General features: G+C 65.5%; 55 protein-coding genes and 1 tRNA gene (1 of these 56 only partly in view). 23 read left to right on the forward strand and 33 right to left on the reverse strand.

The features are described 5' to 3' along the window. Positions 1 to 4: 4 nt before the first annotated feature. Genes ASE82_RS09550 through ASE82_RS09580 form a run of 7 tightly spaced genes read right to left on the reverse strand, consistent with a single transcriptional unit; the run spans position 5 to position 6,274 of the window. A complete protein-coding gene (locus ASE82_RS09550; protein WP_056062141.1) occupies positions 5 to 772 on the reverse strand; it encodes a HesA/MoeB/ThiF family protein in 768 nt (255 codons plus the stop codon). Beyond that, a complete protein-coding gene (locus ASE82_RS09555; protein ID WP_156348848.1) occupies positions 769 to 1,194 on the reverse strand; it encodes a hypothetical protein in 426 nt (141 codons plus the stop codon). Before ASE82_RS09555 ends, ASE82_RS09550 begins: the two co-directional genes overlap by 4 nt. Further along, on the reverse strand, positions 1,191 to 1,628 hold the full coding sequence (dut, locus tag ASE82_RS09560; RefSeq protein WP_056062145.1) for a dUTP diphosphatase: 438 nt from the start codon (positions 1,626 to 1,628) through the stop codon (positions 1,191 to 1,193). Before dut ends, ASE82_RS09555 begins: the two co-directional genes overlap by 4 nt. Continuing rightward, entirely contained in the window at positions 1,625 to 2,812 is a 1,188-nt protein-coding gene (gene coaBC / locus ASE82_RS09565; RefSeq protein ID WP_056062149.1) for a bifunctional phosphopantothenoylcysteine decarboxylase/phosphopantothenate--cysteine ligase CoaBC, read from the reverse strand. The genes dut and coaBC overlap by 4 nt, the downstream gene beginning before the upstream one ends. Before the next feature lie 10 nt (positions 2,813 to 2,822). After that, a complete protein-coding gene (locus tag ASE82_RS09570; protein WP_056062153.1) occupies positions 2,823 to 3,965 on the reverse strand; it encodes a hypothetical protein in 1,143 nt (380 codons plus the stop codon). Positions 3,966 to 3,969: 4 nt separating this feature from the next. Next, positions 3,970 to 5,502: a 2-polyprenylphenol 6-hydroxylase gene (ubiB, locus tag ASE82_RS09575; RefSeq protein ID WP_056062157.1), complete on the reverse strand. Its 1,533-nt coding sequence runs from the start codon at positions 5,500 to 5,502 to the stop codon at positions 3,970 to 3,972. A 7-nt stretch (positions 5,503 to 5,509) separates the two neighbouring features. Further along, the gene (locus ASE82_RS09580; protein ID WP_056051226.1) at positions 5,510 to 6,274 is read right to left on the reverse strand and encodes a class I SAM-dependent methyltransferase; all 765 of its coding nucleotides are present in this window, start codon (positions 6,272 to 6,274) and stop codon (positions 5,510 to 5,512) included. 56 nt (positions 6,275 to 6,330) lie between these two features. On the opposite strand from ASE82_RS09580, the gene mutM reads away from it, so the two are divergent. From mutM to dnaA, 3 genes are all read left to right on the forward strand, one after another. Further along, positions 6,331 to 7,146, forward strand: coding sequence for a bifunctional DNA-formamidopyrimidine glycosylase/DNA-(apurinic or apyrimidinic site) lyase (gene mutM / locus ASE82_RS09585; RefSeq protein ID WP_056062161.1), 816 nt, complete (start codon positions 6,331 to 6,333; stop codon positions 7,144 to 7,146). A 94-nt stretch (positions 7,147 to 7,240) separates the two neighbouring features. After that, positions 7,241 to 7,504 carry a 30S ribosomal protein S20 gene (gene rpsT, locus ASE82_RS09590; RefSeq protein WP_031394736.1) on the forward strand — a complete coding sequence of 88 codons (264 nt, stop codon included), beginning with the start codon at positions 7,241 to 7,243 and terminating at the stop codon, positions 7,502 to 7,504. 438 nt (positions 7,505 to 7,942) lie between these two features. Next, a complete protein-coding gene (gene dnaA / locus ASE82_RS09595; protein WP_056062165.1) occupies positions 7,943 to 9,457 on the forward strand; it encodes a chromosomal replication initiator protein DnaA in 1,515 nt (504 codons plus the stop codon). Positions 9,458 to 9,690: 233 nt separating this feature from the next. Here the strand turns inward: dnaA and trpS are convergent, their stop codons facing one another. From trpS to secB, 3 genes are read right to left on the reverse strand one after another with little or no spacing between them, the layout of a single operon-like run. Next, entirely contained in the window at positions 9,691 to 10,698 is a 1,008-nt protein-coding gene (gene trpS, locus ASE82_RS09600) for a tryptophan--tRNA ligase (RefSeq protein WP_056062168.1), read from the reverse strand. A 9-nt stretch (positions 10,699 to 10,707) separates the two neighbouring features. Beyond that, the gene (murJ, locus tag ASE82_RS09605; protein WP_056062171.1) at positions 10,708 to 12,273 is read right to left on the reverse strand and encodes a murein biosynthesis integral membrane protein MurJ; all 1,566 of its coding nucleotides are present in this window, start codon (positions 12,271 to 12,273) and stop codon (positions 10,708 to 10,710) included. A 26-nt stretch (positions 12,274 to 12,299) separates the two neighbouring features. Further along, positions 12,300 to 12,812, reverse strand: a complete 513-nt coding sequence (gene secB, locus ASE82_RS09610; protein ID WP_056062172.1) for a protein-export chaperone SecB — start codon at positions 12,810 to 12,812, stop codon at positions 12,300 to 12,302. Positions 12,813 to 12,980: 168 nt separating this feature from the next. Here secB and ASE82_RS09615 point away from each other — a divergent pair, with 168 nt between their 5' ends. Genes ASE82_RS09615 through ASE82_RS09625 form a run of 3 tightly spaced genes read left to right on the forward strand, consistent with a single transcriptional unit; the run spans position 12,981 to position 15,599 of the window. Continuing rightward, a complete protein-coding gene (locus tag ASE82_RS09615) occupies positions 12,981 to 13,625 on the forward strand; it encodes a Tim44/TimA family putative adaptor protein (RefSeq protein ID WP_132833291.1) in 645 nt (214 codons plus the stop codon). Positions 13,626 to 13,636: 11 nt separating this feature from the next. Continuing rightward, the gene (mltA, locus tag ASE82_RS09620; protein WP_235524649.1) at positions 13,637 to 14,998 is read left to right on the forward strand and encodes a murein transglycosylase A; all 1,362 of its coding nucleotides are present in this window, start codon (positions 13,637 to 13,639) and stop codon (positions 14,996 to 14,998) included. Continuing rightward, complete coding sequence (locus ASE82_RS09625) at positions 14,973 to 15,599, forward strand: Smr/MutS family protein (protein ID WP_056062181.1); 627 nt, start codon at positions 14,973 to 14,975, stop codon at positions 15,597 to 15,599. The genes mltA and ASE82_RS09625 overlap by 26 nt, the downstream gene beginning before the upstream one ends. 219 nt (positions 15,600 to 15,818) lie before the next feature. On the opposite strand, the gene dapE is transcribed toward ASE82_RS09625, so the two are convergent. The 10 genes from dapE to ASE82_RS09675 all read right to left on the reverse strand — a co-directional run bounded on the left by dapE (position 15,819) and on the right by ASE82_RS09675 (position 24,150). After that, positions 15,819 to 16,934, reverse strand: a complete 1,116-nt coding sequence (dapE, locus tag ASE82_RS09630; RefSeq protein WP_056062184.1) for a succinyl-diaminopimelate desuccinylase — start codon at positions 16,932 to 16,934, stop codon at positions 15,819 to 15,821. After that, positions 16,931 to 17,602: a glutathione S-transferase gene (locus tag ASE82_RS09635; protein WP_056062187.1), complete on the reverse strand. Its 672-nt coding sequence runs from the start codon at positions 17,600 to 17,602 to the stop codon at positions 16,931 to 16,933. Before ASE82_RS09635 ends, dapE begins: the two co-directional genes overlap by 4 nt. 10 nt (positions 17,603 to 17,612) lie before the next feature. Next, positions 17,613 to 18,518, reverse strand: a complete 906-nt coding sequence (locus tag ASE82_RS09640; RefSeq protein ID WP_235524650.1) for a phosphatase PAP2 family protein — start codon at positions 18,516 to 18,518, stop codon at positions 17,613 to 17,615. 263 nt (positions 18,519 to 18,781) lie between these two features. Continuing rightward, complete coding sequence (locus ASE82_RS09645; protein WP_082441421.1) at positions 18,782 to 20,212, reverse strand: S41 family peptidase; 1,431 nt, start codon at positions 20,210 to 20,212, stop codon at positions 18,782 to 18,784. Between the two features lie 200 nt (positions 20,213 to 20,412). Next, positions 20,413 to 21,030, reverse strand: a complete 618-nt coding sequence (yihA, locus tag ASE82_RS09650; RefSeq protein WP_056052878.1) for a ribosome biogenesis GTP-binding protein YihA/YsxC — start codon at positions 21,028 to 21,030, stop codon at positions 20,413 to 20,415. 59 nt (positions 21,031 to 21,089) lie between these two features. Next, positions 21,090 to 22,799: a membrane protein insertase YidC gene (gene yidC / locus ASE82_RS09655; RefSeq protein WP_056062190.1), complete on the reverse strand. Its 1,710-nt coding sequence runs from the start codon at positions 22,797 to 22,799 to the stop codon at positions 21,090 to 21,092. Beyond that, positions 22,796 to 23,041, reverse strand: a complete 246-nt coding sequence (gene yidD / locus ASE82_RS09660; protein ID WP_056062193.1) for a membrane protein insertion efficiency factor YidD — start codon at positions 23,039 to 23,041, stop codon at positions 22,796 to 22,798. Before yidD ends, yidC begins: the two co-directional genes overlap by 4 nt. 180 nt (positions 23,042 to 23,221) lie before the next feature. Next, complete coding sequence (gene rnpA, locus ASE82_RS09665; RefSeq protein ID WP_056062196.1) at positions 23,222 to 23,560, reverse strand: ribonuclease P protein component; 339 nt, start codon at positions 23,558 to 23,560, stop codon at positions 23,222 to 23,224. 56 nt (positions 23,561 to 23,616) lie between these two features. Continuing rightward, on the reverse strand, positions 23,617 to 23,751 hold the full coding sequence (gene rpmH / locus ASE82_RS09670) for a 50S ribosomal protein L34 (protein WP_031393806.1): 135 nt from the start codon (positions 23,749 to 23,751) through the stop codon (positions 23,617 to 23,619). Between the two features lie 87 nt (positions 23,752 to 23,838). Further along, positions 23,839 to 24,150: a hypothetical protein gene (locus ASE82_RS09675; protein WP_056062199.1), complete on the reverse strand. Its 312-nt coding sequence runs from the start codon at positions 24,148 to 24,150 to the stop codon at positions 23,839 to 23,841. 121 nt (positions 24,151 to 24,271) lie between these two features. On the opposite strand from ASE82_RS09675, the gene ASE82_RS09680 reads away from it, so the two are divergent. The 3 genes from ASE82_RS09680 to ASE82_RS09690 all read left to right on the forward strand — a co-directional run bounded on the left by ASE82_RS09680 (position 24,272) and on the right by ASE82_RS09690 (position 26,681). Next, entirely contained in the window at positions 24,272 to 25,780 is a 1,509-nt protein-coding gene (locus ASE82_RS09680) for a YifB family Mg chelatase-like AAA ATPase (RefSeq protein ID WP_056062200.1), read from the forward strand. 57 nt (positions 25,781 to 25,837) lie between these two features. After that, positions 25,838 to 25,922 (forward strand) — tRNA-Leu (locus ASE82_RS09685). Positions 25,923 to 26,009: 87 nt separating this feature from the next. After that, positions 26,010 to 26,681, forward strand: coding sequence for a cell wall hydrolase (locus ASE82_RS09690; protein ID WP_056062203.1), 672 nt, complete (start codon positions 26,010 to 26,012; stop codon positions 26,679 to 26,681). A gap of 9 nt (positions 26,682 to 26,690) precedes the next feature. On the opposite strand, the gene ASE82_RS09695 is transcribed toward ASE82_RS09690, so the two are convergent. Beyond that, positions 26,691 to 27,278: a DUF1989 domain-containing protein gene (locus ASE82_RS09695; RefSeq protein WP_056051138.1), complete on the reverse strand. Its 588-nt coding sequence runs from the start codon at positions 27,276 to 27,278 to the stop codon at positions 26,691 to 26,693. After that, positions 27,271 to 27,957, reverse strand: a complete 687-nt coding sequence (gene gntA / locus ASE82_RS09700; protein WP_056051135.1) for a guanitoxin biosynthesis heme-dependent pre-guanitoxin N-hydroxylase GntA — start codon at positions 27,955 to 27,957, stop codon at positions 27,271 to 27,273. The genes ASE82_RS09695 and gntA overlap by 8 nt, the downstream gene beginning before the upstream one ends. A gap of 131 nt (positions 27,958 to 28,088) precedes the next feature. On the opposite strand from gntA, the gene ASE82_RS09705 reads away from it, so the two are divergent. The 4 genes from ASE82_RS09705 (at position 28,089) to ASE82_RS09720 (ending at position 32,566) form a co-directional block, all read left to right on the forward strand. Further along, positions 28,089 to 28,805: a Crp/Fnr family transcriptional regulator gene (locus ASE82_RS09705; protein ID WP_056063303.1), complete on the forward strand. Its 717-nt coding sequence runs from the start codon at positions 28,089 to 28,091 to the stop codon at positions 28,803 to 28,805. Between the two features lie 56 nt (positions 28,806 to 28,861). After that, positions 28,862 to 29,041 (forward strand): hypothetical protein, encoded by a 180-nt coding sequence (locus ASE82_RS09710; RefSeq protein ID WP_156348875.1) that lies wholly within the window; start codon positions 28,862 to 28,864, stop codon positions 29,039 to 29,041. Positions 29,042 to 29,144: 103 nt separating this feature from the next. Continuing rightward, positions 29,145 to 31,277, forward strand: coding sequence for a M3 family metallopeptidase (locus ASE82_RS09715; protein ID WP_056062208.1), 2,133 nt, complete (start codon positions 29,145 to 29,147; stop codon positions 31,275 to 31,277). Beyond that, entirely contained in the window at positions 31,277 to 32,566 is a 1,290-nt protein-coding gene (locus tag ASE82_RS09720; RefSeq protein ID WP_056062210.1) for an MFS transporter, read from the forward strand. The genes ASE82_RS09715 and ASE82_RS09720 overlap by 1 nt, the downstream gene beginning before the upstream one ends. A 39-nt stretch (positions 32,567 to 32,605) precedes the next feature. Here the strand turns inward: ASE82_RS09720 and ASE82_RS09725 are convergent, their stop codons facing one another. From ASE82_RS09725 to ASE82_RS09745, 5 genes are all read right to left on the reverse strand, one after another. Further along, complete coding sequence (locus tag ASE82_RS09725; RefSeq protein ID WP_082441423.1) at positions 32,606 to 33,910, reverse strand: sensor histidine kinase; 1,305 nt, start codon at positions 33,908 to 33,910, stop codon at positions 32,606 to 32,608. Between the two features lie 46 nt (positions 33,911 to 33,956). After that, positions 33,957 to 34,676, reverse strand: a complete 720-nt coding sequence (locus ASE82_RS09730) for a response regulator (protein ID WP_056062218.1) — start codon at positions 34,674 to 34,676, stop codon at positions 33,957 to 33,959. A 68-nt stretch (positions 34,677 to 34,744) separates the two neighbouring features. Beyond that, a complete protein-coding gene (locus ASE82_RS09735; protein WP_056062222.1) occupies positions 34,745 to 35,257 on the reverse strand; it encodes an EF-hand domain-containing protein in 513 nt (170 codons plus the stop codon). Between the two features lie 113 nt (positions 35,258 to 35,370). Beyond that, positions 35,371 to 36,147, reverse strand: a complete 777-nt coding sequence (locus tag ASE82_RS09740) for a thioesterase family protein (protein ID WP_056062225.1) — start codon at positions 36,145 to 36,147, stop codon at positions 35,371 to 35,373. Continuing rightward, the gene (locus tag ASE82_RS09745; RefSeq protein WP_056062227.1) at positions 36,144 to 37,730 is read right to left on the reverse strand and encodes a class I adenylate-forming enzyme family protein; all 1,587 of its coding nucleotides are present in this window, start codon (positions 37,728 to 37,730) and stop codon (positions 36,144 to 36,146) included. The genes ASE82_RS09740 and ASE82_RS09745 overlap by 4 nt, the downstream gene beginning before the upstream one ends. A gap of 74 nt (positions 37,731 to 37,804) precedes the next feature. Between ASE82_RS09745 and ASE82_RS09750 the strand changes: the two genes are divergently transcribed. The 3 genes from ASE82_RS09750 (at position 37,805) to ASE82_RS09765 (ending at position 41,207) form a co-directional block, all read left to right on the forward strand. Continuing rightward, positions 37,805 to 38,419 (forward strand): glutathione S-transferase family protein, encoded by a 615-nt coding sequence (locus ASE82_RS09750; protein WP_056062231.1) that lies wholly within the window; start codon positions 37,805 to 37,807, stop codon positions 38,417 to 38,419. 93 nt (positions 38,420 to 38,512) lie between these two features. Further along, positions 38,513 to 39,244: a hypothetical protein gene (locus ASE82_RS09755; RefSeq protein WP_056062233.1), complete on the forward strand. Its 732-nt coding sequence runs from the start codon at positions 38,513 to 38,515 to the stop codon at positions 39,242 to 39,244. 661 nt (positions 39,245 to 39,905) lie between these two features. Continuing rightward, on the forward strand, positions 39,906 to 41,207 hold the full coding sequence (locus ASE82_RS09765; protein WP_056062239.1) for a spinster family MFS transporter: 1,302 nt from the start codon (positions 39,906 to 39,908) through the stop codon (positions 41,205 to 41,207). Between the two features lie 111 nt (positions 41,208 to 41,318). Here ASE82_RS09765 and ASE82_RS09770 read toward each other — a convergent pair whose 3' ends face one another. Next, positions 41,319 to 41,711, reverse strand: coding sequence for a hypothetical protein (locus tag ASE82_RS09770; protein WP_056062242.1), 393 nt, complete (start codon positions 41,709 to 41,711; stop codon positions 41,319 to 41,321). 87 nt (positions 41,712 to 41,798) lie between these two features. Further along, complete coding sequence (locus tag ASE82_RS09775) at positions 41,799 to 43,043, reverse strand: TetR/AcrR family transcriptional regulator (protein ID WP_056062245.1); 1,245 nt, start codon at positions 43,041 to 43,043, stop codon at positions 41,799 to 41,801. A gap of 156 nt (positions 43,044 to 43,199) precedes the next feature. Here ASE82_RS09775 and ASE82_RS09780 point away from each other — a divergent pair, with 156 nt between their 5' ends. From ASE82_RS09780 to ASE82_RS09805, 6 genes are all read left to right on the forward strand, one after another. Continuing rightward, positions 43,200 to 44,483, forward strand: coding sequence for an acyl-CoA dehydrogenase family protein (locus ASE82_RS09780; RefSeq protein WP_056062247.1), 1,284 nt, complete (start codon positions 43,200 to 43,202; stop codon positions 44,481 to 44,483). A gap of 129 nt (positions 44,484 to 44,612) precedes the next feature. Next, on the forward strand, positions 44,613 to 45,695 hold the full coding sequence (locus tag ASE82_RS09785) for a Zn-dependent alcohol dehydrogenase (RefSeq protein ID WP_056062250.1): 1,083 nt from the start codon (positions 44,613 to 44,615) through the stop codon (positions 45,693 to 45,695). Between the two features lie 17 nt (positions 45,696 to 45,712). Then, positions 45,713 to 46,756 carry a phosphotransferase family protein gene (locus ASE82_RS09790; RefSeq protein WP_056063309.1) on the forward strand — a complete coding sequence of 348 codons (1,044 nt, stop codon included), beginning with the start codon at positions 45,713 to 45,715 and terminating at the stop codon, positions 46,754 to 46,756. A gap of 120 nt (positions 46,757 to 46,876) precedes the next feature. Beyond that, entirely contained in the window at positions 46,877 to 47,641 is a 765-nt protein-coding gene (locus ASE82_RS09795; RefSeq protein ID WP_056062253.1) for an SDR family oxidoreductase, read from the forward strand. 15 nt (positions 47,642 to 47,656) lie between these two features. Beyond that, on the forward strand, positions 47,657 to 48,454 hold the full coding sequence (locus ASE82_RS09800; RefSeq protein WP_056062256.1) for an SDR family NAD(P)-dependent oxidoreductase: 798 nt from the start codon (positions 47,657 to 47,659) through the stop codon (positions 48,452 to 48,454). Positions 48,455 to 48,571: 117 nt separating this feature from the next. Continuing rightward, entirely contained in the window at positions 48,572 to 49,186 is a 615-nt protein-coding gene (locus tag ASE82_RS09805) for a superoxide dismutase (protein WP_056062259.1), read from the forward strand. A gap of 124 nt (positions 49,187 to 49,310) precedes the next feature. Here the strand turns inward: ASE82_RS09805 and ASE82_RS09810 are convergent, their stop codons facing one another. From ASE82_RS09810 to ASE82_RS09825, 4 genes are all read right to left on the reverse strand, one after another. Then, a complete protein-coding gene (locus ASE82_RS09810) occupies positions 49,311 to 49,922 on the reverse strand; it encodes a septation protein A (RefSeq protein WP_268795418.1) in 612 nt (203 codons plus the stop codon). Positions 49,923 to 50,041: 119 nt separating this feature from the next. Continuing rightward, the gene (gene ftsY / locus ASE82_RS09815; protein WP_056051078.1) at positions 50,042 to 50,977 is read right to left on the reverse strand and encodes a signal recognition particle-docking protein FtsY; all 936 of its coding nucleotides are present in this window, start codon (positions 50,975 to 50,977) and stop codon (positions 50,042 to 50,044) included. Continuing rightward, positions 50,974 to 52,221 (reverse strand): tRNA (N(6)-L-threonylcarbamoyladenosine(37)-C(2))-methylthiotransferase MtaB, encoded by a 1,248-nt coding sequence (mtaB, locus tag ASE82_RS09820; RefSeq protein WP_056062266.1) that lies wholly within the window; start codon positions 52,219 to 52,221, stop codon positions 50,974 to 50,976. The genes ftsY and mtaB overlap by 4 nt, the downstream gene beginning before the upstream one ends. Before the next feature lie 327 nt (positions 52,222 to 52,548). Beyond that, a complete protein-coding gene (locus tag ASE82_RS09825) occupies positions 52,549 to 54,174 on the reverse strand; it encodes a putative bifunctional diguanylate cyclase/phosphodiesterase (protein ID WP_156348850.1) in 1,626 nt (541 codons plus the stop codon). A 390-nt stretch (positions 54,175 to 54,564) separates the two neighbouring features. Here ASE82_RS09825 and ffh point away from each other — a divergent pair, with 390 nt between their 5' ends. Further along, positions 54,565 to 55,945, forward strand: the 5' portion of a protein-coding gene (ffh, locus tag ASE82_RS09830) for a signal recognition particle protein (protein WP_056062269.1). The gene runs 164 nt beyond the window's last position; 1,381 of the gene's 1,545 nt are visible here — the first part of the coding sequence; it begins with the start codon at positions 54,565 to 54,567; its stop codon lies beyond the right edge, outside the window.

Here is a 55,945-nt window from a genome sequence, read left to right on the forward strand (position 1 = left end):
TAACTCACCGCGAAGTCCCGCTTTTGGTGCAAGCCGTACAACCTGGATCCTTGGGTAGACGGATTGTGCGAAAACGCAGTGCAAGCAGGTCGATCAGCAGCAATTTGCCGGCCGGATCGTCGCCGAACGGCGCAATGGCCCGCAGTACCTCAAGCGCCGCCAGGCTGCCGATCACGCCGGTGACGGGGCCAAGAACGCCGTCCTCCGCGCAACTGGTCTCTGCGCGCTCAGGGTCTTCGCCGACAAAGCAGCGGTAGCACGGCTTGTCGGATTCCCAGCCGCGATAGGTTGCGAGCTGTCCCTCGAACTGCCCGACCGCAGCCGACACAAGCGGGATTTTTCCGGCATGTGCGGCATCGGCGACACAGAAGCGCGTCGCGAAATTGTCGCAGCCGTCGAGCACGACCTCGGCACCCGCGAGCAGGTCCGCCACGTTCGAAACGTCGATGCGCGCACGGTGGGTCTCGACGGCAACGTGCGGGTTGATCCGCTTTACAGCAGCCGCTGCGGCGTCGACCTTGGCGATACCGGTATCCGCGGTCGTGAAGATCGTCTGGCGCTGAAGATTGGAGGGTTCGACGCTGTCGTCGTCGATCAGGATCAGGCGACCGACCCCGGCAGCGCCCAGATACTGGATCGCGGGCGAGCCGATTCCACCGGCGCCGACGACCGCGACGGTAGCCGCCTTCAGCCGCGCCTGCCCGATGCCGCCGAATTCCTTGAGGACGATATGGCGCGCATACCGGGTGAGTTCGTCGTCGGAGAGAGTCATGCGCCCCAGGTAAACGTGAGGCTGGTGCGGTACCAGGTGTCCGCGTCCTCACCCGCAACGTCGATCGAGTCGCGCGCGCCCAGGATCACGCCGGCGGCATATTGCTCGACCGTCGGGCAGTCGATCGCACGCGGCGTGACCCGACGGACTCGGCCGTCGGGGGTGATGAGCACCGCCAGGTCGACGGTCAGCGCCCAACCTTGCGTCGTGCGTACGACATGCGCGCAGCGACCGGCGGCGACCTCCCCGTGTACATACGCCGAATTGTTGGCGAGCGTGGTCGCCTGGCCGCGGATGCGCAGGACCGGAAGCGTGCTCCAGTCCTGTGGCGGCAGCGTGCTGGTCACCGGCGTGGTCGGTGCGGCGGGTACCGGAAGCGGCGGCGCCGCCGTCTGGAGCAGGAGGAGAAGAGCGGCGATCATCGACCGGTCGATCCGAAGCCGCCTGCGCCGCGGGAGGTGTCATCGAGCACCGCCACTTCGTCGAGCGACGCGCGCAGGACGACCGCGGGGACGAGTTGCGCGATGCGGTCGCCGCGGGCGATCTCGAAGGGGTCCTGCCCGAGGTTGGCGAGAATTACCTTCACTTCACCGCGATAATCGCTGTCGATCGTGCCGGGCGTGTTGAGGCAAGTGACGCCGTGCTTCAGCGCAAGCCCGGAGCGCGGACGGACCTGGACCTCATGGCCTGCGGGAATAGCGACCGCAAAGCCGGTCGCGACGGCGGCGCGTGCGCCGGGGGCGAGCGTCAGCGCTTCGGCGGCAACGACGTCCATCCCAGCGGCACCCTCGGTCGCATAGGCGGGCAACGGCAGGCCCTCGCCGTGCGGCAGGCGCTTCAGTTCGATACGGATCATGATGCGGTTTCTAGCGCATCGGCGATGCGGTCCGCCAGTCGTGCGGCGACCGCGTCCTTGGGCAGGCGCTTCCAGCTTTCGACCCCGGCTTCGGTGACGAGGTGAACGCTGTTGTCCGCGCCGCCCATCACGTCACCCGATACGTCGTTGGCGACGATCCAGTCCGCGGCCTTGCGGATGCGCTTGGCGAAGGCGTGTTCGAGCACGCACTCGGTCTCGGCGGCGAACCCGATCAACAGGCGAGGCCGGTGCGGGCTGCGCGCTAGGGTCGCAAGAATATCGGGGTTCTCTGCAAGCCTCAGCGTCGGCGTCGCGTTACCCTTCTTGATCTTCTGCGGGGCGGACTCGACGTGCCAGTCCGCGACCGCCGCCACCATGACCGCTGCGTCGGCGGGCAGCGCGCGATCGACCGCGTCGGCCATCTCGCGCGCGGTCTCGACATCGATCCGGTCAACTGCTGGCGGCGTTGCCAGCATCACGGGGCCGGCGACGAGCGTCACGCGTGCGCCGAGCCGTGCGAGCGCTGCAGCGATCGCGAAGCCCTGTTTGCCCGACGAGCGGTTGGCGATGTAGCGGACCGGGTCGATCGGCTCGTGCGTAGGTCCGGCAGTGACGAGAACGTGGCGCCCTGCCAGGCGCTTCGGGGGGGCAGGGGCGAGCATCGCTTCGACCGCGGCGACGATGGCGGGCGGCTCGGGCAGGCGGCCGGGACCATATTCGCCGCAGGCCATGATGCCCTCGTCGGGCGTCATCACCGTCACGCCATCGGCGCGAAGCTGTACGACGCTGCGGACGGTCGCGGCGTGGGTCCACATGCGAACGTTCATCGCCGGCGCGACTAGAACCGGTTTATCGGTCGCGAGCAGTAGCGTCGTCGCGAGGTCGTTCGCCAGGCCTGCCGTCATCCGCGCCATCAGGTCCGCGGTCGCGGGCGCGACGACGATCAGGTCGGCCTCGCGGCTGAGCTGGATATGGCCCATCTCGGCTTCGTCCTTGAGGTCCCAGAGCGTCGTGTAGACCTTGTCCTCGCTAAGCGCGGCGAGCGTCATCGGCGTGACGAAATGATGCGCCGCCTCGGTCATAACGCAGCGTACCGCGTGGCCGCTCGTCCTGAGCAGGCGGATCAGTTCGGCGGCCTTGTAGGCGGCGATCCCGCCTCCGACGATCAGGAGAATGCGTTTCATCCACGCAGCTCTAGCGGATTACACGCGTCACCGTAATGCGCCGCGTATCGCTGGCGGCGGCGATCATGTCGCGCAGGCCGTCCACCGCGAACACCAGCCCGACCAGCAGCACCGGCGTGGTCATCAGCGCCCAGTAGAAATTGTCGCTCCGCGCGAACAGCGAGATCAGCGCGGCATAGGCGGCGAACACGACCAGCGCGCGCGTCGCGACCGCATCGCGCCAAGCCAGCCAGCCGAACAGCGCGGTGCCAAGAACGAGCGAGGCGAGCCATTGCGGCAGGATGTCGAGCCCCGACGAGATCGTCGCAAGCCTGACGTAGAAGCCGAACCCCTCGAGCCCGCTCCACCCCTGCGACACGCGGTCGAGCGGACCGCTGACCAGCGACACCGCGTGTGCATGGGCGGCAAGCACCACGGCGAAGACCCCGATCGCCCCAAGCCACCCCAGCGTCTCGCGCCGCTCGCCCTCGACCCACGCGAACACCGCCATGATCGCGACGTACAGCAATGCCGTCTCGCGGATCAGCATCGCCGACAGCCCGAACGCGACTGCGGGCAGCCAGTGGCCGGGGCGGCGCAACGCGAGGGACAGTGCGATCAGCGGCCCCGCCCAGACCTCGTGGAACACCACGAAGCTGGGATCGAGGTTCACGGAAAGCCCGGCGACGGCCAGCAAGCCAGCCACACCGAGCGGCACCAGGCCGGTCATCTCCGGACGAAGCCGCGCGACCCAGGCGAGGATCGTTCCGACGCACAACGCCAACAGCGCCAGGTTCACCAGTATCGAGGGCAATGCTGCTTGAACGACCGCTAAGGTCGGCAGCCGAACCGCGAAGAACGGCTTCAGCGGATAATGCCCCATACGCTGCGTTTCGGCGGCGACGGCGTAATAGGGCGAGCCGCCACGCACGCCGGCGACGATCGTATCGTATAGCAGCAGGTCCGTCCGTCCGGGTGGCGGGGCGTCGGATGCGATGGAGGTCGAGGCGCCTGCATCGACGCTAGGTCGCGGGCCGGGCGAGACGATCGCGCTGAGGCAGGCCGCCAGGAATACCAGGAACAGCACGAGCCCGATCCGCGCCTGCGCCGACGGCATGCCCGCGAACCGGGTCGCGCGGGTCGTCCATAACGGAGCGCCGCGACGCGTCTTCATGCCCTCAACCAAACAGCAGCGTCGTCACGACCCCGGCGGCGGCCGCGAGCACCGCGACCAGGCCGTAACGCCACCCCCCACCGATCCGAATCACTTCGATCTCGCGCAGTGGCATCGTCGGCGGAGCCCCACCGGGGGCGGGGTAATGCGCCTCGATCCGGCGGACCAGTTCGGGAAGCCGGGTCAGCGTGCGGAAATCCTCGATCAGGCGGTCGGCGATCATCGCCTCGGGGCCAAGCTCGCCGCGGATCCAGTCGCGAACGAACGGTTCGGCGGCTTCCCATAGGTTGATGTCGGGGTTGAGGCTGGTCGCGACGCCCTCGACCATTACCATCGTCTTCTGGAGCAGCAGCAGGTGCGGCTGCGTCACCATGTCGAAATCGCGCGTGATCGAGAACAGGCTGTCGAGCATCATGCCGATCGACATGTCCTTGACCGGCAGCCCCCGCATCGGCTCGCCGACCGCGCGCAGCGCGGTGGCGAATTCGGCGACGTCGTGGTGCGCGGGGACGTAACCCGCCTCGAAATGGATCTCGGCGACGCGCTTATAATTGCCGGTGATCAGGCCGTAGAGGATCTCGGCGAGCCAGACGCGCGCGCGGCGGTCGATCCGGCCCATGATGCCGAAGTCGATCGCGGCGATACGGTTGCCAGGGAGCGCGAACAGGTTTCCCTGGTGCATGTCGGCGTGAAAGAACCCGTCGGCGATCGCCTGGCGCAGGAACGCGCGGACTAGGGTCTGGGCGAGCGCGGGGAGGTCGTAGCCGGCGGCGACCAGCGCGGGGCGGTCGGACAGCTTGATGCCGTCGATCCACTCGATCGTCATGACCTTCGCGGTCGAGCGCGCCCAGTCGATCGCGGGGATGACGAAATCGGGCTCGGCGGTCATGCCCTCCGCGAGTTCGGAGGCGGACGCTGCCTCGCGGCGGAAGTTGAGTTCGCGCAGCGTCCAGCGCTTGAACGTCTCGATCGTCAGGCGCGGACGCAGGCGCATAGCCTCGGGGCTGAGCGCCTCGAGTTGCGCTGCGGCCCAGCTATACGTGTCGATCGCGCGCGCAAAATCATCCTCGACGCCGGGGCGGAGGACCTTGACCGCGACCTGGCGGCCATCGGTGGTGACGGCGCGGTGGACCTGCGCGATCGACGCGGCGCCGACCGGGATCGGTTCTATGCGCGAGAACAGCGTCTCCAGCGGCTTGCCGAAGCTTGCCAGCATCGCCGCCTCGATCGTCTCGTAGGGGACGGGGGAGAGCTGGTCCTGGAGCCGCAGCAGGTCATGTGCGGCGTCCTCGCCGACAAGATCCGGCCGAGTGGCGAGCGTCTGTCCGAGCTTGATCGCCGCCGGCCCGATCGCCTGGAACGCATCCGCATAGCGCGGCACTGCCGGCACGCGTGCGCCGAACCGTGCGATCCGCGCGAGGCGACGGACGGGGGCTGGCGTATTCGGGTCGCGCTCGATGCCACGCAGGGCGCCGTGGCGAGCGAGGATGCGGCCCCATTTCAGGAGGCGCCAAACGTGCGTGGTTGAAGCCGTCACAGTTGGATCAAATCTTCCAGCCGCTGTGGATCGCGACGAGCCCACCCAGAAGCGGCTCGACCTTGGTCTGCACGAAGCCGGCATCCGCGATCATGCCCTTGAACTTGGGCATGTCCGGAAAGCGGCGGATCGATTCGATCAGGTAGCGATAGCTGTCCGCATCCTGCGCGAGAAGCTGGCCGAGCTTCGGGACCATCTTGTGCGAATAGGCGTCGTATACCTCGGCGAATCCAGGCCACACGGTGGTCGAGAATTCGAGGCAGTAAAAGCGTCCGCCGCGGCGCAGGACGCGGTGGGCTTCACGCAAGGCCTTGGGGATGTCCGTCACGTTCCGGATGCCGAACGCGATCGTGTAGGCGTCGAAGAACTTGTCAGGGAAGGTCAGCGTTTCGGCATTGGCTTCGGTCCACACGAGTCCGTCGATCCCGCGCTTCTGCGCGCGCTGCATACCGACTTCGAGCATCTGCGGGTTGATGTCGGCGACCGTGATCGACGCGCCCGACGGCTCCATGCGAAAGGCGATGTCCCCCGTGCCGCCGGCCATGTCGAGAATCTGCTCACCTTCGCGCGGCTTCACGCGGCGGACGAAGCGGTCCTTCCACAGCCGGTGCATGCCGCCCGACATCGCATCGTTCATCAGGTCGTATTTGCCTGCGACGTTCGAGAAGACACCGCCAACGCGGGCGGTCTTCTCGGTGGCGGGGATGTCTTCGTAGCCGAAGGAGACGGTATCGGGCGTGAGTGCGGGCGCGGGCGCGATCAAGTCGTTCATATCCTGCGCTCTAGCCGCGCCTTGTGGCGCGGGCAAACGCAACCTAGCTGCAAACCGTGCCAGAATTACCAGAAGTCGAAACCACCGTGCGCGGGCTGGAGCCCGTGCTAAAGGGCCAGCGCCTGACCTCGGTCGAGCCGCGCCGCGCCGACTTGCGCAAAGCGATCCCGGTGGACCTGCGCCAGCGGATGACCGGGGCGACCGTGACGCACTTGGACCGCCGCGCCAAATACGGGCTGATCGATACCGATCGCGGCGATACGCTCGTCTTTCATCTCGGCATGTCGGGGCGCTGGCGAGTCGATCCGAGCGAATTGCTGGCGCACGATCACCTGCTGATCGGCACGGCGGCGGGGCGGACGGTGGCGCTCAACGATCCGCGGCGATTCGGTTTTCTCGATCTGTGGGCGACCGACGACATCGCCAATTACCCGCCATTCCTCAGCATGGGGCCGGAGCCGCTTGGGCCCGACCTGACCGCGGCCTACCTACTGGAGGCGCTTGAAGGGCGAGGGGCGTCGATCAAGGCGATGCTGCTCGACCAGCGAATCGTCGCTGGGCTCGGCAATATCTATGTGTGCGAGGCGCTGCACATGGCGAAGATCGCGCCGTCACGCGCGGCGGGGCGTATCTCGCTGTTTCGACTCGAGCGACTCGTCGAGGCGATTCGGACGGTGCTGACCGCTGCGATCCTGGTGGGCGGGTCTTCGCTCCGGGATTACGTCCGGCCCGATGGCGAACTCGGCTATTTCTCCAAGCAATGGCGCGTCTATGGGCGCGAAGGCGAAGCGTGCGAATGTGGCTCCACCGTCAAGCGCCGCACCGAAGGCGGGCGTTCGACGTTCTGGTGTGCGAAGTGCCAACGCGGTTGACGATCTAGGACAAAGTGGGTAGGGCCGCGGCTTCGAGAGGGCGTAGGAGCAATCCGGCGCCCCTTTTTATTCATTCGAACATCCAGAGGGCTTCATGGCGAACACGCCGCAGGCGAAAAAGCGTATCCGTCGCAACGACCGTCGCGCGGAAGTGAACGGCAACCGTGTCGGCCGTATCCGTACCTTCATCAAGAAGGTCGAGGCCGCACTGGCATCGGGCGACAAGGGCGCAGCGACCACCGCACTCGCGGCCGCACAGCCTGAGTTGCAGCGTGGCGTCGCCAAGGGCGTGCTGCACAAGAACACCGCGAGCCGCAAGTTCGCGCGTCTGACCAAGGCCGTGACCGGGCTCGCCTAAGCGACCGATCACTGCCAGATCATTGGCGAAGCGGATCACCCGCCGGGACCTTCCCGGCGGGTTTTTTGCGTATGCGAAGGGAACCGGCGGGGAGTCCGCATAACCCTAGGATTCGCCACGATTCGTGTGACCGAGAATCACGTCACGCAATCGCCGAAATTGCAAAAAATGCGTAAAGACAGCGACTTATAAAAATATCGACGCATTTCCGCGGCTTGATCAAGTCAACCCGCTTTATTTCGAAAATGTGACGCCTCGGGGCCTTGCTAGGATCGTCGATCGCTTCATAACGGGGCTCACAGCGACGGTGGTTTCCACCGCTGCATCAACAAACAGGGCGAAGATGCCGGATGACCCTTGGGGTCGTCAGGGGGACCATTTTCTGTCGGGACTATATCACCCGCGCGAGCAATCTCGCGGGGTCGGAGAAGTGTGCGCGTGACGAAGTGGCAAGGATCAGTGACGCACACGACCGAGGCCGAAAAGGCCTGGGCTCGTGTTCGTGCATCCTTGAAGGAGTCCGCAGGTGCGCGACTGTTCGAACAGTGGCTGAAGCCGATCGAGCTGATCCCCGGCGAGGATCGCGACACGATCCGGCTCGCGCTGCCATCGGCGTTCATGACCAACTGGGTTCGCAATCACTACGCCGACCGGCTGGTGCTCGAATTCAAGCAGATCATGCCCAACGTCCGGACCGTGCAGATCGAGACCCGGGCACCGGGTCGCGCGCCCGTTGTGCTGGCGATCGAGCCAGTGGCTGACGCCATTCCCGCCAAGCCCGTTGCCGATCGGCTGCCGGTCGAGGCGAAGCCGGCTCCCAAGCCGGTCGCCGAGCCAATGCAGGCGTCGATGAAGTTCGGCGTCGATCCGTCGCTGAAGCCAGCGCCGGCGCCCGTCGTGACGTTGGCCCCGGTCGGCGTGCCCGCCGAGCGCCCGCCGCTCGATCCACGCTACACCTTCGCGCGATTCGTCGTCGATCCGTCCAACAAGGTCGCGTTCAACGCGGCCAAGGTGCTTGCCGAGCCGGGCCCCGTCCGGTTCAGCCCGTTGTTCCTCCACAGCGGCACGGGGCAGGGCAAGACCCACCTCATGCACGCGATCGGCCACGCGTTCCTCGAACATAACCCGCACGCGATCGTGCTGTGCATGTCCGCCGAGCGGTTCATGTACGACTTCGTCGCGTCGATGCGCGCGCGCGATACGCATGCGTTCAAGCAGCGGCTGCGCGGTGCCGATCTGCTGCTGATCGACGACCTCCAGTTCATCGCCGGCAAGGACGCGACGCAGGAAGAATTCTTCCACACGGTCAACGAGATCATGGCGGCGGGCAAGCGGCTGGTGATCTCCGCCGATCGCTGCCCGCAGGCGCTCGAAGGCGTCGAGGCGCGGATCGTCAGCCGGATGTCGGTCGGCCTCGTCGCGGACATCAAGGCGCCCGACCTGACGCTGCGCCGGACTATCCTCGACCGGAAACTGGTCGACCTGCCCGACATGCGCGTGCCGACCGACGTGCTCGATCTGCTCGCCAGCCGCATCCACGCGAACATTCGCGAGCTCGAGGGCGCGCTCAACCGAGTCGTGGCGTATGCGCAGTTGACCGGGGACACGATCGACCTCGACTTTGCGGTCGCGACGCTCGGTGAGGTTCTTCGTGGCGCGCAGAAGCGCGTGACGATCGACGAGATTCAGAAGCTCGTCTCCGCACATTTCGAATTGAAGCCGCTCGATCTCATCTCGGCGCGGCGCGCACGCGCGGTGGCGCGGCCGCGGCAGATCGCGATGTATCTGGCGAAGCGCCTGACAACTCGTTCGCTCCCCGAGATCGGCCGGAAATTCGGCGGGCGCGATCACTCGACGGTGATCCACGCGGTGCGGAAGATCGAGGAACTGCGCGATTCGGACCGGGACATCGACGCGGCGGTCCGTGTGCTGATGCGCGAGCTCGAAGGCTAGGCTTTCCCTCCGTGTTCTCCCGCGAAGGCGGGAGCCCAGTCTGGACCCCCGCCTTCGCGGGGGAACAAGCTAATGGACCTACTCAATTGTGGACCTACTGAATTCTGCTCCCCTCCCTGAAAGGGAGGGGCTGGGGGTGGGTTGGTCGGCTTTTGTCGCACCGGTCCCATTATGCGGATGGCGACCCACCCCCGACCGCTCCCTTTCAGGGAGGGGGGCAGCCTAGTTCGCGCTTATACCTGCAACCCCATCGCGTCCTGCGTCTGCTTCAACACCGGTGCGGCCAGCACGCGCGCTTTCTCCGCACCCGCTTGCAACACCGCCGTCACCGCACCGCGATCATCCAGCAACCGCACCATCTCGTCACGGATCGGGCCGAGCTTCGCCACCGCAAGATCCGCCAGCGCAGGCTTGAACGCGCCGAAGCCTTTCCCGCCGAACTCGCCGAGCACCGTTGGGACGTCGCTATCCGCCAGCGCCGCGTAGATCGTCAGCAGGTTACGCGCCTCCGCGCGATCACCCAGTTCCTCGACCGTCGCGGGCAACACGTCGGGATCGGTCTTCGCCTTGCGGAACTTGTCGGCGATGGTGTCGTCGCTGTCGATCAGCTTGACCACCGACTGCTCCGACGGGTTCGACTTCGACATCTTCGCCGACGCATCGCGCAACGACATGATCCGCGGGGCGGCTTTGCTGATCAGCGGGGCGGGGAGCGTGAACAGGTCGACGCCGTAGTCGCCGTTGAACTTGGTCGCGATGTCGCGCGCGAGCTCCAGATGCTGCTTCTGGTCCTCGCCCACCGGCACGTGCGTCGCGTTGTAGAGCAGCACATCGGCCGCCATCAGCACCGGGTAGTCGTACAGCCCGACGCTCGCGCCCTCGCGGTTCTTGCCCGCCTTGTCCTTGAACTGCGTCATCCGGTTCAACCATCCGACGCGCGCGACGGTGTTGAGCAACCACGCCATCTCGCTATGCGCCGGCACGCGCGCTTGGTTGAACAGGATCGACTTCGCCGGATCGATACCCGCGGCGATCATGGTGGCTGCGACCTCGATCGTGTGCGCCGACAACTCCGCCGGCGCGATCCATTCGGTCGGCGCGTGGAGATCGGCGATGAAGAACATCGACTCGCCACCCTGCGCCGCCACGTCGTCCTGCAACGTCACCCACTGCTTCACCGCCCCCAGGTAATTGCCGAGATGGAGATTACCGGTGGGCTTGATGCCGGAGACGACGCGCATGGAAAAACCTTACTTGGAACGACGCAGAAGCGTGGAGATGTCGCCCAGCCGGAACGCGCCGGTGAGCAATGTCGCGATCGCATAGACGACGCCGCCGGTCGCGACCAGCACCAGCATCGCCCCCCAGCGCTCGACGCTGGTGCCCGTCACGAACGGCTGGAACAGGCTATTCAGGAAATACATCACAACGCCCATGATGAGCGCCGCGACGAGCAGCCGCCACGTCCGGCGACGGAGCCGGGCATCCGGCGTGAAATGCCCGCGGCGGACGAGCGTCCGGTACAGCATCGCGACGTTGACCGTGCTGGCGATCGCGGTGGCAAGCGGCGGGCCCATGTGTCCCAGCGGTTTGATAAAGGCGAGATTGAGGACGAGGTTCACGACCATCGACATCGTCGCATAGCGCACCGGCGTGCGTGTATCGGAGCGCGCGTAATAGCCCGGCGTCAGCACCTTCACGAGAATGTACGAGGGCAGGCCTATCGAGAAGGCGGCGAGCGCCTGCGCGGTCAGCACGCTGTCCTCTAGCGCGAACTTGCCGTGCTGGAACAGTGCACCGACGATTGGCACGCCGCACACGATCAGCGCGACGGTTGCGGGGAGGGTGAGGAACAGCGCGAGCTCCATGCCGCGGTTCTGCGTTGCCATCGCCTCCGCATCCTCGCCACGGCCAAGCTGGCGCGAGATCGTTGGAAGCAACACCGTGCCAAGCCCGATCCCGATCAACCCGAGCGGAAGCTGGTTCAGGCGATCGGCGAAATAGATGTACGAGACCGACCCAGCCGGCAGCAAAGCGGCGGCGAGTGCAGTCGAGACGACGAGGTTGATCTGCACGGCGCCAGCCCCGGCCGCCGCGGGCCAGATCAGCGACATGAGCTTCTTCACGTCGGGATTGAGTTGCGGGCGCTTCAGACGGAGCTTTACTCCGGACGCACGACACGCCCAGATCAGCCACAGAAGCTGCAGAGCCCCCGACACCGTCACCGCAATAGCCTGGTTGCGCGCGGTCAGCAGCGGCTGATGCTCGTGGAACAGCAGCAACGCCGCGATCAGCGTCGCGTTCAGCAGGATCGGTGCCGCGGCATTGATCCAGAACTTGTGCAGCGAATTGAGGATGCCGCCAAGCAGCGACACGAGGCTGATCAGCAGCAGATAGGGCAGGGTGATCCGCGAGAGGTGGACGACATAGTCGAACCGCTCCGCACTCGCGCCGTTGAACCCGAAGGTCAGCAGCCACGTCATCGGCCACGCCGCGAGTTCGAAGATCGCGGTCATCAGGATCAGCGTCGGCAACAGCACCGACAGTGCGTCCTCGGCGAACGCGATCCCGTCGGGCAGGCCGCGGCCATCCTTGTCGCCGACCTTCCGATTGAACATCGGGATGAACGCGGCGGAGAACGCGCCCTCTGCAAAGAGCGCGCGGAACATGTTCGGGAGGCGGAACGCGATCAGGAACGCGTCCGACGCGAAGCCGGCGCCGACGAACCGCGCGAACAGCGAGTCGCGCACGAGCCCCAGGACCCGGCTGGCAAGCGTCAGCCCGCCGACCGATCCCAGCGCCTTGGTGAGGTTCATCTAAGCGCGCTCCGCCCCCGTATCGTTCAGGCTTGGCCGAAATCGCCGACGTTAGGCTGGATACCCTGCTGTTCGGACTGCTGCAGGTACAGCTGCGAGAAATCGATCGGCTCGAGCAGCAGCGGCGGGAAGCCACCGTCACGCACGGCATCCGACAGCACGCGGCGAGCGAACGGGAACAGCAGACGCGGGGCTTCGCCCAGCAGGAACGGCTGGACATGCTCGGCGGGGATGTTGCGCAGCCCGAACAGGCCCGCGTACGAAAGATCGACGATGAACGCGACTTGCCCCTCGCTCTCGGCGCGGACGTCGATCTTCAGCACGACCTCATGCACTTCGTCGCCGACCTGCGCTGCGCCGATGTTGAACTGCACGTCGATCGCCGGCGGGGTCTGGTTCTGGTAAACGGCCGGTGCGTTCGGGTTCTCGAACGACAAGTCCTTGACGTATTGCGAGATCAGCCCGGCTGCGGGGACCGTGTCTTCACCGTTGGCGAGAGCCTGGTCGGGCATGGTGAAGCCGTTGTCCTGATCATCCATTCGTCGTGTCCTTAGAGAATAAGCGGAAAATTGGGACCGAAGCGGACCGCTTGCGCGTTCTGTTCGATCGAGGTGGTGCGAGTAGCAGTGCCGAAGGGGCGTTTCAACGGGCGCGGGTTTGAATAGCTGCGGGTTTGCCCTATGTTGAAGCGAAGATCGGAGGCACGGTTGTTTTACGTAGTTCTTCTCGCGATGGTTGCAGGCTTCTTGGCGATGCGACTCTACAGCGTGCTCGGCAAGCGGACGGGGCATGAGCAGCCCCTGCCGCGTGCGGCCGAGGACCGTCCTGCGCTCGCCGCCGTGCCGCGAACCGTCGAGGCGGTTCCCGATGCGCGCGAAGTCGCCAATCGCAACTTGGAGCCCAAGGCGGAGCCTGGTCTGCGGGCGATCGTCGCCGGCGAGCCCGGTTTCGATGTCGCGCGCTTTCTAGAAGGTGCGCAGGCCGCGTACCGCATGGTGCTCGAAGCCTTCTGGAAGGGTGACGAGGACGCGCTGGCCGATCTCGCCGTCGACGATGTCCGCGCGGCGTTCGTCGAGGCGATCGAAGCGCGGCGCGAGGCTGGGGAAGTGCTCGACAACCGTCTCGTGTCGATCGAGCGCGCGCTGATCGCGGATGCAACTCTTACGGGACGCGAGGCGCGTATCACAGTCCGGTTCGACGCGGACATCGCGGCCGTCACGCGGGATGCGGAGGGCAATGTCCTCGCTGGGTCGTTGACCGACGCGGTTGAGACGCACGACGTCTGGACGTTCGCTCGGACGCTCAAGAGCAGCGATCCGAACTGGAAGCTTGCGGACACCGACGAAGCCTGATGGGTCGGGGCATGGGGGGAAGGCTCGGCGGTCTCGGACTGCCGATGCTGATGGCGACGCTGTTGAGCGCGTGTGTCGGTGGTGTCGAACCGCCACGATCGGGTCCGCCACCGGTGGACAGGACAGACGAGCGGTCGGATGATCGATCAAACGAACCCGTTCGCGTGCATCCGTCGCGCGATACCGGTGCATCCCCTAACATTCGCGGGATTCAGTCGCCCGCCCGGATTGTCGGTGCGGTACCAATGCTCGCATCGCCGGTCGTCCCGGCGGTCGAACCTGTGAATGCCGCCGCTGCGGGCGTGATCGCCGGTCCACCGATTGCGAGCCTTCCGATCGACGATGCGCAGGCGCAAGCGGCGTTCGCGGCGTTCGTCACGAGTTGTCCGTCGCTGGTGCGTCGTAACGACACGTCCGGGCTGACGCGCGGCGCGGATTGGCAGCCGGCCTGTACCGCAGCGGCATCGACCGATCGCCGCAATGCTCGGACGTTCTTCGCGCAATGGTTCGAGGCCGCGCAGATCGGCGACGGCAAGGCGTTCGCGACGGGATATTACGAGCCCGAGATCGCTGGCTCGCTGGAGCGGCGTGACGGCTATGCGCCTATCTATGCACGTCCGAACGACCTTATCGACGTCGATCTCGGCACATTCTCGACCAGTCTCAAGGGCAAGAAGATTCGCGGTCGCGTCGATCGCAGTAACCTTGTGCCCTATTACGACCGTACTGCGATCGAGCAGGGCGCGATCTCCGGGCGTGCGCCGATCCTCGCCTGGGCGCGCGATCCGGTCGAGCTGTTCTTCCTACAGATCCAGGGTTCGGGACGGCTGCGGTTGCCTGACGGCGAGATACTCCGGATCGGCTATGCGACGCAGAACGGTCGCGACTATACCGGTATCGGCGCGCTGATGAAGTCGCGCGGGTTGCTCCAGGCGGGCCAGACCTCGATGCAGGGCATCGTCGCATGGCTCCACGCGCATCCGGCCGAGGGGCAGGCGATCATGCGCGAGAACAAGAGCTTCGTGTTCTTCCGCGAACTCGAGGGCGCATCTCTGGGGGCACTCGGCTTGCCGGTCACCGGTCAGGTGAGTGCGGCCGCCGACGTCAAGTTCGTGCCGCTCGGCGCGCCGGTGTTCCTGTCGCTCGACCGGCAGGACGCGAGCGGCTTGTGGATTGCGCAGGATACCGGCGGCGCGATCAAGGGCAGCAATCGTTTCGACACGTTCTGGGGTGCTGGCGCGGCCGCCGAAGCGACCGCCGGCGGCATGGCCGGACGCGGCACCGCGTACCTGCTTCTGCCGATCGGCACCGTGGCGCGCCTGAACGGCCAAGCGAATGGGGCGCGATATGGCGGGCCGTCCGCTCAACCCTGATGAGGCGCAGCTCTGGGCGCGCGTGATGGCGAGCGTGCGTCCGATGCGTGCGGTCGCCGTGCGGATCCCGGAGCGCGCGCCGCCGCTGCCGCCTCCACCCAAGCCGATCATCGGTCCCAACGGCAAGATCGTGCCCGCACCGCCTGCGCCGATGGGGCGGGTAAAGCCGCTCGTCCGTACTGTGGTCACGCCGTACGCGGCGCGGGCGGGGGCCAAGCCCGTGGTCGCCCGGCCTGTAGCCAAACCGATCACGGCCAACACGCTGGATGGCGGCTGGGACAAGAGGCTCACGCGGGGTGTGGTGAGTCCCGACAGCTCGATCGACCTGCACGGCCACACGCTGGCGTCTGCCCATGCGCTGCTCGACGTTGGCCTGGGCCGGGCGATCGCGCGCGGCGACCGCGTATTGCTGCTGGTGACGGGCAAGCCGCCCCGCCCCGAAAGCGAACGCCCGCACGCGAGAGGCGCCATCCGGTCCGCAGTCGCCGACTGGCTGGCCGGCTCGCGACATGCCGACTCGATCGCTGCGGTACGTGGCGCGCATCCGCGACACGGCGGGCAGGGCGCGCTCTACATCGTCCTAAGGCGCGGACGGGACTAGCTCTGGGTTTGGATTCGTGAGGTCCGGCCCTAACGATTGTTACCTCAGTTTGGTAATTGTAGGCTGATCGCAAGGCCGGTGAGTTTGAGCACATCGCAGCACATCTACTTCCCCCCTCCCTGAAAGGGAGGGGCAGGGGGTGGGTAGGCTTCCACGATTGCGTACCGTGCGGCTCAAGCGGGCCCACCCGCCCCAACTACTCCCTTCCAGTGAGGGGCGCTAGTCGAGCGCCCGCGAGATCACATTCGCATAGATATCCGTCAGCGTCCGCAAGTCCTCGACCGCGACGGCCTCATCGACCTTGTGCATCGTCGCATTGATCAACCCGAATTCCACCACCGGGCAAAGCTTCGACAGGAAGCGCGCGTCAGACGTGCCCCCGGTGGTCGACAGTTCCGGGGTGACCCCGGTCGCGCCCACGATGGCGTCCGACAACAGCGTCGAGAACGCACCCGGCTCGGTAAGAAACGCTTCGCCCGACACCTTGCCCGTCACCACCACGCCGGGCGCATGACGCTCGGCGATCGCGCGGATATGCTCGATCAGGTCCGCCCCGCGGTGGCGATCGTTGAACCGGATGCTCAACCGCGCGGAAGCCTTGGCGGGAATGACGTTGTGCGCCGGGTTGCCGACGGTGATGTCGGTAACCTCTATGTTGGACGGCTGGAACCAGTCGGTGCCCTCGTCCAACACCACGCCTTCGATCTCCGCAAGGATGGCGATCAACCGGGGGATCGGATTGTCGGCGAGATGGGGGTAGGCGACATGTCCCTGACGCCCCGGCACCTCGATCCAGATATTGACCGAACCGCGCCGCCCGATCTTCACCATGTCGCCCAGCCGCGCGGTCGAGGTCGGTTCACCCACCAGACACAGGTCGGGCACGACGCCCCGCGACGCCATCCGCTCCATCAGCGCGACGGTGCCGTACGTCGCGGGTCCCTCTTCATCACCAGTGATGATGAGCGAGAGCGTTCTGGCATCGCTCCGGCTCGCGGCGGCCACGAAGGCTGCGACTGCACCCTTCATGTCGACCGCGCCGCGTCCGTAGAGCAGTCCGTCGCGAATCTCGCCGGACCAGGGCGACCCGGTCCAACCTCCGCCAGGGGGGACGACGTCCACGTGGCCGGCAAACGCCAGATGCCGCGGTCCATCGCCGCGCACGGCCAGCAGATTCTCGACCGGGCCGTCGGGCGCTTCGCCGACCGTGAACCGATCGACCGCAAATCCCAGTGGGACCAGCGCCGTCTCCAGCACATCGAACACCGCGCCCCGCGCAGGCGTGACGCTATCCGCGCGGAGCAACGCCTGGGTTAGCGCGACCGGGTCGATCATGCGGTCGCGGGCACCGGCTGCTCGAATTGTTCGAGGACCCATTCCTCTTCCTGCGCCGCCGCGATCCAGTCCTGCATGAACGGATGCTCGAACATCGCCTGCATATACCCGGCCGCAAACCGCGCGATCGGCAGCTGGTACGTGACGATCCTCGTCACCAACGGCGCAAACATGATGTCCGCCGCACCGAACTGGCCGAACAGAAAATTGCCGCCGCCACCGAATCGTGCGCGAGCCTGTGCCCAGATCTCCATGACCCGCTGCAGCTCGAGAAGCACGTCGTCGTCCGGCGTGCTTGCCGGAAACACTTGGCGCACGTTCATGCTGTGCTTGCGACGCAGCGCGGCAAAGCTCGAATGCATCTCGGCTGCCATCGACCGCGCCATCGCGCGCGCGGCATTATCCTTGGGCCAGAAGCGTTCGCGCCCGACCTTGTCGGCGAGATAGTCGACGATCGCCAGACTGTCCCATACCACCGCGTCGCCGTCCCACAGGATCGGCACCTTGCCCGACGACGGCGCGAACTCGTCACCCGAACGGCGCTTTTCCCAGTCCGAGTCGTACATCGGCACGACCACCTCCTCGAACGGAAGCCCGGATTGTTTGCAGGCGAGCCAGCCGCGAAGCGACCAGGACGAATAGGCCTTGTTGCCGATGATCAGTTTCATGAGCGTTGGACTAGCGGGGCAGGCGGGCCGCGGCAACGTGGTTGGCAACGGGCTGGCGCGCGATGCTACGCGGCATGAGACGGTGCAGCGTCGCGATCGCAGCCAACGCGACGATCGTGCCGAGCAGGATGTCGATCAGGTAATGCGTGCCCTCGACGGGTGTCGCCAACAGCATTGCCGCATTAAGGGCGAGCACCGGCCAGCGCAGCCGCGGCATGCGCCACGCCGCATTGATGTAGAGCGTTGCGGCGGCGGCATGGAAGCTCGGTGCCGATACGATGCCGCGCAGATGGCCGAGGTCGACCACCCGCACGCTGTGATCGCGGAGTGCAGGTATCAGCCCATGCTGCCATTGCTCGCTCTCGGGCATATAAGCGATTGGTTGATGCCACAGATACGAGAACGGACCGATCGCCGGCATGAAGGCGTAGAGAATCAACGTGCCGACTGCAGTAAGCCAGAATGTCGCGAGGAAACGGTGCGCCGCCACCCGGTCGCCGGTCAACGCGAAGGTAGCGAACAGGATCGCGGGCGTCAGGTAGATGCTGCGATACGCAGCCAGACCAAGCGTTTGCAGGATCGGCGTTGCGGCGACAAGTCGATACCAGGCGAGCCAGTCGAAATGCAGCAGGGCGTCGATCCGTTGGAGTGCTGCATCGTGAAACCCATGCGTCAGCGCCGCGACCGGATAGCTCGCCACCGCGCCCATCAGTGCCAGCATGGTGAAGACGCCGTAATATTCTGCGCAGTCAGCGACCGCGCGCGCATGACGCCAGGGGCGGTCGCGAAGGCCGAAGCGCAACGCCAGCAGGACGACGCCGCTTACGTAGAATGGCATGTTGTCGGCGTCGTACGGATCGATCGATAGGCCGGCGACGTGCATCATCACGGTCAACATCGCTAGGCTGAGGATCATCCCACCTCCGATCCACCATCCATAATCGGGCACGCTATCGTGTGCGGGCAGCGCCCCGCGGTGGATGTCAGCGGGCAGCCGCGGGGTAGTTGCAATCGAAACGTCATTCATGGTCGGCGAACGCGTATCACATACGGGGGAACAAGCGACCTTCGTCGGCTGGATCGGCTTTCGCTTGGCTGAACGGTAACGAACGACGAGCGTCGCCCTGCCGTAGGACGACGCTCGCTATAGCCGCGGTTTCACGGTCTCGGTCGCCGGCTTCAGAACGAACCGGGGACCATCCGTTGCGCGGTGGTCGGCGCTGCAGGGATCAGCAGGTCCTGACGCGCGCTCGCCGTAGTCCGTGCCGATTGCGCACTGACGTCGCTGGTAATCGCCGAGCAGGTGCGGCCCGCCAAGAAGTCGAGCGCGCGACGCGTGGACGCCTCACGCGCGTCGCCGAGCGGATAGCTGATGTCGTCGTCCGCCCGACAGGTCGCCTCGACGGTCGACGCCAAGCCATTAAAGTAATTGCCATTACGCGCCGCGTTCTGCGTCGCGAACGCGATCACACGCAGACGATCGTCGCAGGCGGGCTTGTCGAGGGCGATCTGGCCGACGGGCTTGCCGTAGGTGTTGGTTCCGATTAGCGCCGAATTGCCGTGAAGATACGGTGTGAAGGCGTTGATCACGAGTTCGCTCGCGGACGCGGTGCCGCCGCTGCCGATGAACGCGATCCGTGTCGGGGCAATCGATTCGGGTTGTGGTGCGAAGAACCGCGTCTCGTTGTTCGAGGCCTTTTCCGTGCGGAACGTCGTGTAGTCGAACACTTCCGATGTCGATCGACCACCGCCGAGGAGGTCGCCGAGATACTCCGCCGTCGCGACGAGACCGCCGCCATTGTAGCGCAGGTCGATGATGACCTTGGTCACGCCCTGCGCGCGGAAATTCGCGAAAGCCGCCTTGAGTGCCGGTTCTGCCGTGTAGATGAACGTGCGCAGGTTGATGTAACCAACGCGCTGACCGCTATCCTCGATGATCTTCGCGCCGTACCGCGACGAGACCGGCAGCAGCGAGAAGTCGGCCTTGGCGACGGTCACGTCCCGCGTACCGGCAGCGTCCGAGACACGGAACACGCGCGCCGTCCCGGTCGTGTCCGGACCGAATGCGGTGGTCAGCCCGGCAGTGCCCTCGGCACTGATGATGGCGCTGACGGTCCGCAGGTTACTCGACGTCGTACCGATCGCGAGGATCTCGGCACCGCGGTCGATCCCGGCGGCGAGAGCGGGCGCGCCTTCGAACGACTCGGCTGCGAACAGGCGCTGGCCGGTCTGGTCGAGCGCGAACCGGATGCCGAAACCAGCACTCGATCCCGAGGCGTAGTAGGCGTTCTCTTCCTTGATCGACGTCAGGTAAGTGAAGAACCGATCCTTGCGCTGCGCCCGCGCGGTCGCGGTCAGCGCGTCGATATAGCTATCAACCGTCGTGTACCCCGCAGCGCTCAAGGTCGCGGGCAGCGTATCGGGGAAAAGATACCATTCGCGAAGCTGTGCGGCGGCCCAGTCTTGGCGTTCGCGCAACGAACAGCCCGCGGTTGCGGTCGGCGTGGGTGTCGGCGTAACGCCAATGGCGCCACCGGCACCACCACCGGTCGAGTTCGTGTTGCCCTCGCTACCTCCGCAGCCCGACAGCATTGCAGCCAACGCCAGCATTGTCCCGAACCGTGCCCGCACCGCATCATCTCCCCCGTTTCCCGAAGGTTACGGATTTAGTCGGGCGATGCCAGCAGCAAATCGAGATCTGATCCAATATCGGCGAATTTGAGGGGGCGGATGGCAGTATACCCCTCAGCCTAACCCGGCATCGTCAGGATGACGGGGTAGGAAGAGTGCACCTGTTAAGGCTCAGACCGCTAGCTGACCGCTTCGACCACCGCCGCGCGGAGCTCAGGGATGCCCATGCCGTATTCGCTGGATGTGACCAGAATATCCGGATGTGCAGCCGGACGCTTGCGCGCCTCGATGGCAGTACGCTCGGTGACCTCGACGAGTTCGGACGCCTTGATCTTGTCCGCCTTGGTGAGGACCATCCGGTAGCTGACCGCGGCCTTGTCGAGCATCTCGAGGATTTCGCGGTCGACGTCCTTGATGCCGTGGCGCGAGTCGATCAACACGAGGGCGCGCTTGAGGACGTCGCGGCCGCGCAGAAAGTCGTTGATCAGGAAGCGCCATTTCTTGACGACGTCCTTGGGCGCCTTGGCGAACCCGTAGCCGGGCATGTCGACGAGGCGGAACGCAAGCGGCGCGCCGACGTCAAAGAAGTTCAGTTCCTGCGTACGGCCCGGTGTGTTCGACGTGCGTGCCATCGAGTTGCGCCCGGTGAGCGCGTTCAACAGCGACGACTTGCCAACGTTCGAGCGACCCGCGAACGCCACCTCCGGCACCGACGCATCGGGCAGGAATTCAAGCGTCGGCGCCGACTTCAGGAAGCCCACATGCCCCGCGAAAAGCTTTCGCGCATGCTCCAGCATCTCCGGCGTGAACGGCGCGTCGGTCTGCTCGAGGTCGGGACCTAAGTTGGGAACGTCGTTCACTTGGTCACCGGCACTTTCAGGCCCGGATGGCGGGCATACAACAGCTTCTGCTGAATGATGGTCAGGCAGTTCGACGTGATCCAGTACACCTGGAGGCCAACCGCGAACGGCGCCATCACGAACATCAGCACCCATGGCAGCATCTTGAAGACCTGCTTCTGCGTATCGTCCATCGGCGTCGGGTTCAGCTTGAACTGGAAGTACATGCTGATGCCCAGGATGATCGGAACGACACCGATCGCGATCATGTGCGGCGGAGTGAACGGCAGCAGGCCGAACAGGTTGAGCGGCGTCAGCGGATCGGGCGCGGACAGATCCTTGATCCACGCGACGAACGGCTGGTGACGCATCTCGATCGTCAGCATGAGCACCTTGTACAGCGCATACATGATCGGGATCTGGAGCAGCGTCGGCGCGCAACCCGCGAGCGGATTGACCTTCTCCGCCTTGTACAGCGCCATCACTTCCTGCTGCATGCGGACCTTGTCGTCCTTATACTTCTCCTGCAGCAGCTTCATCTTCGGCTGGACGGCGCGCATCGCGGCCATCGACTTGAACTGGCGCTGCGCGATCGGGAACAGCAGGCCGCGGATCGTGACGGTCAGCAGAATGATCGCGACGCCGAAGTTGCCGACCATGCGGAACAGCCAGTCGAGATAGTAGAAGATTGGCTTCTCGACGATGCGGAACCAGCCCCAGTCGATCGCGTAGTCGAGCTTGGCGACACCGCCGGCCTGATCGGTGTAGCGATCGAGCAGCCGGACTTCCTTCGCGCCAGCGAAGAAGCGCGAGATCTGCGTGATCGCCTGGCCGGGAGCGACCTGCTTGGGCTGGAGCGCGTAGTCGGCCTGGTACGCCTTGTTGGCGCCCGCGCGGAACTGGCCGTCGAACGCCTGGCCCTGATCGGGGACGAGCGCGGTCAGCCAGTATTTGTCGGTGAAGCCGAGCCAGCCGCCGGTGGTCGTGAACTTCTGCGCGGCCTCGTCGATGTCCTTGTAGTTCGGGCGATAATGCGCGCCGCCATTGTCGACCGACATCGGCCCGACGTGGATCGTCATCGACGACGGATCCTTCGAGATGCCGACCCGGTTGACGAGGCCATAGGTCGCGACGGGGACGGGCGCGGTGCCGGCGTTGAGGACGGTCTGGCGGACCGTGAACATGTAATCCTGGTCGACCGCTATCTGGATGCGGAAGCGCTGGCCGGTGGCGTTGGTCGCGTCGAGCGTGACCGGCGTGGTCGGCGTGAGCGTGGTCGCGCCCGAGGGCGTCCAGACGGCGTCGGCGGCGGGCGGGGCCAAGCCCTGCGCGCGCCAGCCGAAGCTCGCGAAATAGGCGTCGGGCGCACCGGCGGGCGAGAGCAGGCGGATCGGCGGCGAGTTCTTCGCGACGGTCTCGTCATAACCCTTGAGCACGAGATCATCGATCCGCGCGCCCTTCAGGTTGATCGAACCGGACACGCGGGGGGTCTCGATGCGGATGCGCGGGGTGCTGGCGATCACCGCGTTGCGATCGCCGACTGCGGCGGCACCGTCGGCGGCGGGATCGGCTGCGGGGTTCGCCACTGCCGTGGTCTTGCCGCCTTGGATCTTCGTGACCGGTGGATTCGCGGTCGGGAAGAACTTGCCCTGGATCAGCGGCCATCCGAACAGGATCAGCGCCGCGATCACCGCGAACAGCACGAAATTCTGCTTGTCGTCTTTCACAGGGCGGCGTCTTTCAATTTCTTGTCGATATCTGGGACCGGATCGGGGCCGTACCCGCCCCACGGATGGCAACGCGCGATACGCTTCGCCGCCAACCAGCCCCCCTTGAGCGCGCCATAGCGCCCAACGGCCTCTATTGCATAGGCTGAACAGGAAGGATCGTAGCGGCAACTCGACGGCAGGACGAGCGAGGGCCCGAGTTGCCAGCCGCGTGCGAGGAGGATGAGGAGGCGGGCTAGCATGTCAAAACTGACGTTCGCCCACACCGCAAGCTTGTTTCCCCGCGAAGGCGGGGACCCAGCCTGGGCACCCGCCTTCGCGGGTGAACAAGGGTAAGGATGAAACGTTTCGGCAAATATTAACCACCCCGGCGGAGGCCGGGGCCCAATTGGGGGGCAGTGGTAACAGATGGCGGTCCGTCATCACGGCCGCTTTCCCAATTGGGCCCCGGCCTTCGCCGGGGTGGTGGGGTGCTCCGGCGTCGCGGAAGCAGCTTGCGGCGTGACCTTGCGAAAGGCCTTACCCAACTCGGTCCGCAGCAAAGCGTAATCCCGCTCGATGCCGCCGTTACGCCCGATCAACACATGATCGGCCCCGGCAACGCCGCGTTCCGCCAACAGCTCGCGCGCCAACGCCCGTAACCGCCGTTTCATGCGGTTCCGGACGACGGCGTTGCCGATCTTCTTGGTGACGGTGAAGCCGATTCGCATCGTCTCGTCACCGTCATCGCGGGGGCGCATGAGCAGGACGAATCCTGGCATCGGCGCACGCTTCCCCGCATTCGCCGCGAGAAAATCGCGGCGCTTATCTAGAATGGTTAGGCCGACAGCTTCTTGCGACCGCGTGCGCGGCGTGCGTGGATCACCGCCCGGCCGCCGACCGTCGCCATCCGTGCGCGGAAGCCGTGACGGCGTGCGCGTACCAGGTTGCTCGGCTGAAAGGTCCGCTTCATTGGTCATTCCCTAGGTCATCAAATAGAAAACGGCCGCCACGGGGACGGCCTTGATGGCTGGGCGCTTACGGAAAGGGCGGCGGTAAGTCAATTCGCACCCGGCGTGATCGGCGTGCTTTTCGCCGCCTTGGCGCGCTCGTGCCGCCGCATCGCGCTTTGTCGCCGCATCATCCGATCGACGAAATGCCCGGTTCTCGGCCAACGCCGCTTCAACCGCGCCCATTTGAGCCGCGCCCAGCGCGAATTGCGCAGGACGAGGACCATCCCACCCGCGAACAGGAAGATACCCGCGGGCCCCGGCAGCGGCGCGAGTAGGGGCGCACTCAGGATCAACACGATCCCGAGCACCAACTGGCCGAAGCGGAGAACGGGGGAGCGGACTGCTTTCACGGAAGGCATGTGGGTCCGGTGTATTAGGTTCACAAGACGGCGCGATCGGAGAGTTCCCGACCGCGCGTCCTTGCAGACATGGCAAATCGGGTATGAATAAGGCGTGACGTCATGTCGCGGGGGAGCGGGCATGGCGGCGATCGTAGCGACGGTGGCGTATCTCGGGCTCGAAGCACGCGCGGTCGAGGTGCAAGTCCAACTGATTCCAGGACTTCCCGCGTTCAACGTCGTCGGGCTCGCGGACAAGGCGGTCGGCGAAAGTCGTGAACGCGTGCGCGGCGCGATCGCCGGGATGGGGCTGTCGCTGCCGCCGAAACGGATCGCGGTGAACCTGTCGCCCGCCGATCTGCCGAAAGAAGGGTCGCATTTCGATCTTCCTATTGCGCTGGCATTGCTGGCGGCGATGGGCGTGGTCGATGCCGAGGCGCTGGCGGATTATGTGATCGTCGGCGAGCTTGGCCTCGATGCGCGGATCACCGCATCACCGGGTGTTCTGCTGGCGGCGCTGCATGCATCGGAAGTGGGGAAGGGGCTCGTCTGTCCGGCGGCGCAAGGATCTGAAGCGGCATGGGCAGGCGAGATCGAGGTCATCGCCGCGCCTGATCTGCTTTCGTTGCTCAACCACTTCAAGGGCCACGGCCTGCTCAGCCCACCCAAGCCGGGCATCGCAGAGCACGCCGACCACGGTCCGGACCTGCGGCAGGTGAAGGGACAGGAGACCGCGAAGCGCGCGCTCGAGATCGCTGCTGCCGGATCGCATAATCTGCTGATGGTTGGGCCCCCTGGCTCGGGCAAGTCGCTGATGGCTTCGTGCCTGCCCGGCATCCTGCCACCGCTCGACCCCGCCGAAGCGCTCGAGGTGTCGATGGTCCAATCGGTGGCCGGCACGCTCTCCGGTGGGCGCCTGACCCGCACGCGTCCGTTTCGTGCTCCACATCATTCCGCCTCGATGGCAGCACTCACCGGGGGCGGCTTGAAGGTAAAACCGGGGGAGGTCAGCCTAGCGCATCTCGGCGTCCTGTTTCTCGACGAACTCCCGGAGTTCCAGCGCGCCGTCCTCGATTCGCTGCGCCAACCGCTGGAGACCGGCACGGTCAGCGTCGCTCGGGCGAACGCGCACGTTACCTTTCCGGCGCGCGTGCAACTCATCGCGGCAATGAACCCGTGCCGATGCGGCCACCTCGGTGACGCGAGCCTGGCCTGCGCGAGAGCCCCAAAATGCGCCGCGGACTATCAAGCCAAGGTGTCCGGCCCTTTGCTGGACCGCATCGATCTACACATCGATGTCCAGGCGGTCAGCGCCGCCGACCTGATTCTCCCGCCGCCGACCGAGGGCTCGGCGGAGGTTGCTGCCCGCGTCGGCGCGGCCCGGGCGATCCAGACCGAGCGATACCGCGACCACCCGGTACGCACGAACGCAGAGGCGGATGGCGCGCTGCTCGACTCAGTTGCCACGCCTGACGAAGCCGGTCGCAAACTCCTCGCCCAGGCTGCCGAAGCGATGCGCCTGACCGCACGCGGCTACACCCGCATCCTCCGCGTCGCCCGCACCATCGCCGATCTCGCCGGCAGCGAGACGGTCGGCCGTATCCACATTGCCGAAGCGCTAAGTTACCGCCGCCAGCCGCCCCGCAACTAAAGGCGCAACTAAACCCGCTTGCGGCGGGCGAAAGCTTCGTCTAGCCAACCCGCCGCTGCCCCTGTGGCGAAATTGGTAGACGCGACCGACTCAAAATCGGTTGCCGCAAGGCATGCTGGTTCGATTCCGGCCAGGGGCACCATCTTTTTCCGACGATCACCCCTCGACCTTCGGGACGAGTGTCACAGTGATCGTTTCCTTGCGAAAATTTCGCCGGTAAGGACGCGGGATGGCGAAGCGACCGGCCCGATATGTCTCATCGCGGCGGCGCAATCGATCCGGGCTGAGGCCATCGTCCGAGCATTGGCTTCTCCTGCTCGGCGCCGTGGTCGCGTTCGCGGCGATCTTCGGGTCGCTGACCGATCTGCCTTGGCCGACCGAAACCACCACGGATCACCGCAAGCCCCGGCTGACGATGGCGCAGGCGCGCGCGTCCAATGCGCTGGTCCCGATCGTTGCCGACAAACGCAAGCGCGCGGAGCCGTTCCGGTTTCGCGGTGGTCCTGCGGCGCGCCTCCAGGCGACCGAATGCCTCGCCACCGTCGCACTCTATGAGGCCGGCACTGATCGCGACGGACAACGTGCAGTCATCCAGGTCGTGCTCAACCGGGTCGGCGCGCGTGGCTTCCCCAAGACGGTCTGCGGGGTCGTCTATCAAGGTGCGAACCGGAAGACCGGGTGCCAGTTCTCCTTCACCTGCGACGGCTCGCAGACACGGCGGCCCGAGCACGACGGATGGGAACAGGCGCGACATGCGGCTCGGCGGGCGATGAACGGCTACGTCTATACGCCGGTCGGCCGCGCGACGCATTACCATACCGACTGGCTCGTACCGTACTGGCGCAGTTCGCTCGTCAAGGTGGCGACCGTCGAGTCGCACATCTTCTATCAGCGTCGCTAGCCAATCCGTTCAGTCGATCCGGTACTGGATCGGCTTGAAGCTGCCGCCATTGGATTGCAGCGCCGAACACGCAGTCATGCCGATCACGAGGTCCATCGCGGCGCGGAAGACGATGGTGTCGCCGGCCTTGCTCAGCGGCGGTTCGACCGTGAACGTGCCCGTCTCGCCATTGATCGGCACGTTCATGAAGCAGTTGAACGCGACCGGGATCTGGTCCGGCTCGATGTCCCAAGGCGCGAGCGCCTCAGCAAGATTGCCGAAGCAGCCGCGATGCGGATCGGTATCGCCGTAGATGATCGCGAAGGTTTCCTTCGAACACGGCGTCAGCAGGAAATCATGCCGCCCGACATCGTCCGAGACGATCTCCAGCATCACGTTGCTACGGTTCGAATAGAGCAGGTCGCCGGTCGTCAGGTACAGCCGGCTCGCATAATCGAGCGTCCGCCCCGACGAAATCGCCTCGCGAACGTCGGCGCGGTTGTAGGCGAGCAAGTCCGATACCTGGCGGCCTTCCGGATCGATCACGGTGAGCGTCTGCCCCTTGTCGAGCGTGAACCCGGCCCCCGAACGCGGCGGGATCGTCTTGATGTCAGCCACGTGCTTCGCCTCGCTTGAAAGGGCATTTCCAGGATTCGTCGACGACGCGTCCGCTATATTGTCGCGCTTCGCTCGATTCGCCGTGGCGTGCCAGCATCGGGTTCATCGAGCCGGCGTATTCGAGGTCGCGCGCCAGGATCGACGAGCGCAACTTATCGTAGCGCTGCTGATCGCGCAGCACCTCGAACTGGTCGTGCAGGTTGAACACCATCGCCGGCGATTCGAACTTTCGCGCCGGACGGCTCGCATTCGGATGGAGGCCGACGACGAAAAACGCCTCGCCGGCAAAGCTCAGCGAGAAATGGGGATCGTCGGGATCGCTGCTTACCGACGGGTCGGGGCGGTAACCGAGCCACTCGTCCTTGTCGCTGAGCGACTGCGCGCGCGCCCAAAGATGCGCCTCGAACTCCTCCTCCGACAGCAAAGCAGGCGCTTCGAACAATATGATGAGCGTCCGGAAAATCGCGCGATCCTCACGGTATTTGCGAACCGTCTCGCCGAGTGCCGGAGAAATTCTCATGTCATCCCAAGCGGATCGCACGTCGCGGGCGACGAGAATGTCCATCTGTCCCTTGGCGAGCGCCGATTTTGCACCGACACAGGGGAATTGCGGCGCCTGCACAGTCTCGATGAACTTGCGCGCGAGCGGGTGATCGTTCTGGAAGATTGGCTGGTACATGGTCGGGGAGGAACCCGCGAACCGCTGCAATGTTTCGCGTCCGACATAACCTTTGATATTGATCAGTACGAATCCCGATCTGTTCTTCTATCGCGGAGGGCGGTACGAGGCCGGGTGATGAAGGGGTGTCGATGATCTCGGAAAAATTCCTCATGGGCCGTGGTCGCCATGAGTTGAGCAACGAAGAAAAGCAGGTGCTGGAGGACGGCATCGAATCCGTGCGGCAGGTGCCCGGGCGCAAGCAGATCGTCCGGGCGGGCGACCTGATCGAGACGAGCACGCTGCTGATCGAGGGGTTCGTCTGTCGCTACATGGACGACCGCGAGGGTCAGCGTCAGCTGGTCGCCGTGCACGTACCGGGCGATTTCGTCGATCTCCACGCATTCCCGATGAAGCGGCTCGATCACGACATCGCGACGCTGGGGCCGGTGAAGATCGCCTGCTTCGAACACCGCACGCTGCAGTCGATCACCGAGCGCTATCCGCATTTGACGCAGAAACTGTGGTTCAGCACGCTGCTCGATGCGGCGATGCACCGCGAGTGGATTTTCCGTCTGGGGCGGCTCGGCGCGGAAGGGCGGATTGCGCATCTGTTCTGCGAACTGAACGCGCGGCTGGAGATGATCGGGATGGCGGAGGACGGGCGGTTCATGCTGCCGATGACGCAGCCCGATCTGGCAGAGGCGACCGGGTTGACCGGCGTTCACGTCAACCGCGTGTTGAGAGCGCTTCGCGAGAAAAACCTGCTGACGTTCAAGGCAGGCGAGGTAAATATCGTGGATCGTAAAGCACTTGCAGCCGTTGCTGAATTCGAACCACAATATCTCTACGGTTCCAGGGGCGAGTGACGGGTACCCGGCGCATGACCCCTGGCAAGATCAACGGTCGGGGGAGTGAGACCATGATGACGCCGGAAACCCTCGCAGGCATCGCCGCCGCCGAGAATGGGCTGGTGACGCTGGACGGCGTCGACGGCCTGGCGATCACCTTCACGGCAGAGGCTGCCGCGGAGACGGGGCGTCGACTTATTGCGGCGGCGGAAGTCGCTGCGAGCCAGCCTCGCGACGATCGATCCGGCGACTGATCTTACGGCCCGTGCGACCTGCGCTACACGCTGATCAATGCGGACGCCTTCCGCTACGTAACTTTATCACTATGCTACCCGGTACATTGACCGGGAGATCCATGTGCAGTTTCTATACCTCGCCGCCAGCGCCGTTGCGCTGATGGCGTCTACGTCGATCGTCGCGCAGACGGGTGCGACGTCCACGACACCCGCCGCGAACCCCTTGCTGGCCGACTGGACCGGTCCGCTGGGCGGAGTGCCGCCCTGGGACAAGGTTCGCCCCGAACTGTTCCCGCAGGCGTTCGAGACGACGCTCGCTGAACGGACCGCCGAATACCGCAAGATCGCCGACAATCCGGCCAAGCCGACCTTCGCCAACACGATCGTGCGGATGCAGTTGGCCGGCAAGCGCTATGGTCAGGTGATGACGCTGTTCGGCGTGATGACCGGCAACATGAACACCCCGGCGTATCAGAAGCTCGACCGCGAATGGTCGCCCAAATTCTCTGCGGCGTCGGATGCGATCACATTCGACAAGCCGCTGTTCGCGCGGATCCAGGCGATCTACGCAGGCCGCAATTCGAGCGGGTTGAATGCGCAGCAGATCCGGCTCGTGACGCGGATCTACGACAGCTATGTACGCCAGGGTGCCAAGCTGACCGACGCGCAGAAGACGCAGCTTTCGCAGTATAACCAGCAGCTCGCGACCGCGTTCTCGACGTTTGGCGAGAAGCTACTCGCGGATGAGAGCAAGGCGATCTCGGTCACTGACGAGGCGCAACTCGCGGGCTTGCCCGATAGCGTGAAGGCAGTTGCCAAGGCCGCCGCTGCGGAGCGGAAGCTGCCGGGCTTCGCGATCGTCAACACGCGGTCGGCGGTCGATCCGGTGCTGACCTACGCCACCGATCGTGCGCTGCGCGAGAAGGTATGGCGCGCGTTCGTCAATCGTGGCGACAATGGCGATGCGAACGACACGAACGCGACGATCGCGCAGATCGTCAAGCTCCGCGCCGACCGCGCACATTTGCTCGGGTTCAAGACGCACGCCGACTGGCGGATGCAGGACACGATGGCGAAGACGCCCGCTGCGGCGATGGACCTTATGATGCGCGTCTGGCCCGCGGCGAAGGCACGCGTCGGCGAGGAAGTCGCGGACATGCAGAAGGTCGCCGGCAATTCGCTGACGATCGAGCCATGGGATTACCGCTTCTACCAGGAGAAGGTGCGTAAAAGCCGGTACGACCTCGATCAGGCGCAGTTGAAGCCGTATTTCGAGCTCGGCAACATCATCCAGGGTTCGCTGTATGCTGCCAACCGGCTGTACGGGCTGAACTTCAAGGAGATCACCGGCACCGTTCCCGTGTTCGAGCCGAACATGCGCGTGTGGAGCGTGACGGACAAGAACGGCAAAGACGTCGGGCTGTTCTACCGCGACGATTTCGCGCGGACGGGCAAGCGTTCGGGGGCGTGGGCGAACACCTATCGCGGGCAGCGGGGCCTCGCGCCGGCACAGCTCGTGCTGTCGTCGAACAACAACAACTTCGCCAAGGGCGCGCCCGGCGAGCCGATCCTGATCAGCCTCGACGATGCGCAGACGCTGTTCCACGAGTTCGGCCATGCGATCCACGCGATGCTGCAGAACGTCTATTATCCGGGGCTGGCGGGCACACCGCGCGATTTCGTGGAATATCCGAGCCAGGTGAACGAGCATTGGCTGCTCACCCGCGACGTTCTCGACAAGTATGCGCGGCATTACCAGACCAAGGCGGCGATGCCGCAGGCGTTGCTCGACAAGATCGAGCAGTCGAGCAAGTTCAACGAAGGCTTCAAGACCGCGGAGTATCTGTCGTCGGCGATCGTCGATATGATGATCCACACCGTGCCCGACGGCGTGATCGACCCCGACAAGTTCGAGGCCGCGACACTCGCCGAGATCGGCATGCCGAAGCAGCTGGTGATGCGTCACCGCGTACCGCAGTTCCAGCATCTGTTCGCGTCGGACAGCTATTCGGCGGGCTATTACAGCTACCTGTGGTCCGAGACGATGGACGCGGACACCTTCGCGGCGTTCGAGGAGGCGGGCAGTCCATGGGACAAGCCGACCGCCGACAGGTTCGCGAAGATCCTGTTGTCGACCGGCAACGAGACCGATCGCGCCGAGGCGTATCGTGCGTTTCGGGGGCGTGATCCCGACGTGAACGCGCTGCTCAAGAAGCGTGGCTTTCCGACACAAGCGCCGCAGGGGACGAAGTAATGGCACCCGATCAGGAAACGCGCCTCAAGGCGATCATCGGTGGATCGACGGGCAATCTGGTCGAGTGGTTCGACTGGTACGTCTATTCCGCCTTCACGCTGTATTTCGCACCGCATTTCTTCCCGTCGACCGATCGCACCGCGCAGTTGCTCAGCACCGCGGCGGTCTTTGCGGTCGGCTTCCTGATGCGGCCGATCGGCGCGTGGATCATGGGGATCTATGCCGATCGCCACGGTCGCAAGGCGGGGCTGACGGTGTCGGTCACGCTGATGTGTGCCGGCTCGCTCATCATTGCCTGCACGCCGGGCTATGAGACGATCGGCGTCTTCGCGCCGACGATGCTGGTGATCGCACGGCTGATGCAGGGTCTGTCGGTCGGCGGCGAATATGGCGCGTCGGCGACGTATCTGACCGAGATGGCGGGCAAGAACCGCCGCGGCTTCTTCTCGTCGTTCCAGTACGTCACGCTGATCTCGGGCCAGTTGCTCGCGATCTGCGTGCTGCTGGTGCTGCAGTCGACGATGAGCGAGGCGGCACTCGATTCCTGGGGCTGGCGCATCCCGTTCGCGATCGGTGCGGTGCTCGCCGTGGTCGTGTTCTATATCCGTCGTGGCCTCGCCGAGACGCAGAGCTTCGAGAATGCCAAGGCCGATGCAGGCGATGGCAAGCCGAAGTCGGGCTTCATCCAGTTGATCACCAAGCATCCGCGTGAGACGATCACGGTGATGCTGCTGACCGCAGGCGGTACGCTCGCCTTCTACGCCTACTCGATCTACATGCAGAAGTTCCTGGTCAACACCAGCGGGTTCAGCCGCGAAGTGGCGAGCCAGATTAACGCCGCGACGCTGTTCGTGTTCATGCTGTTGCAGCCGATCGCGGGCGGGCTTTCGGACAAGATCGGGCGGAAACCGCTGATGGTCGGGTTCGGTATTGCCGGCGTGCTGTTCACCTATCCGATCTTCACCGCGCTGGAGACCGCGACCAACCCGATCTACGCCGGGTTGCTGGTGATGGCGGCGCTGGTGATCGTGACGGGCTACACCTCGATCAACGCGGTCGTGAAGGCGGAACTGTTCCCGGCGCATATCCGCGCGCTGGGTGTCGCCTTGCCTTATGCGCTGGCGAATACGCTGTTCGGCGGGACCGCGGAGTTCGTCGCGTTGAAGTTCAAGGGCGCGGGCTTCGAACGCGGCTTCTACTGGTACGTGACAGCGATGATCGCGGTGTCGCTGGTCGTCTATCTCCGCATGAAGGATACGCGGACGAACAGCCAAATCGTCGAGGATTGAGCTTCTGCTCCCTCTCCCCGTAGGGGAGAGGGAGCAGAATTAGCGCGGGAGCTCGATGATCGCGTCGAGACCGCCAGCCGGGCGGTTGACCAAGCGGATTTCACCGCCAGCTTCGCGCACGATCGCGCGGGCCAGCGCCAGACCCAGGCCGATCCCGCCCGTCTCGCGATTGCGCGAACTCTCTAGCCGGGTGAAGGCGTCGAACACGTCGCCCATCCGATCCTCCGGGATACCGGGTCCCTGATCCGCTACGACGATCGCCACGGTCTTCGCACCCGCCTCGACACGCACTTCTGCCGACACGCCGTATTTGATGGCGTTCTCGATCAAATTGCGGACCGCGCGGCGGATCAGCGAGGGGCGCAGATGCATCCGCAGCCGCTCCGTCTCGACGAAGCTCACATCGCTGCCGATATCGCGGAAATCCTCGACCACCGCATCGACCAGCGCCGCGAGGTCTACGTCGGTCAGCGGCTCGCTTGGCCGTCCCAGCCGTGCCAGCGACAGGATGTCGTCGAGCGTCCGGTTCATTTCTGCAACCGTATCGATCATCCGAGCGCGATCGGTATCGTCTTCGACAGACTCGATGCGGACCCGCAGGGCCGCCAGCGGCGTGCGCAGGTCATGCCCGATCGCGCCGAGCATCCGGTCCTTCTCGTCGAGCATTCCCGTGACGCGCAGCCTCAGCGCGTTGAACGCCGCGATCAGCGCGACGACATCGTCGGGCCCATGCGGCGGCATCGGCGCACCCGGATCGCCCGGCCGAAAGCTCTCCGCCGCGCGCCGCAGATCCTGGAGCGGGCGGGAGATCCGTCGGACGATCCAGAGGACCGGCAGCAACACGATGATGTAAAGGATCGCGGTCTGCGTCAGCACCGCGAGTAGCAGCCGCCAACCAGGCTGCGGCCAAGGCGCGGTGATCGCCAGCCATCCGCGTCCGGGCTGCTCTATCGCGATCAGCAGCGTCGCGCCCTGCCGATCGCCGCGCCGCAGCCCGTCGCGGCGATGCGCGTCGCTGGTCTCGTCGGTGGCGGGGCGAAGGCCGGTATCGATCCGCCCGACCGTCAGCCCTAGATCGGCGAATTGCCGGCGCAGTTCGGTGGCGACCTCGGGATGGCGCTCGAACATCGCTGGCGGGATCGGATTGGCCGGCAAGCGGCGGACGCGGCCGTGGTCGGGGCTCAGCGCGCGGCCGCCATGCGCCTCGCGGTCCAGCGCGTCGGCGATCCGGGTCGCGACCGGTCGCGTCGCCTGGGCAAGGCGGAATTCGGAGCGATCGTGCAGGATCATGCCAAAGTTGATGACCTGCGCCACCAACAGCGCGAGCGCGATCAGCAGCGCCATCTGGCCGGCGAGGCTGCGCGGCCACGGCCGTCTCACGCGCGCGCACTCACAGGCGGGTGACTTCGGCCGCCAGCGTATAGCCGCCGCCCCAGACCGTCTTGATCAATTCCGGCGTCTTCGCATCCGCCTCGATCTTGCGCCGCAACCGGCTGATTTGGTTGTCGATCGCACGGTCGAACGCCGCGGCCTCGCGCCCCTGTGTCAGGTCGAGCAACTGGTCACGCGTGAGCACCTGGCGCGGGCGCGTCACCAGCGCGAGCAGCAGGTTGTACTCGCCGGTCGACAGCGGCACCGAGACGCCCTCGCGATCGATCAGCGCGCGCTCGCCCGATTTGAGGACCCAGCCGGCGAACCCGTAGGAACTGCTCTCCGGCGCATGCTGGCGCGATCCGCCCGCGGTCGCGCGTCGCAGCACCACTTTCACGCGCGTCGCCAGCTCGCGCGGCGAAAACGGCTTCACGACATAATCATCCGCGCCCATCTCGAGCCCGACGATCCGGTCCGTCTCCTCCGCGCGCGCGGTCAGCAGGATCACCGGCACGTCGCTCGTTGCCGCGATGTGGCGACAGAGCGACAACCCGTCCTCGCCCGGCATCATGATGTCGAGGATGACGAGATCGATCGCATATGCCGTCAGCCGCGTCCGCGCCGCCTCGGCATCGCCCGCCTGCGTGACGCGAAACCCCTGTTTGGTGAGGTACACGGCCAGCGGCTCGCGGATCGAGCGCTCGTCGTCGACGAGCAGCAGGTGCGGCATATCTCCCATCGGGGCAGTGTCTAGCATGGCGGCTGTCCAGGGGAAGCATCGACGCCCGATGCCTCTCCTCTTCCGAATTATTGAGCAGGTGTAGGTGCGGGCTGGGTTCCGCCATCGCGGCGTTCGCGCCGGTCGACGTGGCGCATCTCGGCGGCGTTGGCGCGCTCGGTCGCATCGATCGTGCCGTCGTGGTTGGCATCCATCCGGTCGAACCGTTTGAGCGCGCGCGCCTCGAACTCGTCGCGCGTTACGCTGCCGTCGCCGTTCGGATCCATCCGGCGCCCCATGCCGTCATGCTTGCGACCGCCCGGCGGCGGCACGGGGACGTCGCGACCGCTGGCGACCATCCGGTCGTGCAGCGCCTCGCGATAGGCGCGCATCTCGCCGGCGGTGATCCGGCCGTCATGGTCTGTATCCATCTGTGCGAAGCGGGCGTCGGCCTGCGCGATCGCTTCCGCGCGCGTGGAAACGCCGTCGTGGTTCGCGTCCTGACGCATCGGTGGGCGGGGTGTCGCGGGGGCGGTTTGCGCGCTGGCGGCGGACGTGATCGCGCTGGCGACGAGCATCAGGGTGAGGACGGTCTTGCGCATGTCGGTCTCCGGCGGAGTGGGACGAATTCCCATCGAATGACCGTCGTTCTAAACCCCGGTTGTCGCAGGGTTTTGCCGCAGCGCCGGCAATGTGTCGCAAGATATGTCAGTGGTCAGGCGAAGATCGCGACGCTCTGCATCTGTTCGGCGACCGGTGTGCCGTCCGCGTTCCAGATCGCCATTTGCTGGCTCGAACTGCCCTCGCGCACGTAATCGGTGGTCGCGCGGAGCAGCCACCAGCCGTCGCGCGTCACCGGTTGCGGACCGAGGATATTGAGCAGCCACGTCATCGAACTGAGTGGGGCGGGGCCGCCCAGCAGTTTCAGCGCGGACGGCGGCAGGCAGTCTGCGACCGCGACGAGCTCGACCATTGGATCCAGCCCGTCACGCTCGGCCAGTCGCACCCAGCGCAGCCACTCTGCCGCACCGACGCCGTCGTCCCGGCGATCAAGCAGGTCGAAGTTGCGCGAGAACGCGACCGCGCTGGTCCCGCGAAACGTCCGCGTATCGGGCTCCGGCATCGGGAAGTCGGGCGCGACGCCAGTCTGGTGATCGACGCGCGACGCGACCGCGCCCATGAACACGAACGTCGCGCGCAGCCCGAGCCCGGCCTCGCTCTCGACATCCGCCTGGACAAACGCGGCGTTGCGCCCGCGCCGCAACCGGCTCGCGCGGATCACGATGTCGCCGGAGAGGGGGCCGATGAACGACACCTGCGCGGATCGCAGCGGCGGCAGGTCGACGTCCGATTTCTGCGCGGCATGCAGCGCGAGTGCGGCGGAGAAGCCGCCATAAGCGGTGCGGCCCTGCAACCAATTCTCGGGCACCGTCCCGCGCCAGCCGCCGTCGATCGGCTCGAGCACGTCGATCGCCTGTTTGAGACTCGTCATGCGGCCGCTCCCGCGAGCCGGTCGCGGAGTTCGCGCTTGAGGACTTTTCCGATCGCGCTGCGGGGCAGTTCGTCGGCTATATGAAGGGCGGACAGCCGTTGTGTCTTCCCGAGTTGGCCGTTCACCCAGGCCAGGATGATGGCGGCATCTTCGACTGCATCGGCTCGCGGGACGTAGAACCCGACCGGCGTCTCGCCCCAGGCCTCCGACGGAACGCCGATCACCGCGCAATCCGCGACCGCCGGGTGCCGTGCCAATACCGCCTCCAGGTCGGACGGATAGATGTTGAACCCGCCCGAGATGATCAGGTCCTTCTTCCGGTCCATCAGCGTCAGGAAACCGTCCTCGTCGAACCGCCCCACGTCGCCGTGGCGGATGTAGCGGTTGCCGTCGGCGTCATGCCATTCGGCGTCACGCGTCGCCTCCGATCGGCCGTGATAGCCGTTCATCATTGCCGGGCTGCGGCCGACGACTTCGCCCATCTCGCCGGGCGCGACCTCGACGCCGTCATCGTCGATCAGGCGGATCTCGTGTCCGGGCATCGGCTGACCGACGGTGTGGAGCTTGGTCGGGTTTGCCGTCGCGTTCAGCGCGCAACTCGCGCCGCCTTCGGTCATGCCGTAGAATTCGACCAGCACGCCCGGCCAGCGTGCGACCACGTCAGCCTTCAGCGCTGCGGAAAAGGGCGCGCTGGTGCTGGTCTTGAAGCGGAATGCCGACAGGTCGAAGTCGTCGAAATCCGGCAGCGCCATGATCCGTTGATACTGAACGGGGACGAGCATCGTGTGCGTCGCGTGATAAAGCTGCGCGAGTTCGAGATAGGCGCGCGCGTCGAACTTGCCCATCAGCACGACGCTACCGCCCCAGCCGAGCGTCGGCAGGAAGCTGACCAGCGTAGTGTTCGAATAGAGCGGGGTGGCGATCATCGTGACCGCGGTGTCGAACCCCGCCGCCGTGTTGCGGGAGACGTGCGCCCAGCGCATCGCGTGGCTCTGGACGATACCCTTGGGCGTACCGGTCGTGCCGGACGAGTAAATGATGTTGAACGGGTCTTCGGGTGCGATCGTGACCGGGGTCGGCTTGGCGTTCGAGGGAGCCAGCCAGTCCTCGAAACGGTAGAAAGCTTGTTCCCCCGCGGAGGCGGGGGCCCAGTCTGGACCCCCGCCTCCGCGGGGGAACAAAACCACGCTGGCGATCAACTGTTGCCCCTTCAACGCCCAAGCATTCTCCGCGTCGAGAAACACTACCGCCGCGCCACTATCCGCAATCATCGCCGCGATCGCAGCCGGCGTAGCGGACGGCGCGATTGGTGTCGCAACACACCCCGCGCGTACCGCACCAAGGAATACCGCCGCATAGTCCGTCGTGGGCGCCGCGACGATCGCCACCGCGCTCCCGGGCTTGACCCCATCGCGCTGCAACGCCGCCGCCACCCGGTCCATCATCGCATCGAGCGTCCGATAGTCGATACTACCCTGCGCATCGGCAACGGCCGTCCGATCTCCCCGTTCCAGCGCGTGCGCACGGATCAAGTCGGGGAGGGTGGCAAAGCCGGTGGCAAGCATGTCTGCGGCGGTCGTCATGCGACGCATCGCTAGGCGAACGCGTCCGGCAATGCCATACGGTATATTCGAAAACCGATGTCGAGGAGACGCCGTTGCTGTTCTACGATAGCGCACTGCCCGCGCCCAACCCGCGCCGCGTCCGCATCTTCCTCGCCGAAAAGCATGTCCGCGTGCCGATGGCGCAGATCTCGATTCCCAAGGCCGAGCACAAGGCGGAGCCGTTCCTCGCGGTGAATCCACTCGGCCAGACGCCTGCGCTTACGTTCGACGACGGCCGCGTGCTGACCGAGAGCGTCGCGATCTGTCGTTACTTCGAGATCCTCCATCCCGACCCGCCGATGTTCGGCCACGGCGCGCACAATATCGCCGAGATCGACATGTGGACGCGGCGGATCGAACTGCGGCTGATGACGCCGTTGTCGATGGTCTGGCTGCACACGCATCCCTGGACCGCGCGGATCGTCCAGCCGCAATATACCGAGTTCGGTGAAAGCCAGCGCCCGCGCGTTCTCGCCGCAATGGCGGAGTTCGACCGCGCGCTCGCCGGTCGCGACTGGCTAGATGGCGAGCGCTACACGATTGCCGATATCGTCCTGCTCACGACGATCGACTTCGCCAAGTTCGTCGGCATCGCGATGCCCGACGATCTCGAACATCTGAGGGCATGGCATGCCCGTGCCTCCGCCCGACCGAGTGCCCAAGCGTAACCGGCGCAGTTAACCAACTCGTTTCACACGATAGAAGTCCTTCCTCGGCTATCTCCGGCGCGGGACGGACCGTGCCCGCAGGGGAGAAATCGAGTGCACAAGCTGATCGTCGTTGCGGCATTGTGCACGCTACCCACCGCCATAGCCGCGCAGGACGCGCCGACGGATGCGGCGATCGTCGTGCCAGCGCATACCGAGATGGTATTGCGCCTGGACGAGGAGATCGCGTCGGATCGCGCACGCGTCGGGCAAACCGTCGCTGTATCGGTCGCGCGGGACGTGATCGTCGATGGCGCGGTGTTGATCCCGCGCGGGGCTCCCGGCGTTGGCGCGGTCACCTTCAGGACCGGCAAGGGCGCGTTCGGCAAATCCGGCAAGCTCGATATCGAACTGCGCTCGGTCGAAGTCGGTGGTCGCAGCGTGCCCGTCGTTGGTCGCTATCACGCCGCCGGAGATGGCCGGACCGGCGAGACGATCGGGACGATCATCGTGGGCGGTGTCGTCGCGGGGGCGTTCGTCACCGGGCACAACGCCGTGTTCGAGGAGGGGCGCCAGTTCACCGCGTTCACCGGCGAGGCGACCCGGATCGCGCGTCCAGCGATACGGATGGCCCGGTACGCACCGCCGATGCCGCCTGCCGCCGTGTCGTTCGCGCGAGGTCCGGCCCTAGTGCCGCCATCCTACGTAGCCGTGGCCTATAGTTCACCGGCCGCGATGCCCGTTCCACCAGCCTACGTAGCCAGTGGCAGTTTCGCCCAAAAATTGGCTGCCGCCCAACCCGTCCGCGGTGGCGATCCGCGGCTGGGGTGGACGATCAGCGACTAACGTCCGGCCTGCACCGCGTCTGTCCGAGCAGCGGATTCTTCGCTTCGTCGGTGCTGGGCTTGATGCTGTCGTCGATCGCCTTGCCCTCTCGTACGCGGCGATCGCCGCCGGCCGAGCCGCGATCGCCTCGATAGTGAGGTCGGGCTTGGCTTCTTCTAGAGCAGTGGGATCTCGCCGCGTTTGGCGGGGGCCGATTAAATAAGTCAGTCTTCGGAATGCTCCAGCGATTGTGTTGCGTGGGAGGCGAGGCAGGGGCCGTGGCGGGCAAGCTGGACGTCACGAGGGATTCCATCCCTGGCGGGAGCGATAAGGAAAATACGCTTTGCAACGTCGCGAATCTATGCGAGGGGACCCGCATACCCGGTATTCAGATTGCCCGGACGCCCCGCTCCATTGGTGAAGCGGAGACGAGCCCGGCCACGACGTTGGAGAGGGGATAAGGCGGAAGAGCGACCCGAACGAGGACGCATCTTCCGCCGTCCTTCTCGCGAAACACCGATAACGCCGTCAAACCCGTAAGACATTGCTTCGCAGCGGTAATGTCGCTCGTCATCCATACGCCGTCGGCTCGTCGCAGGTCGGTCAGGAATGAAGCTTTAGCTTGTCTGGTACGCCTGGTTTGCCGTAGCGTAAGGCCTGTTTCGACTTCGAGGTATTGCCGATGGCCGCAGCGTATCAGTCCCATCCCGAGATCGCTGACGCGTTGGCGATGAAGCGACGGGGCCTGACGCTCGCGCTGCTCACCTTCACCTATTTCTTCAGCTACATGGACCGCCAGATCCTCGCCATCTTGCTCGAGCGGATCAAGGCGGACCTGCTGCTGACCGATACACAACTCGGGTTGCTGTCCGGACTCGTGTTCGCGATCTTCTATGCCACGCTCGGCATTCCGGTTGCGCGACTCGCGGATCGGACCAGTCGGCGCAACATCATCGCGGCCAGCCTGACGATCTGGAGCGCGATGACCGCGCTGTGCGGGCTCGCGCAGAATTTCACGCAGTTGATGCTGTTCCGGATCGGCGTCGGCATCGGCGAGGCGGGGTCGAGCCCGCCCAGCCATTCGATCATCGCCGATCTCTACCCGCCCGAGAAGCGCGCCAGTGCGATGGCGGTGTATTCGCTCGGTGTAGTGCTCGGCGCAGGCTTCGGCACGCTGATCGGTGGCGTCGTCGCGCACTCCTACGGCTGGCGGATAGCGATGATGACCGTCGGGCTGCCGGGGATCGTGCTCGCGCTGCTGGTGCGCCTGTTCATGGTCGAGCCCCGTCGCGGCCTGTCCGACGCTGCCCGTGCGGTGGCCGCGCCGATGCCAAGCGTCGCGCAGGGGTTCGCGTCGATGTGGGCGAGTGCCCCGGCGCGGCATCTGGTGGTCGGCGTCACGCTCACCTCGATGATCGGTTACGCGCTGACCGGCTGGGGCCCAAGCTACATCCAGCGCTCGCTTGGCATCTCGATGCTCGACATCTCGCGCTACATCGCGTTGCCCGGCGCGCTGTTCGGCGCGATCTCGGCGCTGGCGGGCGGCAAGATCGCGGACGTGCTCGCCAAGCGTCACGGGCTCCACGTCCAGGCCTGGGTCGTCCTCGTGATGAAGGGCCTGTCGCTCCCGTTCGCGCTCGCCTTCTACCTGATCGACGCGCCGGCCATCGCGGTCGGCAGCTATTTTGTCTCGTTGATCTTCGCCAACTCGTATCTTGGGCCAAGCTTTGCGCTGATCCAGCACCTCGCCCCTTTGCAGATCCGTGCGATGTGGGCGGCGATCACGCTGCTGGTGATCAATCTCGTCGGGTTGGGGCTTGGACCGACATTGGTCGGTTGGCTCAGCGATCTGTTGAAGCCAGGGTTCGGTGAGGATTCATTACGCTATGCGCTGATCATCATCGTGTTGATGACGCCGTGGGCGCTGTTCCACTATTGGCGCGCCGGGGTCCTGCTCAAGCGTGCCGAGGATGCTGCGAGGTAACTGTCCCTTCCCTCGTCATCCTGACGAAAGTCAGGATCCAGGATCACGAGGGACGGCGTTCGTAGTTATAGGTCCTGACTTCCGTCAGGGTGACCGGGCGTGGGCGGCAAGTCACGGATGCATTGAGCGTGGGTGGGCTGACGAATCCGCCAGCATCCACGCCAGCGCCGTTTCGCGGTCGTCGAACACCGCCATGTCGTCGCGCACCGACGCGATCCGCTTGACCTGCAGCCGCGCGAGCTTGCCCTCGGTATAAAGCGCTACCCTTCGCGACTTCAGCGGCATCGACACCGCCACGCGTTGCAGCATCGTAATTACCTCCTGAGGCTGGATCGCGGATTTCGAGAAATTGCAGAGCAACATGTGGCGCTTGCCCGTCGCCAGCACGCGACGCGCCTCCCGCTCGAGATCGCGCAGGAAGTCCTCGACATGCGCGATGGTCCAGAACCCCGAGGCCTCGACTTCAATGATCCCCGACCCGAGATCCGTGGTAATACTATGCATGACGCCTCCGTTGGGAGGTCGCATCGGGCCGCGCGGTTTAACACAAGGTAAGGAAACCGTAACGGATGCGAACGCACCCGAATGCGGTCAGCCTGTCGCCATCCGATCGTCGAACAGCCCGAACATCAGCGTCGAGGCGTACATCGCGATCGCCCGCTCGCGCGGCATCGTCGACGCCCATTTGCGCATGTCGAACGCTGCGTTCTGGAGCGCCATCAACGCCTGCGCCGCGATCAGCGCATCGACCGCGCGGATCGAGCCTTCGCCGATGCCGTCCATCATCATGCCGGCATAGCGTCGCGCGATGCCGTTCGATCGATCGACCATCGCGTTGCGCACGCCGACCGGAAGGCCGCTCAGCGCCGTTGTGCGGAGCAACGGACCCCGTTCGGCGAACTGGACGTCGAGCAAGGTCGCGACGGTGCTCGACAATTTGTGCCAATAACTCCCGCCCTCGGCCTCACCGCGGCTCTGCGCATCGGCGATTGTGTCGAAGCTGCGGCGATAGCAGGCGATGACGAGATCGTCCTTCGCATCGAGATGGTGGTAGAAGCTGCCCTTGGTGACGTTCAGTTCGGACGCGATCTTCTGCACCGACGCACCGCGATAGCCGAGTTCGTTGATCAGACGCGTCGCCGCCAGCAGGAACGCCTCCCGCCCCGGCTCCGCCTCGTCATGGCTGAGGTCGAGCAGGGTAGGCGACCATTTGGCGTCCTTGCCCGCGATACCGTGCGCGAACACGTCCATCAGTCGCTCTTCGACCCGGCCGTACTGGTCAGGCTCGTACCGCGTCAGCCAGATCGGCAGCCAGAACGTGTTCTCCAGCAGCACGTGCGCGCGTGCGCCGTTGAGATCGGTCTGCGCGCGGGAGGACGTCGGTCCCCACAACAGCCGCGTGCGGCGGAACACCTCGCGCCAGCCCGCCATCAGCCGGCCGCGCATCGGCTCCTCGGTCGCGCGCAGATCGGAGAGGACGGCGAACGCCTTCTCCTCGCCGCGCTGGATCCGCCCGAGCCGGTCCATGTTGAGCGCGAGATAGCGCCGAACACGGTCCTCCGGCGTCGCTTCTTCCGCCGCGACGTCGAGCATCGCGATCAGCGACTCGAGCGTGTTCTCGAACGCTGCGGCGGCAAGGTCTTCCTTGCGCTTGAAATAATAGGTAACGCTGGTCGTGTTGAGCCCGACGCGCCGCGCCACATCCGCGAACGTCATGCCCTTGGCACTCTGTTCGTTGATCGCTGCTGCCGCCGCGGCGAGGATCGCGTCACGCTTCGCCCGGAAGCGCTTGGTGCCCTGTTCGCTCTCGTCGCTGACGTCTGCCGGAACCTTCATCGAAATACCCTAACAGCTTCGATTTGAAGATACAGTGCTTTTTAGGCGCTTTCAGGGCGGACTTGAAAACATGCTTTCGGGGGCCCCGCGCACGCTTTACCGAATACGCGGTATGGTCTAACCCGCCACCAAAGCGACGACGGATGGAGAGCCCGCATGGATTTTACGCTTAGCGAACGAGAGACGTATTTCCGGGATCGGGTCCGGGATTTCATCGACCAGAATATCCGCCCGCGACAGGCCGATTACGACCAGCAGGCGCATGAGGGCGAGCGCTGGAAGGTGATTCCGGTGATCGAGGAGATGAAGGAGAAGGCCAAGGCCGCCGGCCTCTGGAATTTCTTCATGCCGCCGCATTCGGGTCAGACGCACGTCGACGATTCGTTCGAGTTCGAAGGCACGCAGCTGACCAATCTCGAATATGCGTTATGCGCGGAGGAGATGGGCAAGGTCAGCTGGGCGAGCGAGTGCTTCAACTGCTCGGCGCCCGATACCGGCAACATGGAGGTGTTTCACCGCTATGGCACGCGCGAGCAAAAGGACCGGTGGCTCGGGCCGTTGATGCGCGGCGAGATCCGCTCGGCGTTCCTGATGACCGAGCCTGCGGTGGCGTCGTCGGATGCGACCAACATCGAAACGTCGATGGTGCGCGACGGCGATCATTACGTCATCAACGGGACTAAGTGGTGGTCGAGCGGCGTCGGCGATCCGCGTTGCAAGATCGCGATCGTCATGGGCAAGACGAGCTTCGAGGGCTCGCGGCATCAGCAGCAGAGCCAGATCCTCGTGCCGATGGATACGCCCGGCGTGACGATCAAGCGCATGCTTTCCGTCTATGGCTATGACCACGCGCCGCATGGGCATGGTGAAGTCGTGCTGGAAAACGTCCGCGTGCCGGTCGAGAACGTGCTGCTCGGCGAAGGGCGCGGGTTCGAGATCGCGCAGGGGCGGCTTGGACCGGGGCGTATCCATCACTGCATGCGCACCATCGGTGTCGCTGAGACTGCGATCGAGGCGATGGCGCGGCGGCTGCTCGACCGCGTCGCGTTCGGCAAGCGGATCGCGGACTTCTCGGTGTGGGAGGAGCGGATCGCGACCGCGCGGATTGATATCGAGATGACTCGTTTGCTCTGCCTCAAGGCCGCGGACATGATGGACAAGGCGGGCAACAAGTCCGCGCAGATCGAGATCTCGATGATCAAGGTCGCGGCGCCGAACATGGCGTTGCGGATACTCGACGACGCTATCCAGGCGCATGGCGGCGGCGGTGTCTCGGGCGACTTCCGGCTCGCGCATGACTGGGCCGCGATGCGGACGCTGCGGTTCGCGGACGGTCCGGATGAGGTCCACAACCGCTCGATCGCGAGGAATGAGTTCGGGAAATACGGCGACTTCCGCAAGGGTGGCGTGTCCAGCGGGGACGTCGGGGTTAGCCGGTAAACCCATCCTTCCCGTTCGTCCTGAGCGAAGTCGAAGGACTGGCTCGCTTGGGGCAATATCCTCCGACTGCGGTCAGGACGAACGGAATCTTTGATTGTCCGCCCGCCAATTTTCGGAGCCTGACTACCCATGAAAGCCGCAGTCCTTTTCGAAGCCAACACCCCGCTCAGCATCGAGGACGTGACCGTCTCGAAGCCGACGGCGCATGAGGTACTGATCCGCACCGTCGCGGTCGGCGTGTGCCGGTCCGACCTGCATTTTGTCGACGGCGCCTATCCGCACGCGATGCCGACGATTCCGGGGCATGAGGCTTGCGGTGTGGTCGAGGCGATCGGCGACGAGGTGCGCGGCGTTAAGGTCGGCGACCATGTCGTGACCTGTCTTTCGGCGTTCTGCGGTCAGTGCGAGTTCTGCGTCACCGGGCGGATGTCGCTGTGCATAGACGCCAGCGTTCGCCGTCCCAAGGGTGCTGCGCCGCGCCTCATGCTCGGCGACCGGCCGATCGCGCAGATGCTCAACCTCAGCGCCTACGCGGAAATGATGCTGGTCCACGAACACGCCTGCGTCGCGATCGACCGCGACATGCCGATGGATCGTGCCGCGCTGCTCGGCTGCGCGATTACCACCGGGGCGGGGGCGGTGTTCAACACTACCGACGTGACTCCGGGCGAGACGGTATGCGTGGTCGGCTGCGGCGGCATCGGGCTCGCGGCGGTCAACGCGGCCAAGATCGCCGGCGCAGGGAAGATCATCGCGCTCGATCCGGTCCCCGAGAAGCGCGCGATGGCGGAAAAACTCGGCGCGACGCACAGCATCGACGCGCTGTCCGACACCGCTGCGGACGAGGTCGTTGCGATCACCAAGGGCGGTGTGCACCACGCGATCGAGGCGGTCGGGCGCGCGCAATCAGCGGCAACCGCTGTGAAAGTGCTGCGACGTGGCGGGACCGCGACGATCCTCGGAATGATGCCGCTCGGCGAGAAGGTCGGGCTGTCCGCGATGGACCTGCTGTCGGGCAAGCGGTTGCAGGGCGGCTTCATGGGCTCGAACCGGTTTCCGGTCGACATCCCGCGGCTGGTCGATTTCTACATGCGCGGGCTGCTCGATCTCGACACGATCATCGCCGACCGGATGCCGCTCGAGCGCATCAACGACGCGTTCGACGAACTTCGCCGCGGCGACACGACACGCAGCGTGATCACCTTCTCGTGAGCGACGCATCGACCAGCATGGTCGGCACGATCGAGGTCGGCGAGCGCGACAAGCTGGACCTCAACACGCTTGGCGCGTGGATGACCGCCAACGTGCCCGGCTATGCCGGTCCGCTGGGCTACGCGAAGTTCGCCGGCGGCCAGTCGAACCCGACCTACCGCCTCGACACGCCGGAGCGCGCGTACGTGCTGCGCCGGAAACCGTTCGGCCCGATCCTGCCGAGCGCGCACGCTGTCGATCGCGAATACCGCGTTATCGCGGGGCTGCATCCTACCGGTTTCCCGGTGCCTCGGCCCTATGGTCTCTGCGAGACCGCGGCGGTCATCGGCTCCGCGTTCTACGTCATGGAGATGGTCGAGGGCCGGACGATCTGGGACGGCGCGATGCCGGGTGCGACGCCCGCCGAGCGTACTGCGCATTACGAGGCGATGGTCGACACGCTCGCCGCGCTCCACAACACCGATTACGCGGCGGCGGGGCTCGGTGAGTACGGCAAGCCCGGCAATTATTTCGAGCGCCAGGTCGGCCGCTGGACCAAGCAATACCGCGCCGCCGAGACCGAGCGTATGGGGTCGGTCGAACGGCTGATCGAGTGGCTTCCGCGCACGCTGCCCGAGCAGACGCGCACCTCGATCGTCCACGGCGACTACCGGATCGACAACATGATCTTCGCGCCTGCTGAGCCCAAGGTGATCGCCGTCCTCGACTGGGAATTGTCGACGCTCGGCGATCCGCTGGCGGACTTCTCGTACCTGCTGATGAGCTGGGTGACCGAACCGGAAGGACGCTCGGGCGTGCTTGGCATGACCGGGCCGGAGACGGGAATCCCGACGATCGAGCAGGTTGTAGACCGCTATTGCGCCGCCACCGGCCGCGACGGCGTCCCAGATCTCAACTGGTATTTCGCCTATAACCTCTTCCGGCTGACCGGCATCGTCCAGGGCATCAAGAAGCGCATCATCGACGGCACTGCGTCGAGTGCGCAGGCGGAGAAGACGGTGGCGAAGATCCACGGGTTGGCGGATGCGGCTTGGGGATTCGCGGTGAAGGCGGGGGCGTAATTCCCCTCCCGCTTGCGGGAGGGGTTAGGGGRGGGGCTGACCTTCCCCCGGCATGAAACGTTGCGGAAGGATCGGGCCCTCCCCCGACCCCTCCCGCAAGCGGAAGCGGAGCAGAGGACAATGTCGCAGTTCGACCTGACCGGCATGGTCGCCATCGTCACGGGATCGTCGCGGGGCATCGGCCTCGCTTCCGCGCGAGAGTTGGCCGAGCACGGCGCGAAGATCGTGATCTCAAGCCGCAAGCAGGACGCCTGCGACACGGTCGCGGCGGAACTCAACGCCAGGCACGGCGACGGCACCGCCATCGCCATTGCCGCCAACATCTCCGACAAGGCCGGCCTCCAGCACCTCGTCGACCAGACCCGCGCCAAATTCGGTCGCATCGACGTCCTCGTATGCAACGCCGCCTCGAACCCCTATTACGGCCCACAAGCCGGCATCGCCGACGACCAGTTCCGCAAGATCCTCGACAACAACATCGTCTCCAACCACTGGCTGATCCAGATGGTCGCGCCCGAGATGCTCGAGCGCCGCGGCGGCAGCATAATCATCATATCCTCGATCGGCGGGCTGCGCGGCTCGCCGGTGATTGGCGCCTATTGCATCAGCAAGGCCGCCGACATGCAGCTCGCGCGCAACCTCGCGGTCGAGTTCGGACCGTCGAACGTCCGCGTGAACTGCATCGCGCCTGGCCTGATCAAGACCGACTTCGCGCGCGCCTTGTGGGAAGACCCGCACCGGATCGAGGCAGCGAACACCAGCGTGCCGCTCCGCCGGATCGGCGAGCCGGAAGAGATCGCGGGCGCGGTCGTCTTCCTCGCGTCCTCGGCAAGCAACTTCATGACCGGCCAGACGATGGTCATCGACGGCGGCGTCACGATCTAACCGAAGGACCATGCGATGCGCTTCACCGACAAATCCATCATCGTCACCGGCGCGGGCTCCGGCATCGGCCGCGCCGCCGCGCTCCTGTTCGCAAGCGAAGGGGGCAGGGTCGTCGTCGCCGACAAGACCGATTGCGCGGACGAAACCGCGCACTTGATCACGCAGGCCGGCGGCACGGCGAAGGCGATCCGCATCGACGCCGGGCTCGAAGAGGACGTGATCCGCACGATCGCGCTCGCCTGCGACAGCTTCGGCGGGCTCGACGTGATGTTCGCCAATGCGGGGATCTCGGGCGGCATGGCCAACCTGTTCGACACCGACGTTGCGCTCATCACCGAGGTGTTGCGCGTCAACCTGATCGGTCCGTTCCTCGCGATCAAGCACGCCGCGCCGCGGATCGCCGAGCGAGGGAAGGGCGCGATCGTCCTTACCGCCAGCGTTGCCGGTATTCGGTCGGGCGCCGGCTCGCCCGCCTATTCCGCTTCGAAAGCCGGCGTCATCAACCTCGCCGCCGTCTCGGCTCAGCAACTCACAGGCTCGAACGTCCGCGTCAACGCGATCTGCCCCGGCCTGACCGAAACCGGCATGACCAAACCTGTCTTCGACTACGCACGCGAGGCGAACAAGATGGACCGCGTCGGCCGCCTCAACCCGCTCCACCGCGGCGCGCAGCCCGAGGAACTCGCCAAGGTCGCGCTTTTCCTCGCCTCCGACGACGCCAGCTACGTCAACGGCCAGGCAATCGCGGTCGATGGCGGTCTCTCGTCGAGCCATCCCGTCACGCGGCAGGAATACGGCAAGACCGCCGCCTGACCGACGATGCTGTCAGGACGCGGCGTTTCGGCCGCTGGATACGCTTGCGCAACGACTTTTGCGGGACCATTTGCGACGTGCGGACGTTGAGCGTCCGACCCCATAAGGAGAACCCCCATGGCTTTCGAACTCCCACCGCTGCCGTATGCCTATGACGCGCTCGAGCCGGTGATCGACCAGGAAACGATGAAGTTTCATCACGACAAGCATCACGCGGCGTACACGGCCAAGCTGAACGAAGGCGTCGAGAAGGACTCGGCTCTGGCGGGCAAGTCGATCGAGGACATCCTCGGCATGATCTCGTCGCAGCCGCCGCTGATCCGCAACAATGGCGGCGGTTTCTGGAACCACGACTTCTTCTGGAAGACGATGGCGGCCAAGAACGGCCAGGCACCGTCGGGCAAGCTCGCCGAGGCGATCGACCGCGACTTCGGCAGCCTCGACAAGCTGAAGGAAGAGTTCAACACCAAGGGTGCCGGGCAGTTCGGCTCGGGCTGGGCGTGGCTGATCGCGGATGCGAGCGGCAAGCTGAAGGTCACGAGCACGCCGAACCAGGACAACCCGCTGATGGACGATGCGAAGGAGCCCGGCACGCCGTTGCTCGGTAACGACGTCTGGGAGCACGCCTATTACCTGACGTACAAGAACGATCGTCCGGGCTATCTGAAGGCCTGGTGGGATATCGTGAGCTGGGACGTCGTCGGCGAGCGTTACGCGAAGGTCGCAGGCTGAACTTCTTATCCCCCTCCCGCTTGCGGGAGGGGCTAGGGGAGGGCGCGACACAATTACTGGCGTCCGGCCTGTTTGGTCAGGCCCTCCCCCAACCCCTCCCGTGAACGGGAGGGGAGCAGTAGAATTACCCTTCGGGCGGCAGGTCGGTCACGGCTTTGTCGCCCGTTTGCAATCCGTGCTTCAGTAGCATCGGAATGTTGGCGAACGCGAAGAGCAGCGTCAGCGGGATCGCGCCCCACAGCTTGAAGCCGACCCAGAAGTCCCAGGTGGTATTGCGCCACACCGCCTCGTTCAGCACGGCCATGAACACGAAGAACACCGCCCAGTTGCGCGTGAGCTTGCGCCAGCCTTCCGCGGACAGACCGGGATAGGCGGTGGCGAGCAGCGACTGGAGCAGCGGGCGCCCGGTGACGAGCCCGAACGTCAGGATCGCCGCGAACATCGCGTAGATGATCGTCGGCTTCATCTGGATGAAGCGCTGGTCGTGGAAATAGATCGTCAGCCCGCCGAACACGACGATCAGCGCACCCGACAGCCACAGCATCGGCGAGATATGGCCCGCCTTGACCTTCGACACGATCATCGCGGCGACCGTGGCGATGATGAACGCGGTGGTGGCGGCAACGACGCGGACGATCGGCAGGCCGGGGGTGAGGAAGTTCACCGCGAAGAAGACCGCGAGCGGGCCGTAGTCGACCGCCATGCGGAGGCCGGGGGATAGGGGGGGCTTGGTCACTGAGTTATCCACGAAATACGGTAAGATGCCGTTCGTCTTGAGCGTAGTCGAAGGACATTGCCACAAGCTGACCAGTCCTTCGACTTCGCTCAGGACGAACGGGGGAGGCGGGGCAGGCGTTACTTTCGAACGCTCTCCACGCCCGCGATGATCCGGCTCACCTCGTTCGCATCGAATGGGCGGAGGTCCGTCATGCCCTCGCCGATACCGATCGCGTGGATAGGCAGGCCGTATTTCTCGGCCGCCGCGACCAGCACGCCGCCGCGCGCGGTGCCGTCGAGCTTGGTCATCACGAGCCCGGTGACGCCTGCGACCTCCTTGAAGACCTCGATCTGCTGGAGCGCGTTCTGGCCGGTGGTGGCGTCGAGCACCAGGACGATATCGTGCGGGCTCTCGGGGTTGATGCGACCCAGCACGCGGCGGATCTTGGCCAGTTCGTCCATCAGTTCGCGCTTGTTTTGCAAGCGGCCCGCGGTGTCGACGATCAGCACGTCGATGCCGGTCTCGGTCGCCTTCTTGACCGCGTCCCATACTACGCCTGCCGCGTCGCCGCCCTCGGGGCCGGTCACGATCGGCACGCCGACACGTTCTGCCCAAGTGCGGAGCTGGCCGATCGCGGCGGCGCGGAAGGTGTCGCCGGCGGCCAGCATCACGCCGTAATCCTGCTCCATCAGCAGATGCGCAAGCTTGGCGATGGTCGTCGTCTTGCCCGAGCCGTTGACGCCGATGACGAGGATCACCTGCGGGCGGGGGAAGGCGTCGATCTCGATCGGTTTGGCGACCGTGGCGAGGACCTTCTCGACCTCCTCGGCGACGATCACGCGGATGCCGAGCTCCTCCATGTTGCGCTCGAAGCTGCCTTCGGACAGGCGGCGGCGGATGCGGCCGGCGGTCTCGGGGCCGAGATCGGAGGCGATCAGCGCTTCCTCGATGTCGTCGAGCGTCGAATCGTCGAGCCGCGCGCCGCCGAGGCCGGCGAGGTTGCCGACGAGCCGGTCGGAGGTGCGCTTGAAGCCGCCGATCAGCTTGTCGTGCCAGGTGGGGGTGGTGCTCATGATGGTTCTCGTGTTGCGCTGAGGCGGTCGGACGTGGCGCCGGTGATCGCGATGCGGACGATGTCGCCGGGTATGGCGGGTTCGTCCAGAAGGACTTCTGCAAAATTGCCGATATGGCCGCGGTCGCCGGGGCGTTCGACGAGCAGATCCTGCGACGTGCCGACCAGCGTTTGCAGCCAGTTCGCGCGCGATGTTTCGCCGGCCTGGCGGAGGAGGGCGGCGCGGTGGCGGCGGACTTCGGGTTCGACCTGCGGCATGCGCGCGGCGGGGGTGCCGACGCGCGGCGAATAGGGGAAGATATGCGGGTGGACGATGTGGCAGTCGTCGATCAGCGCGCGTGTGTTGGCGAACATCGCCGCATCCTCGGTCGGGAAGCCGGCGATCAGGTCCGCGCCGATCGCGATGTCGGGGCGGGCGGTCTTGAGGCGCTCGACGAGGGCGACGCTTTCCGCGCGCGAATGGCGGCGCTTCATGCGCTTGAGGATCATGTCGTCTCCGGCCTGGAGCGAGAGGTGGACGTGCGGCATGATCCGCGCTTCGGTGGTCAGCAGCGCGAAGAGGCGGTCATCGATCTCGATGCCGTCGAGTGAGGACAGGCGCAGGCGTTCGAGCTTTGGGACGTGATGCAGGATGCGTTCGACGAGATGGCCGAGCGTCGGCGCGCCGGGGAGGTCGGGGCCGTAGCTGGTGAGGTCGACGCCGGTGAGGACGATCTCGCGGTGGCCGGCGTCGACGAGACCGGCGATCCGGTCGACGACCGCGCCTGCGGGGACCGAGCGGCTGGGGCCGCGGCCGAACGGGATCGCGCAGAAGGTGCAGCGGTGGTCGCAGCCGTTCTGGACCTCGACGAACGCGCGGGCGTGAGCGGAGAAGCTCGCGGCGAGATGCGGCGCGGTCTCGCGGACTTGCATGATGTCGGAAACGACGACCGGGGCGTCAGTCTGCCAGGTTTGCGACGTTAGCTTGTCGGCATTGCCGATGACACGGTCGACTTCGGGCATCGCGGCGAAGCTCGCGGGGTCGATCTGAGCAGCGCAGCCGGTGACGACGATCTGCGCGTCCGGCCGATCGCGTTTGGCCCGGCGGATCGCGACGCGCGTAGCCTTCACCGCGGCGTTAGTGACGGCGCAGCTGTTGACCACGACCATGTCCCGCCCGGCGACGAGCGCGCGGATGGTCTCGCTTTCGGCGATGTTGAGGCGGCAGCCGAGGCTGATGACCTCTGGCTGCGGGGCAGATGGCATGCGGCGCGATTTAGGAGGGGCGGGGGGGGAAGTCCACGGTTTGCTCGTGGGGGGCGTCCTACACCTTAGTTCTCCTGCGAACGCAGGAGCCCAGGGTATCAGCCGGAGCGCTGCTTGGTCCTAGGCTCCCGCCTTCGCGGGAGAACTAGCGTAATGGAGGTGCCCCTCATCCATCAGACACCACCCCGGCGAAGGCCGGGGCCCAGTTGGGGAACGTTGCTAACTACGGACTACCCGCGATTACTTCGACCTTTCCAATTGGGCCCCGGCCTTCGCCGGGGTGGTCGTGAGTTGGGATAGGCCGCCCAAGAATAAGTGTGCTCGCGGTCACCCCGCCAATCGTGGCGCAATGCCGCGAGGCGGTGGCACGTTGCGGTCAGGCCGCTGGGCCAGCAAGCGTTTCTCCGCCAGCAACCGCCGGACCTGCGCGGCACCTAGCGGGCGCCCGTACAAATACCCCTGGCCCTTCGCGCATCCCATGCCGCGCAACCGCTCCTCGATCGCGGCATCCTCGATTCCCTCGGCGGTAGTCGGCAGGTTGAGGCTGTCCCCCAACCGCACGATCGTGTTCACGATCGCCATGCTCTCCGGATTGTCCAGGATCGACGAGACGAAGCTCCTGTCGATCTTGATCCGGTCGAATGGCAACGCCCGCAGATGCGCCAAGCTCGAATAACCGGTACCGAAATCGTCGAGCGCGAGGCGGATGCCCTGGTTCTTCAGGCTGCCGACGATCGACTGCGCGAGGGGAAGGTTGTCGAACAGCGCGCTCTCGGTGATCTCGATCTCGAGCCGGCTGGCGGGAAAGCCAGTCTCGACCAGCGTCTTGATGATCTTCTGCGCGAGCCACGCATCGCGCAACTGCAGCGGCGAGACGTTGACCGACAGCGTGAGCCCGGCGTCCCAGTCGCGCGCGGCGGCGAACGCCTGGCGCATGATCGACAGCGACAGGTCGCCGATGAGCCCCGTTTCCTCCGCGATCGGAATGAACACGTCGGGCGCGATCATGCCGCGCGTCGGATGTTCCCAGCGCGCCAACACCTCGAAACCGGTGATGAGGCCGGTGATCAGATCGACCTGTTGCTCGAAATACGGAACGACCTCCTGCGCCGGGATCGCGCTACGGAGACCTGCTTCGAGTTCGCCGCGCAGTTGCAGCGATCGCTCCATCGAGGTGTCGAACCACGCATGACGACTGCGCCCGGCGGTCTTGGCCGCGTGGAGCGCGATGTCGGCGTTGCGCAGCAAGGCGTCGACCGACGCGCAGTCGCGATCGGACCGCGCGATGCCGATCGAGACGCTGCTGTGAATGTCGAAGCCATTAGTACGGAACGGCAATGCGAGGCCTGCGACCATGCGCTCGGCGATCCGGTCGGCGACGTTCTCGTGCGCGGAGTCGAAGACGAAGGTACAGGCGAACTCATCCGCGCCCAGTCTAGCGAGCAGGCTGGTGCTGGGCGCGATCGCCGCGATCGTCTCGGCGACATGAGCGAGCAACAGGTCGCCGACCGCATAGCCGTGCAGGTCGTTGACGCTCTTGAAGTGATCGATGTCGATCGTCAGCATGGCCATAGCCTTGCCGCGGCGGCGGGTACTGGCGAACAGTGCCGCGCCGTCTTCGGACAAGCTGCGGCGATTGAGGAAGCCGGTAAGCGGATCGCGCTGCGCAAGCGCGTGCGCATGGCGGCCGGCGTCGGACAGGGTGTTCAGCTCTTCCGATAGGGCCCGGTATCGGAACCAGCCGAACATGATCAGCGCCGCGTTCAACAACAGCGCCGCGACCAGGCCGTGATCGATTACCGCATCGCTGCCGTGCCAATGTGCCAGTGCCTTGACGACCGCGGTGCCGGCGGTGCCGACGAACAGAAGCAGTGCGGCGCCCGTTACGGCGCCGGTCATGAATTCCCGACTGATGTTGCGGAGCGAAAATCTCGCCGCCGACTTTACGGTCATGGGGTTGGCCTGTTCGGTCTCTTGCTTGGGTGGCGGTGTGGCATGCGACACGTGTAAGATATGTTAAGAAGCCGTATAGGCGGGGCGAGGCGAGGCGCGGGCGCGATTGGTTGCGCGAGATACAGAGTGAATTGAACCGAGGTACGAATGTCTCCCCGCGAAGGCGGGGACCCAGTCTGGACTCCCGCCTTCGCGGGAGAACAAGGAGAGGTGTCGATCAACGTCCCTCCGCTCGGGAACCCATCTTGCATCCCGAACCGCATTCCAGTAGGTGGCAGCCCACGTTCCGTTACGAGGCGCATTGGACGAGCATCCAAGGATGCACGCTGGCCGGCGAGGTTTCGCCCGCCGGCGCTTTTGCGTTGCGTCACGGTGATTTGGAGTATTTCGATGTTCGAAAGCCTGAGCGATCGACTTGGCGGCGTCTTCGACCGCCTTCGCGGCCGGGGTGCGCTGACCGAAGCGGACGTGCGCGCGGCGATGCGCGAAGTGCGCGTCGCGTTGCTCGAAGCCGACGTCGCGCTGCCCGTCGCGCGCGAATTCGTCGAGAAGGCGACCGAGAAGGCGATCGGCCAGAACGTCCTGCGCTCGGTCACGCCGGGGCAGCAGGTCGTCAAGATCGTCAGCGATGCGCTGGTCGAGATGCTCGGCTCGGATGCCGTCGAGCTCGAACTAGGCGTCACGCCGCCGGCCGTCATCATGATGGTCGGTCTTCAGGGCTCGGGCAAGACGACCACCACCGCCAAGATCGCCAAGCGGCTGGCGGCGGGACAGGCCAATTTCGGCCAGGCCGGTCGCGAGCGCAAGAAGGTGCTGATGGCGTCGCTCGACGTCAATCGCCCGAACGCGCAGGAGCAGCTGGCGACGCTCGGCACGCAGATCGACGTTGCGACCCTGCCGATCGTGCAGGGTCAGCAGCCGGTCGATATCGCCCGTCGCGCGATGCAGGCGGCAAAGCTCCAGGGCTATGACGTCCTGATGCTCGATACCGCGGGTCGACTGCATGTCGACCAGGCGTTGATGGACGAGATGAAGGCGGTCGCCGACGTCGCGAACCCGGCCGAGATCCTGCTCGTCGTCGACTCGCTGACCGGTCAGGACGCGGTCAACGTCGCGCAGAACTTCAGCGACCAGGTGCCGCTGACGGGTATCGTACTGACCCGTATGGACGGCGATGCTCGCGGCGGCGCGGCGCTGTCGATGCGCGCGGTCACCGGCAAGCCGATCAAGTTCGCCGGCACCGGCGAGAAGCTCGATGCGCTCGAGGCGTTCCATCCGGAACGCGTCGCTGGTCGCATCCTCGGCATGGGCGATGTCGTCAGCCTGGTCGAACGCGCCGCGGAGTCGATCCAGGCCGAAGACGCCGAGCGCATGGCCGCGAAGATGGCCAAGGGTCAGTTCGACATGAACGACCTGCGTGCTCAGCTGGCGCAGATGCAGCGGATGGGCGGACTCGGTGCGCTGACGGGAATGATCCCCGGCATGAAGAAGGCGCAGGGCGCGGTCGCGTCGGTCGGGGGCGAAAAGGTGCTGGTGCACATGGACGCCATGATCGGATCGATGACGATCAAGGAGCGCAACAAGCCCGAACTGATCAACGCCAAGCGCAAGATCCGCATCGCCAAGGGCTCCGGGACGACCGTCCAGGAGGTCAACAAGCTGCTCAAGATGCACCTCGAAATGTCGACCGCCATGAAGAAGATCAAGAAGATGGGCGGCATGAAGGGCATGATGGCGATGCTCGGCAAGGGTGGCCTGGGCGGCGGTCTCG

Source organism: Sphingomonas sp. Leaf230, assembly GCF_001421745.1.
GTDB lineage: Bacteria > Pseudomonadota > Alphaproteobacteria > Sphingomonadales > Sphingomonadaceae > Sphingomonas.

Excerpts from the sequence above, each read along its gene's own strand:
- ASE82_RS09550 (WP_056062141.1), bottom strand. The coding sequence starts at position 772 with ATGACTCTCTCCGACGACGAACTCACCCGGTATGCGCGCCATATCGTC.
- ASE82_RS09555 (WP_156348848.1), bottom strand. The coding sequence starts at position 1,194 with ATGATCGCCGCTCTTCTCCTCCTGCTCCAGACGGCGGCGCCGCCGCTT.
- dut (WP_056062145.1), bottom strand. The coding sequence starts at position 1,628 with ATGATCCGTATCGAACTGAAGCGCCTGCCGCACGGCGAGGGCCTGCCG.
- coaBC (WP_056062149.1), bottom strand. The coding sequence starts at position 2,812 with ATGAAACGCATTCTCCTGATCGTCGGAGGCGGGATCGCCGCCTACAAG.
- ASE82_RS09570 (WP_056062153.1), bottom strand. The coding sequence starts at position 3,965 with ATGAAGACGCGTCGCGGCGCTCCGTTATGGACGACCCGCGCGACCCGG.
- ASE82_RS09580 (WP_056051226.1), bottom strand. The coding sequence starts at position 6,274 with ATGAACGACTTGATCGCGCCCGCGCCCGCACTCACGCCCGATACCGTC.
- rpsT (WP_031394736.1), top strand. The coding sequence starts at position 7,241 with ATGGCGAACACGCCGCAGGCGAAAAAGCGTATCCGTCGCAACGACCGT.
- trpS (WP_056062168.1), bottom strand. The coding sequence starts at position 10,698 with ATGCGCGTCGTCTCCGGCATCAAGCCCACCGGTAATCTCCATCTCGGC.
- murJ (WP_056062171.1), bottom strand. The coding sequence starts at position 12,273 with ATGAACCTCACCAAGGCGCTGGGATCGGTCGGCGGGCTGACGCTTGCC.
- secB (WP_056062172.1), bottom strand. The coding sequence starts at position 12,812 with ATGGATGATCAGGACAACGGCTTCACCATGCCCGACCAGGCTCTCGCC.
- mltA (WP_235524649.1), top strand. The coding sequence starts at position 13,637 with ATGGGGGGAAGGCTCGGCGGTCTCGGACTGCCGATGCTGATGGCGACG.
- ASE82_RS09625 (WP_056062181.1), top strand. The coding sequence starts at position 14,973 with ATGGCGGGCCGTCCGCTCAACCCTGATGAGGCGCAGCTCTGGGCGCGC.
- dapE (WP_056062184.1), bottom strand. The coding sequence starts at position 16,934 with ATGATCGACCCGGTCGCGCTAACCCAGGCGTTGCTCCGCGCGGATAGC.
- ASE82_RS09635 (WP_056062187.1), bottom strand. The coding sequence starts at position 17,602 with ATGAAACTGATCATCGGCAACAAGGCCTATTCGTCCTGGTCGCTTCGC.
- ASE82_RS09640 (WP_235524650.1), bottom strand. The coding sequence starts at position 18,518 with ATGATCCTCAGCCTAGCGATGTTGACCGTGATGATGCACGTCGCCGGC.
- ASE82_RS09645 (WP_082441421.1), bottom strand. The coding sequence starts at position 20,212 with ATGCTGGCGTTGGCTGCAATGCTGTCGGGCTGCGGAGGTAGCGAGGGC.
- yihA (WP_056052878.1), bottom strand. The coding sequence starts at position 21,030 with ATGCTGGAGCATGCGCGAAAGCTTTTCGCGGGGCATGTGGGCTTCCTG.
- yidD (WP_056062193.1), bottom strand. The coding sequence starts at position 23,041 with ATGCTAGCCCGCCTCCTCATCCTCCTCGCACGCGGCTGGCAACTCGGG.
- rnpA (WP_056062196.1), bottom strand. The coding sequence starts at position 23,560 with ATGCCAGGATTCGTCCTGCTCATGCGCCCCCGCGATGACGGTGACGAG.
- rpmH (WP_031393806.1), bottom strand. The coding sequence starts at position 23,751 with ATGAAGCGGACCTTTCAGCCGAGCAACCTGGTACGCGCACGCCGTCAC.
- ASE82_RS09675 (WP_056062199.1), bottom strand. The coding sequence starts at position 24,150 with ATGCCTTCCGTGAAAGCAGTCCGCTCCCCCGTTCTCCGCTTCGGCCAG.
- ASE82_RS09680 (WP_056062200.1), top strand. The coding sequence starts at position 24,272 with ATGGCGGCGATCGTAGCGACGGTGGCGTATCTCGGGCTCGAAGCACGC.
- ASE82_RS09690 (WP_056062203.1), top strand. The coding sequence starts at position 26,010 with ATGGCGAAGCGACCGGCCCGATATGTCTCATCGCGGCGGCGCAATCGA.
- gntA (WP_056051135.1), bottom strand. The coding sequence starts at position 27,957 with ATGTACCAGCCAATCTTCCAGAACGATCACCCGCTCGCGCGCAAGTTC.
- ASE82_RS09705 (WP_056063303.1), top strand. The coding sequence starts at position 28,089 with ATGATCTCGGAAAAATTCCTCATGGGCCGTGGTCGCCATGAGTTGAGC.
- ASE82_RS09710 (WP_156348875.1), top strand. The coding sequence starts at position 28,862 with ATGACGCCGGAAACCCTCGCAGGCATCGCCGCCGCCGAGAATGGGCTG.
- ASE82_RS09720 (WP_056062210.1), top strand. The coding sequence starts at position 31,277 with ATGGCACCCGATCAGGAAACGCGCCTCAAGGCGATCATCGGTGGATCG.
- ASE82_RS09725 (WP_082441423.1), bottom strand. The coding sequence starts at position 33,910 with ATGGCGCTGCTGATCGCGCTCGCGCTGTTGGTGGCGCAGGTCATCAAC.
- ASE82_RS09730 (WP_056062218.1), bottom strand. The coding sequence starts at position 34,676 with ATGGGAGATATGCCGCACCTGCTGCTCGTCGACGACGAGCGCTCGATC.
- ASE82_RS09735 (WP_056062222.1), bottom strand. The coding sequence starts at position 35,257 with ATGCGCAAGACCGTCCTCACCCTGATGCTCGTCGCCAGCGCGATCACG.
- ASE82_RS09740 (WP_056062225.1), bottom strand. The coding sequence starts at position 36,147 with ATGACGAGTCTCAAACAGGCGATCGACGTGCTCGAGCCGATCGACGGC.
- ASE82_RS09745 (WP_056062227.1), bottom strand. The coding sequence starts at position 37,730 with ATGACGACCGCCGCAGACATGCTTGCCACCGGCTTTGCCACCCTCCCC.
- ASE82_RS09765 (WP_056062239.1), top strand. The coding sequence starts at position 39,906 with ATGGCCGCAGCGTATCAGTCCCATCCCGAGATCGCTGACGCGTTGGCG.
- ASE82_RS09770 (WP_056062242.1), bottom strand. The coding sequence starts at position 41,711 with ATGCATAGTATTACCACGGATCTCGGGTCGGGGATCATTGAAGTCGAG.
- ASE82_RS09775 (WP_056062245.1), bottom strand. The coding sequence starts at position 43,043 with ATGAAGGTTCCGGCAGACGTCAGCGACGAGAGCGAACAGGGCACCAAG.
- ASE82_RS09780 (WP_056062247.1), top strand. The coding sequence starts at position 43,200 with ATGGATTTTACGCTTAGCGAACGAGAGACGTATTTCCGGGATCGGGTC.
- ASE82_RS09785 (WP_056062250.1), top strand. The coding sequence starts at position 44,613 with ATGAAAGCCGCAGTCCTTTTCGAAGCCAACACCCCGCTCAGCATCGAG.
- ASE82_RS09790 (WP_056063309.1), top strand. The coding sequence starts at position 45,713 with ATGGTCGGCACGATCGAGGTCGGCGAGCGCGACAAGCTGGACCTCAAC.
- ASE82_RS09795 (WP_056062253.1), top strand. The coding sequence starts at position 46,877 with ATGTCGCAGTTCGACCTGACCGGCATGGTCGCCATCGTCACGGGATCG.
- ASE82_RS09800 (WP_056062256.1), top strand. The coding sequence starts at position 47,657 with ATGCGCTTCACCGACAAATCCATCATCGTCACCGGCGCGGGCTCCGGC.
- ASE82_RS09805 (WP_056062259.1), top strand. The coding sequence starts at position 48,572 with ATGGCTTTCGAACTCCCACCGCTGCCGTATGCCTATGACGCGCTCGAG.
- ftsY (WP_056051078.1), bottom strand. The coding sequence starts at position 50,977 with ATGAGCACCACCCCCACCTGGCACGACAAGCTGATCGGCGGCTTCAAG.
- mtaB (WP_056062266.1), bottom strand. The coding sequence starts at position 52,221 with ATGCCATCTGCCCCGCAGCCAGAGGTCATCAGCCTCGGCTGCCGCCTC.
- ASE82_RS09825 (WP_156348850.1), bottom strand. The coding sequence starts at position 54,174 with ATGACCGTAAAGTCGGCGGCGAGATTTTCGCTCCGCAACATCAGTCGG.